This is a genomic window from Halioglobus japonicus (genome assembly GCF_001983995.1).
GTDB lineage: Bacteria > Pseudomonadota > Gammaproteobacteria > Pseudomonadales > Halieaceae > Halioglobus > Halioglobus japonicus.
This window is the reverse complement of record NZ_CP019450.1, coordinates 1900277-1957947: the sequence shown is the minus strand read 5'-3', so window position 1 is coordinate 1957947 and position 57671 is coordinate 1900277. Positions and strand designations below refer to the sequence as shown.

The window sequence follows — 57671 nt, the reverse complement described above, 5'->3', positions numbered from 1 at the left end:
CGGTTTTCGTCTAGAATTCGCCCTTTAGACGAACCGGAGCTCCACCATGAAAGCGCTCGTCAAGCGAGAAGCCCGCGAAGGGATTTGGCTGGAAGACGTTCCAGAGCCTGAGCTGGGCATTAACGACGTTCTTATCAAGGTAAAACGCACCGCCATTTGCGGTACAGACATGCACATCTATAACTGGGACGCCTGGGCCCAGAAGACCATTCCTGTTCCCATGGTGGTCGGGCATGAGTTTGTCGGCGAAATAGTGGACGTGGGCAGTAACGTCAACGACTTCCGTCCGGGGCAGATTGTCTCCGGCGAGGGCCATGTTGTCTGTGGCCGCTGCCGCAACTGCATGGCCGGACGTCGCCACCTGTGCAACCAGACTTCGGGCATCGGGGTGGATCGCCCCGGATCGTTTGCAGAGTACGTCGCGCTCCCCATGTCCAATGTCTGGGAGCATACGCCCGGTGTAGACCTGGATGTGGCCGCCCTCTTCGACCCCTTCGGCAATGCAACCCACACCGCACTGCAGTTCGATCTGCTGGGCGAAGATGTTCTCATTACTGGCGCTGGCCCGATTGGGGCTATGGCAGCGGCCGTATGCCGCCACGCCGGAGCCCGCCACGTGGTTATCACCGATGTTATTGATGCCCGACTTGAACGGGCAGCTGCGCTGGGCGCCACCCGTACGGTCAATGTCTCCCGGGAAAGCATCAGCGATGTCCAGCGCGAACTGGGCATGCACGAGGGTTTTGATGTGGGTCTGGAAATGTCGGGGAATGCCCGGGCGTTTAACGACATGATCGACAGCATGTGTCACGGCGGCAAAATATCCATTCTCGGCATCCCCGGCGAAAACACCGCCATCGACTGGAACAAGGTGATTTTCAATATGCTCACCCTGAAAGGCATTTACGGCCGGGAAATGTACGAGACCTGGTACAAGATGTCGGTGATGATTGATTCGGGGCTGGATATCTCACCGGTGATTACTCACCGCCTACCCTTCACCGAGTTCCAGCAGGGCTTTGACGTCATGAACAGCGGGGAGGCCTCCAAGGTCATCCTCAATTGGGAGGCATAATCGTGTACGACCGTTTTCAGGAACACCTGGCCAGCGAACTCAAGGGGATTGAGGAGGCAGGCCTGTATAAACACGAACGTCAGATCACCACGCCCCAGGGCGCTCGGGTGGGCGTGCGCGACGGTGAAGTGCTCAATCTCTGTGCCAATAACTATCTGGGGCTGGCACAACACCCCGAGGTCAACGCAGCCGCCGCGCAAGGCCTGGAAGAATGGGGCTACGGCATGGCCTCGGTACGCTTTATCTGCGGCACCCAGACCCTGCACAAGCAACTGGAAGACAAGCTCAGTCAGTTTCTTGGCACGGAAGACACGATTATTTACCCCTCCTGTTTCGACGCCAACGGCGGCTTGTTCGAAACCCTGCTGGGCGCAGAAGACGCCGTTATTTCCGATGAGTTAAACCATGCCTCTATCATCGACGGTGTGCGTCTGAGCAAAGCCCAACGCTACCGTTACAAGAACAACGACATGGCCGATTTGGAGGCGCAGTTACAGGCAGCGGATGCTGCCGGGGCTCGCTTCAAACTCATTACCACCGACGGTGTGTTTTCCATGGACGGCTATATTGCGCGTCTGGATGAGGTGTGTGATCTGGCGGAAAAATACGACGCCCTGGTTCACTTCGATGACTGCCATGCCACCGGATTCATCGGCGGTGGCGGCCGTGGCACCCACGAGCTACGCGGCTGCATGGACCGGGTAGACATTATCACCGGAACGCTCGGTAAGGCACTCGGCGGTGCCTCGGGAGGATACACTGCCGCGCGCCAGGAGATTGTCGACCTTCTGCGTCAGCGCTCGCGACCATACCTGTTTTCAAATACGGTGGCGCCGCCGGTGGTTGCCGGCGCGCTCAAGGCCATCGACCTCGTCACCGAGTCACCGCAGCTGCGTGAGCGCTTGCAACACAATACCGCGGTCTTCCGCGAGGGATTACAACAGCATGGCTTCGAACTCCTGCCCGGTGAACACCCCATTGTGCCGGTTATGCTACACGACGCAGCGCTGGCAGCCCGCTTTGCCGAAGCGGTACTCGCCCAGGGTGTATATGTGATCGCCTTTTCGTTTCCCGTGGTCCCCCGGGGCAAGGCGCGCATCCGCACCCAGATGTCGGCGGCCCTGTCCGACGACGATTTGGCGTTTGCCATCGAGGCCTTCGGCCGCGCCAAGGCCACACTGGCATAAACGCCACTTGTGAGTGCGTTTAACCCACCGCCGATACTGCGTAATTGCCACGTTCAGACGCTGATTTCCAGCACACCTCTACGCGCCTGGCCACTGGCACGGCGCACCCGGCAACTGCAGGCCGACGCAGAAGATGTCATTCTTGAGTGTTCCGATGGTATTCGCCTGCACGGGCTTTACAACGCCAATCCTGAACCCTCGCGCGGACTCGCTATTCTCCTCCATGGCTGGGAGGGAGACGCCCAGTCGAGCTACCAGTTGTCCAATGCCCACACGCTGTATCAGGCAGGGTTCAGTGTGTTCCGACTACACCTGCGCGATCACGGCCCCAGCCATGCCCTCAACCCAGAACTTTACAACTCCACCCGATTGCGGGAAGTCATTGATGCCGTGGGTGAAATCCTGCATCGCTACCCCCACCACCGGCACTATATGGCCGGGCACTCACTGGGCGGTAATTTCACCCTGCGCGTTGCCGCCCGGGCACCGGAGTTTGGTATTCACCTCGACAAAGTCGTCGGCGTCTGTCCGGTGCTCGACCCCTGGCGCACCATGCAGGCCATTGAGGCGGGCAGCCCCATCTACCACCGCTACTTCGTGCACCGCTGGAAGCGCTCCCTGAAAATCAAACTCGAGCATTATCCGGAACTCGGCTATGGCGATACCTTGCTGGAACTTCAGACGCTGGGAGACATGAACGACTACTTTGTCCCCCACTATACCGACTATGCAGACTCGCGCAGCTACTACCACGCCTATGCACTCACCGGCGATACCCTGCGCAACCTGCAAATACCCGCGCATATCATCCTCAGCCAGGATGACCCGATGATTCCCTGTGATGATCTGGAAGACCTGGCTCGCAGCGATAACCTGAGCATCGAAACACCGCGCTATGGTGGCCACTGTGGCTTTCTGATGAACTGGCAACTGGATGGCTGGATCGACCAGCGACTGTTACACCTGTTCCAATAGGCACAGGCATGTCATACGTGTCGAGCGTGGAGGGACTACACCCGATTACCGGAGTGGGGCAAGCGTAGGGCAACTTACTTGTTGCTTCCCTGATCAACGTCACGACACCATTGGGCCAGCAGCGACGCCAGGGCAGCGCGCTGCTGGTCGGCTTTGCGCTCATTGCGAATGTCGTCGAATATTTTGGCCAGTTGGCGACGCTGCTTGTCATCCAACCACTCCAGGGCAGGCTCCTCAAGTTTCAGGGTATCCCGCACAGCATGGGTTCGCAGGCTGATGCCTCGATGGTGCTGGAGTGCCCTGCCCATGACCACAAACGGGAAATTGGCGTTACGCGAGGGCCCATACGCCAGTTCGGTGCCGCCGCTGGGCACACCGCTGACCTTCCATTGAGCAATCTCATCCGCATGTTTACGCACCTGACGGCGCGCAGTGAAGGCACCGCCGATGCCCGTGATCAGGGTGCCCAGACCGCCTGTCAGGCCGCCCGTGGCTCCGTCAATCACCAGGCCCGCGCCGCCGCCAACCAGGCCACCGGCCGAGGTAGCCGCAAGCAGTAACTGCTTTTCGCTTAACCCCCACAGATACCAGTTTTGCTGATTGAAGAGGTCATCGTCCTCAAGGGCGAGACGGTTCTCAGAGGTTTGCAAATCGGTGTAGTAGAACAACTCTTCCACCTGACGGCGACAGCGTTTCTCGGCGCTATCCAGGTGGTGCTTGTACTGACGTGCCAGGACTGCCTTGACCGGGGCTTCCGGCGCTCCCTCGGGAATCTTCTGGCTGGCGCTGTAAGTGAGCGCTTCACAGACCAGGTCACCGATTAAATAGGCGGAGTTTTCATGCTGGCTGGCACGATCGGCTTCCAGCACCTCCACGGCGCGCTTAAGAGGTTGCTGCCACTCCGGGTCGAGATGACCAAACAGTGCCAGCAGGTCCAGTTGCTTGCGGTGCTCTGCTCGGTGCGCATCGAACGTGCGCACAGTCTGGAAATACTGGCCCAGTCCCGCGGTCCATTCATCCACGAAGTCTGTGCTGTCAATCGGGTTGATCAATGCGAGGCTGGGCCGTCCGGTCCAGCGCAAAATTTCCATTTCCGCCTCATAGTCGGCACCAAAGGGATGCGAACCATCCACCACGTAAATAATCCCCGCACCATCCATGATCGGCGCCAGTGCCTCACACTCATAACGATACTGTGGGTCCTGGGCATGCGCTGCCAGAAACTCGCGCACGGTGTCAGCCCGTGAGGCAGCGTTATCGTTGTGATCCTGCAGCCACGCCAGCACTGAGCGAGCGCGCTGTAAACCGGGCGTATCGATCAGTTCATACAGTGTTTCACCGTCAATCTGCATGGGAAAACGACGCATGGCCTGGGTCGAGCCTGCTTTGGCAGCAATATGTACAGAGTCGTCCCTGGCCAGCGTAGCCACAATCGACGACTTACCTTTATTTGGCCGGCCCACAACCGCGAATGCAGGAATGCTATCAGTGTGCATCGTCATCTCATGGCCACCGCAGTGGTTCGCACTGCACGCCCGGTAATGCCACGTCGTGCGCAAAGGCCTGCCATTCTTCGAGGTCGTGCTCGGCTACAGCTTTCCCAGCCAATGGCACCAGGCACAGGATACATTGGGGGATCCCCTCCAACCTGGCCAGTGTATCGCCCAGGTCTGCCAGGGGAGGCTCCCAGGCCTTGACCAGCACCAACAGTTGCTCAGGGCCATAGGCATTGACCCGGGCAATAGTCGCCAGGTCTTCGTCCACCGTTCCCAGGCCCAGAGACAACCGGTTGGCAACAGGTACCCGCGCGAGCAGGGGTTGCAGTTCAAGTTCCGCCTCTCCCAGCGCCTGTACCCAGTTGAGCAGCATCGCTCCCTCGTCGATGTCCACCGGTGCGATGTCCTGCGTCGGAGCCACGACCACATCCTGGGATTGCGCCTGGGTGCTGACATCCGGCGCGCGCATTCTGGAGAGGATGGCCGCGGCGCCTGGCAGTGCCACAAAGGCCTTGTTCAGTGCGCGACGATAGGCCACCCGCGAACCCACCAGCAACAGCAGCCGCGGCAGTAGTGCATAGCACGCCATACTCATGAACAGAAGCCACCACCAGGCGGAGCGCCCGTCGGCGGTGAGCTCGGACAGTTCGGGTGAGGCCGCGTAGTAGCGAGTGCCCGCCACTATTTCTGGGGTGAGCGCCGTCACAGGCAACCAGCCCTGCCAGGGTGCCGCCAGCCAATGACATAGCGTCATCATAATCTCATTGCTGATACTGAAGGTTGATCCCCAGACAAAGCCGAAGCCGGTTACCAACGCCAGTCCCAGGAACGCCACCATGGTGCCGGCACAAAATAGTAGACCAAACTCCTGCCCGTAGCGCAGCAGCAGAAGCCGCAGCGTGCCACTGTTTTTACTCAGCAGACGGGCATCGGGAATCTGTCTGCGGGTAATCAGCCGCGCCGGGTTCAGCGGCGAAACCGAGGGTGGTCTGCCGCCGACGGAACGCAGCAGCACCGCCAGGCCAAGCGCCGATCCCAGCAGCTGCAACACAACGAATAGCGCCAGAAACAACAACACGTTGACCAGGGCATTGGGACTGGCGAGCAGAAATCCGCCCATCATCAGTATGCCCAGTACCACCGCCGCGAGGCGCAATGCCAGTGCTACTACCGCGCTGTGATTGTCGACCTCCTCCGAGATCAGCGCCTGCTGTTCCCGCGCCGCCACCCAGAACAGCAATCTGCCCATATCGTCTGTGGCATGGCAATCCTGGCCAATGACGTGGTCGCGCTGGCGCAGTGTCGACAAGCTGGCATCGCGATCTGCTGCTACCAGCCTGGCCAGCGCATAGAGATCCTGTAATTGGGGCGAGGTGCCCTCTGCTGCCATTCGCAGTACTCGTTTTCCTGACTTGGGCCACATGATAGATTAATCTGTCCTGCTTTTGGACGACGAATATTGCGATGAAGCAATGTATCTACTGCCTGATGATTTTTGTGACCCTACTGACGGGCTGTTCTGAGCCAGTCGGGCCGGAGTCACAGATCAGAGCCAATATTATTGCCATGGAGGACGCATTGTCCGAGCGCAGTCCGGGCGATTTCCTGGAACACCTCTCTGCATCCTTTATCGGTGGCAAACAGAATCGAGGGGATTTGACCCGCGAAGACGCCAAACGGCTGCTCGGTGTGTATTTCCTTCGCTATCGCAATGTCGACGTACTGGTGTCACAGGTGAACGTCGAACTCGACCCCTACGAGGAGGCATTGGCTACTTCTTCAGCAACGGTTGCACTCGCCGGGGGCGCGGACTGATTCCGGACTCGGCCCGTCTGTATCAGGTCAGTGGCCAATGGCAGAACTTCGACGGCACCTGGAAGCTCACTCGGCTGAACTGGGAGTAGGCATTAATGCCGGCCGGCCTGAATCGGCCCGCCACGGGTAAAACCTGGAACCTCACAGAGGCGGAGCACTGATCGAATCCGCCAGGCTAAACGTACACGTCCAAAAGGAGATACGTATGCCCCGCTTTATCACACTCGTCATCCTGGTCTTGTCACTGGGCGCATGTAGCTCGGTCAGTGTCTCTGACTACCGCACATTTGAGCCGACCTTTGAGGTAGAAGAGTTCTTCCAGGGTACCTTGACCGCCCATGGCGTGGTGAAAAACCGCAGTGGCAAGGTCATCCGCACGTTCAGCGCCGACATCGACGCCCAATGGCGGGATGGCATCGGCACCCTGGACGAAGACTTTGTCTTCAACGACGGCGAGCAACAGAAGCGGATCTGGACACTGACACCCCGGGGTGATGGCAGCTATACCGGCACTGCGGGCGACGTCACTGGCGAGGGCCTGCTCACCCAGGCCGGTAACAGTGTCTTTCTGGACTACACGCTACAGGTGCCCTATCGCGGCGACACCATTGATGTGAGAGTGGACGACCGCATGTACCTGCTCACCCCGGATCTCCTCATCAATGAATCGAAAATGCGCAAATTTGGGGTGCGTGTGGGTGAGATTCTACTGGTAATACAACGGGTGCCCGGCGGCGCTTAGCCGACGTTGTGGTACACCTTCTGCACGTCTTCTACATCGTTGAGCATATCGAGAAATTTCTCAAACATCGGTTCATCGTCAGCGGGAATCGATGCGGTTTCTTTGGGCACGAACTGAATCTCTTCCACTTCAAATTCTATGCCCTCAAACGCCTCGGTGAGCGCCTGGCGCACCTTGGCAAACTCGGTGTGAGGCGCAAAGACAGTGATCTTGCCGTCTTCACACTCAATATCTTCTACCTCGACATCGGCCATCATCAACGCCTCTAACGCTGCTTCCTCGTCGTCGCCGGGGAACACAAAGATAGCGCTGTGATCAAAGGAATGGCTGACACTGCCGGGGGTGCCCAGTTTGGCCTTGGTCTTGGTGAAGCACACCCGGACATCGCCAATAGTGCGATTAGGGTTGTCGGTTAGACAGTCGACAATCACCATACAACCGCCGGGGCCAAAACCCTCGTAACGGGCGGGTGCAAAGTCTTCGCCCGAGCCACCTTTGGCTTTGTCGATCGCTTTGTCGATGACGTGTGCGGGCACCTGGTCACGTTTGGCGCGATCGATGGCGCTGCGCAGTGCCAGGTTACCATCGGGATCAATACCGCCCTGTTTCGCGGTGACATAGATCACGCGCGCATGCTTACTGTAGACACGGGCCTTCTGGTCCGACGTCTTGGCCATGGATTCCTTGCGGTTCTGGTAGGCTCTGCCCATGGGTTTGGCTCCTGAAAAAGGGCAGATTATACAAGGAGAGCCCGGCGATAAAAACAAACACAGGGGCTGGCGCTACAGACCGCCCCGGGTGGCGCCCGGTACCTAGCGGGGCTCCAGCACCAGGGGAAGGTTGTCCATCGGCTTGGCAAAGGGGAAGTGCTGAATTTTTCCCTGGTACTGGTCAGTTTTGGCAAAACGGATACGGTATCGCATCACCAATTGGGCCAGCGTGCATTTGAAGAGCATGTCCGCAAAATGCAGGCCAATGCACTTGTGCGCACCGCCGCCGAAGGGCGCCCACAGAAAGGAGTGCTGCTTGTGCTCTTCGCGGGCGAATCGATCGGGATCAAAGCGGTGAGGGTCGCGCCACCATGCCTCCATGCGCTGCACATACAGTGGCGACACCTGCACCATGGTATCCGGCGCCAGCGTATGGCCGCCCACTTCCACTTCTTTCACGGTGCGACGCATAAACATGGGTACGGGCGGATTCAGTCGCAACGTTTCCTTGAAGCAATGATCGAGGTCAGGCACCGCTGTACCGAGATCATCATACTCCAAGGCTGGCTTATCCAAGCACTTTAGCTCCTCATACAAACGATCCTGCCAGGCGATATCGTTGGCCAGGTAATAACTCGCCATGCTCAGGGCACTGGTAGTTGTGTCATGTGCGGCCAGCAGCAGGAAAATAAGGTGTTCACCGACAACCTGTTCCGAGTAGTACTCGCCCTGCTCTGATCGCTCGTTGGCAAAATACGTGGCCATGTCGCTACCACTGACACCACGCCGCTGCGGCACCAGGTCAACGAAAAAACGCTCCAGGGCGCGTCGACCGTTCATCCCCTTGCGATACTTGAGACCCGGCCAATCCTTGCGGATCAACGCCATGGGGCCCTCGTTCATATCAAGAAAAGACTGATTCAGGGCCCGCGTCTCAGCCCCCTCCATATCCAGACCCAGAAACACCTTGGCGCCCACATCCAGCAGCAATGTCTTTACATTGGGATAGAACTGAAAATCGTCGCACTTGCCCCACTGGCTGATCTGCGCCTCAATAATCGGTTGCATCAGGTCCACATAAGATCGCATGGCGTCGATCTTGAACGCGGTCTGCATAATGCGTCGATGAAACTTGTGCTCGTCGAAATCCTTCATCAGCAAGCCGCCGGCGAAGAAATCACCCATAGGGCCGTCGTAACCCATGCGCGTCGAAAAGCTGCGACTGCTGTCCAGGGTCATCTGCTGGACATACTCCGGGCCCAGCGCCACCACCATTTTCTGGAACGTCAGGCTGGCCTTGAACACGTCACCGTACTGCTGATAATGCTTGTGCAGTACCTTGTAGGGATCCATGACGAAGGCGAACGTATCCCCCAGCAAGGGCGTGCCAAAACTTCCGGGAATGTGACTTAGGCGCTTATTGTCCGGACGTTGCGCATAATCCGGCACTGAGAATTCCATTATGTTTATCTTCCAGCGGCAATCGAATTGTTGCTAGTCTATTGCTATACGCGTGCCCCAGCAACGGTAGATCAATCATCTAAATGCGCTTGGGGACCTTTTGTCAACCTGTAGCCAAACCATTACGCGAGTAACCATCATGGCCTACTGGCTGTTTAAAACAGAGCCGGATGAATTCAGTATCGACGATTTACAGGCCCTGGGTGAAACCCCCGAGCCCTGGGATGGCATCCGCAATTATCAGGCGCGCAACCTGCTGCGCGACGCTGTCGCCGAGGGGGATGAAGTTTTTATCTATCACTCGAGTTGCAAGCATATTGGTGTGGCAGGAACCGCCACCGTCGTGCGTGCCGCCTATCCGGACCCCGACCAGTTCAACCCGGATCACAAGTACTTCGATGCCAAGGCAGCACCCGATAACGTACGCTGGTATCGGGTCGACGTGGTGTTCCAACGCAAGTTTCAACGCCTTGTTACCCTGGCAGACATCAAAGTCATGCCGGGGCTGGAGAATATGATGCTGTTAAAGCAGGGGCGCCTGTCCATTCAACCAGTAACGCCCCCGGAGTGGGCCACCATTATCACCACCAGTGAGACCGATGTATGAGCAATACCCAACGCCCGGGCGATGGCACCCTGGAACCTCTCGAGGAACTGAACGCGCAATTGGCCTTCACCGAAGACGCTAATCGGCCGGACGCCGTCGCCGGCCGACACGCCAAAGGCTATCGCACTGCCAGAGAGAACCTGCACGATCTGGTGGACGAAGGGTCCTTTGTTGAATATGGACAGTTGGCAGTGGCTGCCCAACGTGGCCGCCGCGATCTGGGCGACCTGCGCACCAATACACCGGCCGATGGCGTCATCACCGGCCTCGCCACGATCAACGCACAAGGCGTGGGAGAAGCATCGGCACGAGCGGCAGTCATCATCAATGACTACACCGTACTGGCGGGCACCCAGGGCTACTACCACCACATGAAGCTCGACCGCATTATCGGACTTGCCAGGGAGCGTAGCTTGCCGACTGTCATGTATACCGAAGGTGGCGGCGGACGCCCCGGCGATACCGACATCACCACCACCAGCGGTGGCCTCAACGTGAGTTCGTTTGTCGAGTGGGCGCGGCTGTGTGACGAGGTACCTACCATTGCAGTGAATAACGGCTACTGTTTTGCCGGTAACGCGGCCCTGTTCGGTTGCGCCGACGTGCGCATCGCCACACGCAACTCCTGGATAGGCATGGCCGGCCCAGCCATGATTGAAGGTGGCGGCCTGGGGAGCTATGCCCCAAAAGAAATTGGCCCCAGCGAAGTTCACGAGGATAATGGCGTTGTCGATGTTGTCGTTGATGACGAAGCGCAGGCCACGGCACTCGCCCAGCGCATTCTCAGCTACGCCCAGGGTATGAGCCAGTCGTGGCAATGCGCTGACCAGACGCGGCTGCGCACGGCCATGCCGGCGGATCGGCGCTTTGCCTACGATGTTCGCAACATTATCGAGACGGTTGCGGACACCGATAGTTTCACCGAACTGACTCGAGGTTTCGGCGGTGCCATCATCACCGGTTTTATGCGCATAGAAGGCCGCCCGCTTGGCCTTCTGGCCAACGATTGCAAAGTGCTCGGCGGTGCCATTGACAGCGAGGCCGCCGACAAGGCCACGCGTTTTCTGGCGCTGTGTAATAAGTGGCAGCTCCCTATGGTCTCGCTGTGTGACACTCCCGGATTTATGGTGGGCCCCGCCAGTGAAGTTGCCGGTGCCCCCATACGTATGGGCGCCATGTTCGGTGCCGGAGCGCGCCTACAGGTACCCCTCGTGTGCCTGGTATTGCGCAAAGCGTATGGGCTCGGCGCTATGGCTATGGCCGGTGGCGGATTTCACATCCCCACCTACACCGGCGCCTGGCCTACCGGCGAGACCGGACCGATGGGACTTGAGGGTGCGGTCAAACTCGGATTTCGCAGGGAACTGGAGGCCCAGGAAACACTCCAGCAACGCGAGGCGATGTTCAATGAACTGGTCGAGGCTCTCTACCAGAAAGGGAAAGCGACCGAATCGGCTGCTACAATTGAGATAGATGGCGTATTCGATCCGGCTGACAGCCGCCGAACGATTATGCGCGCACTGGCCTAGACCCGGCCACAGAGAAGGTCCTGAGCTTCGACATAACGCAACAACTTGAGGGAGAAAAATATGCTGTTTTTAACGATTTTATCCTTTATTGCGCTGCTAGCTGTAGGTTGCGCCAATGACACAACACCACCAGGCCCACACAAAGTGATAGGGCCACTATCGGTGATGTTGCACGACACTAAACGCAACAGACATCTCGAAGTCGTGTTCTGGCACCCCGAGGCCCTGGCCGACGAGTCTCCCCTGGTGGTCTACGCACATGGCTTTAACGGCGACCCCGAGGATTCCACCTGGCTCACCAATCACCTCGCGAGCCAGGGCTATGTTGTCGCGGCACCGCGCTTCCCAGGCACCAATACCGACCTGAGCAGCGATCATCTACAATTGAACGATGTTATTAACCAACCCGCCGACGTCAGTCGCGCCATTGATTTAGCCCTGGGTGATGTACCAGGCGCTCCCGCCGACCTGGCAGGTAAAATAGATGCACAGCGTATTGCCCTAATCGGACGGTCACTGGGCGGGCTAACCACCTACCTCGCCGGCTACGATCCTGAACTAATGGAGCCGCGCCTCACCGCAGCCGTCGGCCTCGCCCCCGGTGCAGGCGATATTTTTTATCCCCCTTTTTACGAGCACCGCGATCTGCCGCTACTCATCATTCACGGTGACAAGGACATGCTGGTTGACTATCCCGCCACCAGTGCGCGCAGCCACGCGCGGTCCTCAGCGCCTAGGGTGCTGGCAAAACTGGTCGGGGGCACACACATGGGCTTTGCTGATTTCCCGTGGCTGGGGTTCAACCCGGACGCAATGGTCTGCACCTTTTTTGGCAGCACTTTCGACCAGGATCCGGCGGATATTACTTTTCACAGCGAGCTGGCCAGACGGCAACCCGATAGCGGCGTCGGTGACTATACCGACTCTCCACCCTGCACCTTCGACGTGCCCGAGGTTGCCACCATGAGCATTCCCCGTCAGCACGCGCTCAGTAAGGCGTTGATCAACAGTTTTCTGGCGACCCAATTGCGGGACGCGCCATTGGATCAATATCAGGCAGGTACCCGGCAATTGGCAGCCGACAACGCAGACCTCGAAATAGCGGTGGCGCTCTAGCGCCAATCGGTTCGGCCTCTACCGGAACAAGCGACGCAACTGCGATACCAGGAAAGCGCTGGCGGCATGAACAACATGGCGTTCCGGCGAGCTTGTATATTGGCGCTCCAAAACCTGCTCTGTACGACTAACAACCGTGACCGCATACTGAGCCAGGATGTGAGACTCAATATTGGATGGTGTGCATAACACGCCGTGGAGGGCCTGGCCGATTACGAGATTACCGGCGCCACCAGCCTAGAGGAACGGGCACTGAGAACCCATCTCGGCAAATCGCCTGCTCACCTGCTGCGGGCCACGTCTCTGGCACAATCTCAGGAACGTTGCACCGAAGTCAAGGATTCCCGACAGCTGCTGGCAGATGTGGACGAATACCTGAGCGCCAAGCCCGAGGGGGCGGAGATCAGCAATGAGTACCTGATGGAGCAGATTCGCCAGCGACTGGAGTGTTGATTGGGCAACTGGAAACCCACGGCACAATCCTTCATTATGCGCTGTCACAGCATCATCCCCGATGCACCACTTTCATTCTGAGGTGACCGTGACTCTACTCCGCAACCTGGTTCTCATGTCGCTGGCAGCCCTTACTGCCTGCAGCGAGAACAGCAATACACCGGCGCCCGGCGCCCCACACCACCGCCCCAGGCTGTAGCCGAAGCTGCGCTTCCGGATGCCAGTACGCGCTTTGAGCAACTGCTGGAATACAGCTACGCCCAGGATCTGGTCCGAGCCCCCTATACGGCCAGTTATCGTGGCCAACCCACCGACAATGGCAAGTGGAACTCCGTTTCGGAGGCACACCAGTCTGAGAGTCAGGCGCTGCGTGAAGAGCGCCTCGCTGCACTCGATGACATTGATACCGCGGCGCTGTCTGAAAATCTCAGATTGTCCAAGCAGTTATTCCGCAGCGATCTGGAACGTCGCAGCGCATCAGATGAATTTCGCCATCACAAGTACGTGATTCATCAGTATCGCGGGCCACATACTCAGGTAGCCAGTAGCCTGATCAATGTGCATACCGTGGCCAATGCCGAGGACGCCCACGACTATATCAGCAGAATCGAGGACACCGGTCGCTGGTTCGATGAGGTCATCGAGCAATTCCGCATCCGCGAAAAGAAAGACATGTTCCTGGCAGATTGGGCCTACCCGCAGATGATTGAAGCTGCCGGCAACGTGATCAGCGGCGCGCCCTTTGACGATGGTGAGGACTCAACCATCTGGGCCGACTTCCAGGCCAAGTTGACTGCCATCGATCTACCCGCGGAAGAACGGGCCGAATTGCTCGAACTCGGTAGAGCCGCGCTGCTAAGTTCACTGGCACCGGCCTATCAACGCCTGATCGCTGAACTTGAACACCAGGCCCCGTTGGCGCCCGCCAAAGACGGCGTCTGGAAGTTTCCCGATGGCGACGCCTTCTACGCCGAACGCCTGCGCTGGTTCACCACCACTGAACTCAGTGCCGACGAGGTACATAACATTGGTTTGAACGAGGTGGATCGAATCCACGGTGAAATGCGCGCCATCATGCAGACAGTTGAATTCGATGGCGACCTGGCCGCCTTCTTCGAGTTCATGCGCAGTGACGCCCAGTTCTACTACCCCAACACCGACGAGGGCAGAGAAGACTACATGGCCGAGGCTACCCGTATGATCGATGTCATGCGTACACGCCTGCCGGAACAGTTTGGACTCTTCCCCCAGGCACCGCTTAAGGTTAAACGGGTTGAAGCGTTCCGTGAACGCTCTGCCGGCAAAGCGTTTTACCAACGGCCACCGGCCGACGGAAGCCGCCCGGGAATTTACTACGCCAACCTGTATGACATGAGCCAGATGCCCAAGTATCAAATGGAGGCCCTGGCCTACCACGAGGGCATCCCCGGTCACCACATGCAGCTGGCCATCTCCGTGGAACTGGAGGGCGTCCCTGAATTCCAGAAGCACACCACCTTTACAGCATTCACCGAAGGCTGGGGCCTTTACAGCGAGCTGCTGCCAAAGGAGATGGGATTTTATGAAGACCCCTACTCAGACTTCGGCCGCCTGGCCATGGAACTCTGGCGCGCCGCGCGGCTGGTGGTGGATACTGGCATTCATAGCAAACAGTGGACACGCCAACAGGCTATTGACTACCTGATCGAAAACACTCCCAACCCCGCCGGTGATGCCCGAAAAGCCATTGAACGCTATATAGCTATGCCCGGGCAGGCCACGGCCTATATGATCGGCAAACTCAAGATTGTCGAACTGCGCGAGAAGGCGCGCACTGCCCTGGGTGAGGATTTCGACATCCGCGCATTCCACGATGAAGTGCTTAAAGACGGCCCAGTACCACTGTCTATTCTAGAGCAGAAGATCGACGCCTTGATAACGGCAAGTCAAGGAGACTAGTTGCGCATCACGTAAAAATTCGGTCTCAGCCGCCAGTGGAACTCGCAGCCATTGACCATACCAGGAAGGGGGACAAATAGGCTCGCCCCCGACTTACAATCAGGGTCGCGCAGACCTTCTGCCATCACAGCCAACAAACCACCTCTCACCCGCTTTTGCCGGTCAAAGCGCGCCCAAAGTGATACCGAATTCTTATCAATGCTGGCGAATACCACTTCAAGGACGATGCTGTTATTCAGATCCATAGTGATAGGCATACTGGCTTGACCGTCATGCTTGCTACCGGGCCACTGATGCGTTACGAAACGCCACCCATCACGCTGCTGCAACCAGTAGCCGCTACGTGCACCATCGCCTGACACCGAAATATCCAGTCAACCGTTAGGGTCAGCTGCGCCGAGAAACCGAGCGCAGCATCCGCGCCCAGCGCCGCCCGAAGCATCTCCCAGATAATCAGCAGGGAAAAGGCGTAGAGGACCCGCTCCAGCCAGCGCAGGCCCTCGGGCTCTACAACAGAATGCGTGCGGTCAATAATGCGTTTGACTTGCGCCATCTGACTAAAGCTGGCGAACACATCGGCAATCATCAGCACGCCAAGCAATGGCGGCAATATGCCGGGGCCAGCCACACTGAGCAACAGCGCTACTGCAAGCGGAGAGATACCAAAAATGCACGCGCCGAAAGCAGAAATCGTCGCAGAGTAACTCTGCATGTCGCTAGGTATACCAACGGTGCATAGAAAAACGCAAGCTATTGCTCACTGCCTTCCAGTACGGACTGCCTAGCAAATCCGCGACGGGTCGGAGCATGTTGTAGGCGGCGAGTGCAAACAAGAACCAGCTCATGGCGCGGCTGCGCCCGGTACTCGCTAAGTATCAACAAAGCAGGCCAATCAGCACCGCGAGCAGGATCTGTAAAACCATAGTTCAGGATATCAACATGACAGCATTCAACAGCACATCGAAGGATGTATACGGGATTATCGCGGTTTACGCACCATCTCACAGAGTTGGGACACGCCGGCCTGCAGTTCGCGCTCCGTCACCGTCAGGTCGACCAGATCGACCAGACTACCACCCGCCCTTGCGTGGCTTTCAACGTCGCGAAGCCGCGCAGCCACCGTGGGCAGACCAAAACTTCCGCAGTTGCTCGCTAGCGTGTGTGCCTCGCGCTCCAGGTCTTCGCTGCAACCAGCCGCCTGCAGCGCAGGCCAGCGCCGTTCTACTTCAGCGCGAAATTTTTCGATAACACTGACCAGATTGTCGTCGCCAATCTGCTGCCGCAGTGCCTCGACTGTATGCACATCTGCCAGCGATGGCGACGCCTCTGCATCTGGCGTATTATCCGACTCCGCTTGATCGGCCGCTTCCGAGCCCTCCTGCCGTATATACTGGGCTAGGACCTTTACCAGCGCATGCTCTTCCAACGGTTTAACCAGATAGCCGTTCATACCGCTATCTTTACTCGCCTTGCGCTCCTTGTCGCCTGTATAGGCAGACAGCGCTATGACGGGCAATGCATCCGCATCCCGTATGGCGCGAATACGGCGCGTGGCCTCATATCCATCCATCCCGGGCATGCTGATGTCCATGAATACGAGATCAAATGGCTCGCTTTCAACCAGCGCGACTGCATCCTCACCAGATACTGCCGTGGTGATCGTCAGCCCTTGATCCTGGAGAATCATACTCATGAGCATCAGGTTGGTTTCATTGTCGTCAACCAGCAACAGACGGCCCGTGAATTGGGTATCGACAATGAAAACTTCATCCTCTTTCTCTACAGGCGCCTCGACAGCTTCCAACGGTAGTTCTATCCAGAAGCGTGACCCCGTCCCTTCGCTAGAGATCAGTCCAATATCTCCACCCATCGCCGATACACTGCGTCGGGCAATATCCAGACCCAAACCACTGCCAACCTCCATTGCCGAAGAATTGGCGTCCTTACCGGTGTCAAATGGTTCGAATATTGTCGGTTGTGCTTCCAGCGGGATACCAATACCAGTGTCAGCAACCTCCAGACGCAGTGTCATTCCCTCAGATCGCCCTCGGTCAACATCAATACGAATCTCACCCGTCTCGGTAAACTTGATCGCATTAATCAGGAAGTTGAGTATGACCTGGCGTAGCGATTCCACATCGCCCCAGAAAAAGAGGGGGATGGTGTCGTTAAAATCTAGGCGAAGATCCAGCTTTTTCTCCAGTGCACGCGGTCGGACGATGTCAATGACAGACTCCAGCGCCTCTGAGAGATTAAACGCTACAGGGCCCGAGCCCGCCTCTGCGGCTTCAAGCTTGGCGATATCCAGGACGTAGTTAATGGTTTCCAGCATATGATCGGAGGATTTATTAGCCAGTTCCAATAAATCTGCTGCACGGGGTGGAAGCACTTCTTTCTGCATAAGTGACATCGCGCTGATAATACCGTTTAGCGGTGTGCGCATTTCGTGACTCATTTGCGAAAAAAACGCATTGCGCGCCGCTTGGGCGGATTCAAGTTTTTCCTTGGCCTGGCTCAGCTCTCCATTCAAGCGCTCCAAATCCGCCACCATACTCGCATCCGAAGCCATGTAGAGCAGCTGATCGAGCTGTACGTCCTGGTGTGAAAAGTCACTCAAGCCCAACTTCTTGTCTTCACAATTCGCGTTCATCCAGTACAACCAGGGCGCGCCGCAGAATACCAGGCACTCTTGAAAAGGGTCTGGCTCGTGAATTAATTGCCCCCTGATAGCGAACTTCTGATCACGGGACGTCAGCAAATATAATGTATCGAGCCTCCGTAGAAATTCGTCGAAATGCCGTAAATCTCTAGGACGCACAAGTTGAAAAACGTCTTCCAGGCGTGGCTGCGAAGTCAGGCTGGGCATATGGCGCAGGAGGGTGTCACTGGCAAAGATAATGTCCAGACGACGATCCAACACCATCACCACAGAGAACAAATCCAACAGGGATTGCAGATGATGTTCCCCCTTAATGTCGCTAAGAATAGTCAACTAACACTCACCTCATACACTGCGTGGGTACCCTGCTCAGTCGGTTGATCAGTGCGGCTGTGAATTTCGAGATCGGCATCAAAGCGTATGGCGAGGCCCTTCAGCAATCCATCAACGAAGGGGACAAGGCCTTCCCGCTTACTCATGTAGTGAATTCTGTAGCGAGGTGGTTCAAGATCTTCCACCATGAACTCAGGCGGCACGTAGTCGAGAAAAGTGCCTGTGATTCGGTCATGCAACGAATTCATGTTGGACAAAAATTCCACCATGGTATCTCCCGAGGCATCCATTAGGGTGCCGTAGGATTTGGAGGCCGTCTCCAGCACCCAGTACTCGCCAAACATCTCAAGGCATTTCGCTATCGGCGCTCCCAGTACCTCTGACGCCGCACCCACGAGCTTATAGGTGACCTCGTCGTCATAGTGGCGCATGGTCAGGAAGGAATCCTCCGGCATGCCCGAATGCTCCAAAACTTTGCTCCACTCCTGCTCACCAAACTGCTGGAGGATCATACTCTGTAGCGCCTTGTTGATAAGTCCATACATAATCTTCACTCCCGTTCAAAAAAGGCCCCTCAAGCTCGCATCTTCTTCCAGCCCTGAAGTTTTCGATAAATCGTTGAAGGTGAGACTTCAAGCAGCCCTGCCGCCTGATTGATATTGCCGCTGCATACGTCAATGGCCGACTCAATCGCATTTTTTTCTGTTAACCACAGTGGCTCGATTTGTTCTCTACGTGCAACATGATCGGCCTCATGTAGATTATCTGAAGCGCTGGCATTCGCTCTTGGCTTTATCGCGACTGCGGACAATACACTGGATTCGACCTCCAGCTGACCTGAAGTTACCTCGTGGGGGAGCATTGAGTGCTCAACCCGATCGCCATTGTTAAGCACCACCAATTGATGCATGGCATTTTGTAGCTGGCGAACATTGCCTGGCCATGCATAGTGGCGAATGGCCTCTTCCGCCTTTTCACTGAAACCGCGGAAAACCTTATTCTCCCGCTCACTAAAAACCGATAGAAAACACCGGGCAATCAATAACACATCATCGTCCCGCTCGCGCAACGGGGGTAGTCTGACGGGCACCACATGCAGTCGATAGAAAAGGTCCTCTCGAAAGCGCCCTTCGCGCACTTCGAGGATGGGATCGCGGTTAGTCGCACAGACAAACCGCACATCAACTTTTTCGAGCTCATTGCTACCGACCTTGCGAAACGTACCTGTCTGAATAAAGCGCAGAAGTTTCTTTTGCAGTTCAAGGCTCATTTCGCAGATTTCGTCTAGAAACAGCGTGCCTCCGTTGGCGACGCTGGCGGCACCCTCACGGTTACTACTGGCACCCGTGAACGCCCCCTTTACATGGCCAAATAATTCACTCTCCATGAGCTCGCCGGGGATGGCGCCGCAGTTTATCGCGATAAAGGCTTTATCACGGCGTTCACTATGCTGGTGGACAGCTTCGGCAGCCAGCTCTTTTCCTGTCCCACTTTCACCCACGATGAACCCGGTCGCATCGCTAGCAGCGAGCGAGTCAATCGTCCTGTACACAGACTGCATCGCCGTCGACTTACCGATGAAATCCCCATAGCCATCGCGCTCACGTAGTGCTAAATCTCTGACTTGCTTGCCAAGGCGCAATTGAGATGCAGCATTGTCCAGAGTGACGCGTAACCGAGCAGCGTCAAACGGCTTGGTTAGGAAGTCAAACGCGCCCATCTGAATAGCTTCTACGGCCATTTCGGACGTACCGTGCGCCGTCATGACGATGATCTGCGCGGGATTCTTCATGGCCTGAATCTCGGCCAGAAAATCCATTCCATTACCGTCGGGGAGCTGAATATCAAGAAGTACAATGTCCGGTTGGAACGCACCGTATGTGGCATGAGCCCTTCCCAGCGAATCAACCGTGACCACCTGGTACTGCTCGTCAGGTAGGTAGGCTTTGTATACCTCAGCGAGGGAAGCACTGTCTTCAATCATTAATAGTCTAAGTGCCTTTGTCATGGGACGTTACTCCTTACTGGGCGCTCGTTGACAGCGCAACCAACGATTGAAGAATGCTCATCTACACTGCTGGAAAACGCAACAGCATCTTTTGTAGTTCGAGACTCATTTCGCAAATTTCGCAAATTTCGCAAATTGCTCAAATTTCGCAAAGAAAAAAATGTGCCGCCATTGGCAACACTGGCAACGCCCTCTCGGTTACTGCTGGCACCTGTAAATGCGACTTTGATACAGCCGACCAACTCACTCGTTATCAGTTCACCGGGAATCGTGCTACGGCTAATCGAAATGAAGGCATTGCCGCAGCGTTTCCTGTGCTGGTGAGCGGATTCAGCTGCGAGCTCTTTACCTGTGCCGCTCTCTCCGACAACAAACCCGATCGCATCACTGTAAGCTAGCGAGTCGATAGTCTTATCCACAGACTGCATCGCCGCCGACCGACCGACCGACCGACCGATGAAAATCACGTAACCATCCCGCTCTCCCGACGGCTACTCTATTATCGGCCTGCCCAGTCGTTTCTTTAATGCAGTATTTTCCAACGCGACGCGTAACCGCGCAGCATCAAACGGCTTGCTGAAAAACTCGAACGCCCGCTCCTGGATCGCTTCTAAGGCCATTTCTGATGTACCGTGCGCGGTCATCACGATGAGCTGGACGGGATTCTCAATGGCGCGAGTTTCGCTTACGAAATCCAAGCCGCTAACCTCGGGGAGCTGACTATCCAGGAACACTGTCTCCGGCGGAAACGCCCTGTAAGTGACTCGAGCCCTTCCCACCGAATCTACCGCGACCACCTGACACTGCTCTTCAGGTAGGTAGGTTTTGTAAACCTCAGCGAGAGGAACACTGTGTTCAATCATTAAGAACATAAGTGCCTGTGTCATGAGAGGTTACTCCCTAATGGGCGCTCATTGACAGCGCTACCAACTATCGAAGAGCGCTCGTCTAGTCCACTGGTAAGTGGGCGGTGCACCACCTCCAGACTTGCAAGTGCCAAAGCAAGCGAACCCAGGGTAATTCCCTGTGCGTATGCCAGCCCGGGATTGAGTATGAGATTGAATGTCTGGGCCGTCATGAACATAAGCATTGCCCAGATCAGTGGTTGTATCGCCCCCTCTCGCTCCCTGTGGAAGATATTGGCCCGCCATAGCGCAAGCCATATCTTGCAGTGCATAAATAGATACAGGGAGGCGCCGATCAAACCATACTTGTAGCTGGTGCCCACAAGCCCGAGGTCGGAGGGGTAAAAATAGAATGCGACGATGTCCTGATAAGAGAGACCATAGGCACTGTCTTCGCCAGCGCCCAGCAACGGATGCCTCAGAATATGCTCTAGTGCAGAGGCAAAAGCCTTGGCGCGAATCGTGCCGCCATCTGCACCTAGAAAGTAATTGAGGGCCAGGTGACCCATGACTGGCGCAGCTAGCAAGGCGAGCGGCGCTGCGACAAGAATCAATTGCACACGCGAGCGACTGGCCAGAAAAATAGGATAAAGAATTACTGACAGCGCCATGGTCGCCAGTGTGGCGCGGTACAGCACGATACTCCAAATATATCCGCCGAGGGCGATGACTAAAATTGCGCCCAGAACAGACACCTTGCTTCTGGCCTGTGCTATCAATGCCAGTCCCGCCAGCAGTGCTACCATAATGGCAAACAGCGGTGGCTTAAGACGAAAACCACGCCACTCATCGTAGGTCACCAGGTTGCTGTTGGTGTGATCGCTGGAAAAAAATACCTCACGTAAATCCATCGTGGCATAGAAAAAAAGATAGTTGAGCATGAGCGCCACCAGCGCTACCCAAACCACGCTATGAACATCCCGTGTTGCCATGCCACAACGACAAAGAAGATAAATTCCAGGGCCGAGAAAACCCAACAGGAACTCTCTGGCTGAGAAAAAGCTATAGACAGGATTGCCGGCGTAGTTAATGCTAAACACCAGTGCGCTCACTACCATAATGCCACCAATAAGAAGCGCGGGCGCCATGACCCAGCGGTACCAGTCCGCAGCCGGAAGCATGAACAGGCCACGCCAGGCACCCAGCAGATAGAGTCCTAGCGAGGCTGCTATTCCCAATTCCTGCAGGCGATTGGCAAAGTAGTAGCGACCTCCCTGAAAGCCGGCAAATATCGCGATGAACACCAGCAGCATAACGATACAGCGCAGATTCAGCGGCAGGCGTATAGGCGTGACAGAGGTTGCGTGCTTAGCCAATGTACTCATGATACGGGCGCCTCAAGCTTGGCCGCGCCCACTACCACCGCAAGCACTGTGCGGACGTTGGCATATTCACCATGGAATAGCTTGCGCACCAGTTGCAGCGCCGCCACGAGATAACAGAATGGCAGCCTCAGCGGGTAGTGCTTGCGCATGAAAATCAAACGGCTGCGATACATGTGACCATCAGCAAACGCCGATGCACTGCGCTGCCAGCCGGACGATCCAATAGAACTACCTTCGCGGTGGTAAAGTCGCGCACCCTCGGCTATTACCATCGGAAAGCGGTTGGCGTTGCGGGTGAACCAATCGATTTCCTCGTAGTAGAGAAAGTAGTATTCGCCAAGCAAACCGACCTGCTCCAGGGCAGCGCGGGGGATAAGCATCGAGCAACCACTCAGGTAGTCGAGCTTTTTCACTGTAAAATCGGTACTGGGTAGTTCCCCTTCGGGCAAAAAGCGCCCCTCTGAACAGGCAGCTACTCCTGTATAGGCATTGAAGCGATTCCCGCCCACAGCCTGAATGATGTCGGGCTGGTCAAAAAAGTGAATGACCGATCCGCAAACGGCGCGGTCTTGCACCCGCGCGAGCCGATTGCGCATCCTTAACAGACAATCTGGTTCCACCAAAGTGTCGTTGTTCAGCAACCAGACACAGTCCATATCGGGCTGCGCGAGTGCCAGCCTGAGCCCCACATTATTGCCTGCTGCGAAACCCAGGTTGGCGCCGTTATCAACTAGCACCAGATCAGTAGACGCAGAGACGCTCGTGGACAGCGATTGCTTGCGATCAATGCGTACTGTCTGCGGCCGCTTGGTCTGCTTACCAAACAAGCCCGCCAATCGAGGCTCGCTTGGTATCACACTGGCAAGCGTACCTTCTGCCCAGGCAGCGATATGGTCAAGGCTGCCGTCTCCCGATGCGTTGTCACAAACAACGGCACACATAGGAACGCCCTCACTGGCAAACATAGTTTCCAGGCAGGCAATCGTGTCCTGCCAGCCTCGCCAGTTAAGCAGCACGACATACGCCCGCTTATCCACGCTGAGGCACCTCACCGCAGAGCATGTTAAGGAGCTGCTGGTCGGTCAGCGGAGTATCCGGCATGCCCAGCCCAGCCATGACGAACATCTGCCTCACATGAGCATTAATTCCGCTAAATACAAAACCACCCTGGGACTCCGGATCGCGCTGGAAGAATGGGCTTAGGGCGACTATCGCGGAACTGTGCAGCAGCGTGACGCCGCGCAAATCGATATAACAGTCGCGATCGCGACTAGCGTGTCCGAGAGATTCAATGAATCCCGTAGCTGCAAATTCACTGGCACTGACTTCGCCGCCAATAAACGTTATCACGCCATCATGTAGTGCATAACTTCGGCAACTGAACGATTTCCCTTCATCGGTACCAATGACTTCGAGAGTACCAACGTGCTGCCCCTGAACAGCATCCATCGCACGCGTGACAGAAAGATCGCGGCGCAGACGCGGTGAAATACCTAGGCATTGCACATCAAATTGTTTGTGCTGCTGCATTTCGCCAAGGGTGAGCAGGAGCTGGTGGGCCTTGAGTTCAACCCGGCGCACGGCACTGAAATCAAGTAAATGCAGGGTGTTGACGCTTTCGTCATCTCGCAAGCTATCCACAACTGCACGTAGGTAGGCGTAGCCAACCAACGTGGGCAGTCGTAATACGGCCAGGGACTGATCACGGTTCGACCAAAGTCGGTACCAGCGCACCTGCTCTGCACTAGGCAGCGTATGCACCATAAAGTCAGCCAGTTCAGACAACCTGGCTATGGCCAGCGGCAGACTCAGTGCTGCAAGTTTTATCAAGCCGTGGGCGTAACGTCGCCACAGCCTTACTGGATCCTGAAAAATTCGATATACCCACTCAAGGTTCAGTCGTCGCACCCAGGCAGGCGCTCTACGCACCGTACCGATAATGAATTCGAAAGTGCCTCCTACCCCTATCGACACCGGCACCTGCAAACGCTGCCGATTTCGGTTGAACCACAACTCCTGCTTAGGGTTACCCAGGCCCAGTAACAAGATGTCTGCCCCTGATCGGTTGATCTGATCGACAACCGCCTCGTCGTCGGCGTAACAGTTGGCGAGCTCGGGGCCAGCTGTATAAACGTATGGCGCAGCGATGCCTGCGATTTTCAACCCAGGGTTAGTCTCTTCAAGCCGCTTTGCCGCCTTTTTCGCAACGCCCGAGCCACCTCCGAGCAGGAAAATGGAGAGCTTGTTATCGCGCGCCAGTGGCGCTAGCGCGGGCACCAGGTCCGACCCACAGACTCGCTGCTTCACCGGGCGGCCCACCAGGCGGCTGAGCCAGACCACAGGAAACCCGTCGGCCGTGACCAGATCGGAGTGGCGCAACACATCCAAAAGTTCAGGATGTCTCGCACGCGAGAACCGGGTGCCCAGCGCGTTGACCAGAAAGTCCACATTCAGCGTAGACACAAGGCGTGCGCGACCATCGCGCAGCTTGGCCAATTCAATAATGCGGCTCACGGTCTGCTCAAGACTGAGGTTATCCACGGGGATGCCAAGCGGTGTTACGCAGTCTCGCTCGAGTCTATGAATCATGTAAGTCATTCGGTTCACGCTCCCAGTGAGGTATCACTTTCCGAGGTGACATCGGGTTTATCTTTGTGGGCCGCACGGTATTCGAGCAATGTTCGCAACATCCTCCCTAGCAATACCCATGCAAGCACGCCAAATGTCGCCAGCATCGCACCCGCGATGGCTCCAATCACAACCCGTTTTTTGCGCGACATGTTGAAACTTCGAAACGGCAGCGCTGCGGGGTCGATGACCTCCAATACGTATTCTTCACGCGCGTTGGCCAACATTGCGATGGCCGTCTGCGCCTCAATCAAACGAAATAGCGACTGCTGAATTTCTACAACTTCAGAGCGACCCAACTCTCCCTCAAGAAACTCTTGTTTGCGTTGAACCTCAGCCAATGTTCGGCCACGCATATACTCGTTGAATGTGTACACATACTGATTGGCCCAATCACGCGCTACCGCCGCATCAGGCCAGACCATGCTGATCGATAGAATCTGTGTTTCCTCATCGAGAACAATCCGCCTCACCTTCTCCCCGAAGGTAGTGAGCACCTCACCCCGATCGGGAATGAAACCTTCTCGCCAATGGTCGTCTTCTTCTAACCATTGGTTGGGATAGAATTCCTTGTAAACGTTGTACTGTTCGAGAAACCGCTCCGTGAATTCGCGAGAACCCAATCTCGCTTGAATCACGTGTTCGTAATTGTCATGCTTGGTGCCCAACACGAAGCCATGCTCGACCAGAGTGAGTACCTGTGAGGCACGTCGATCATCTGGCGACACACCGCCGGGATCATCGATGTGAACCACGCTGACCCGTGCTGTGGACTCATACAGGTAGGGTTTGCCTTTCACCCACCATGCCGTTAACACGGCAAACACGAGCATTGACGCAAAAATCAGCCACCGGGCATTAAGCAATGCCATTAGGTAGGGCATCAGATCCATATCCATAGCAGCGGTCTGCTGGGTTATGTGCGATTGATTGACGTCCACGCTCCGCTCTCCCTAAAGCACCAGGCCAGCAAGGATGGCCGAGTTCACCAAAGTCTGTACCCAGGTCTGTGCCTTCTCGGTGCCATTCATGCGATCGACATTGAGCGGCACATAAATTCGCGCCCCTGGGCTGACAGTTTTACGCGCAATGCGTGAAGATGTGCGGCTGCCTTTCACATTCAGAACCTCACCGTTAGCCTGAATGACATAGGCGTGCTTGATCTGCCCGAGAATGGTGTGACCACCACTAAGTTCTATGTAATCACGGATCTTCCTATCTCCACGGTAAAGATGAGAGGTGGGAACATAGACCTGCCCCGCGACCTGGACATAATCCGGTTCAACCGGTATGTGCAGGCCATCGCCATCTTCCAGTACCAAGTCGTAACGACTCTTACAGGTCATAACGTTCTCCAGATCAATGACCATGCGGCCATTCGCCTCTGCTTTCTGCAGCTGCTGAATGGCACGCAGGTAGTCCTGCTTCCCTGCCCATTCGTGTGAGGATTTCTCGCGATTGTTGAAAGAGTGAGACAGCGATAGTTCGACCATGAGGTCATCAAGTTGAGCGTGGAGTTCGTCAATGGTCTGTTGTTGCATATCGCGAATGGAATTTCGGGTAAAGACCGCCCCAAAAATGTAAGCTTCCTCACTCACGCCACCTGCCCTGTCCAGTACCTCGCACAGCGTTTCGCCACGATCGATGGCGTATACACCGGGGCGCATGACTTCACCGCTGAGTGTCACTGTTGCCTGCTCGAACCAACCCATTTTCTCGCTGAACGACAATTGGTCCATGCGCTGCAACTGGGGGTTATGCAGATCATCAGCATAAACAGCGACATATTCAGACGGCGACCCCTCACCGAGAGCGACACGTCTAGCCAAGTCACAGATCTGCAACAAGACAACACTGTCGAGCGGAATGTGCTCTACAGAACTTTCGCCCTCCATCGTATGAGTAATCCGCGATAGCTCTGCAGTGACACCATAGGCTTTACGACTAAGACCGTCTGCAGCGCAGAGCAAATCGCTGGCGCGCATCTGCTCTACCAGGGGATAAACGCCGTCATAGCGCACCTCACCAAGCACAGTCACCAGACGCTCCTGCTCAACAAAGCTGGCCTGCTCTCTCAAACGCTGGAGCTCTTCAGTAAGAACTGTCTCTCGCGTTGCCTGCTCATCAAATACGTAAACCCGATCGCCGTGGGATAGCGTGGGATTGTCCTCGCCTTGAGGTTGCGTTCTGGCTGCGGCAATACTGAACGGGACGACTTGAATACGCCGACTGGGATACTGCGTGCGCGCAATCACCCCGTAAAATTGATCAGCACCCACAAGCTCGCCGCCGTTCATCGCCAGCACATCAAGCAAGCGGGCTGATTCCTGCAGTGGTAAAACACCGGGGAAACGGACCGCACCACGTGTTTCCACCAGCCGCGCCGGCCGGTAGTCTGTTGCTTGTAGTTTCATGTCAGCAACAACATCCGCCAGCGCCTGCTTACGAGACTGTGCTAGGCTGAATACCATCAGTTCATCGCGCGCTTGCAGTAAATGGTCAGCAGATCCACCAGGTTGCGAGAGCGCGGCCATTAAATTGCTGTAAAGAACCTCCGTGCGCAATGTTGCAGGATCTTCTCGGCGAATGAGCACGAAATCCACATCTGCCCCGGGCAACAATGCCTCGGCACTGGGAATTAGATCTGTAATGCGCATGCCGGTACGGAACTGATATCCGCCAGGGCGTTCCACCTGACCTGTAAGCAGCACCACATCGTGTAACTGATCTTCCAGAGGCAGTATTCTCAGGAAATCGCCATTACGAACCGCTGTAGCGCGAATTTCAACGTCGCCACCAATTTCAGCGAAGTCAACCAGTGTGCGGAAACCGCCTTTGCGAATCCTCTCGATATGAGAGTCAGCCAGCGAAGCGGTTGGCAACAATCCGCCCGCCATGTCAAGAATCTGCCCAAGTTGCTGTTCACCACGCAGCTCGTAGATAGCCGGCCGTTGCACTTCACCGCCCACGTACACAATAGGACCAATTGGCGGGACAAAAATAGTATCGTTATGTGCAAGGTACTGATCACCCCCGCTCTTACCGCGAAGAAGCAGGTCGTAGAGATCCAGCGTTACAATCCGTTTGCCGTTTCGCATTAGTTGAATATTGCGTAATGAACCACTGGACCGAACCCCTCCGGTCGTCAGCAATGCGTCGATGAGTGTCGAAAGGCCACCAATCGTGTAGATACCGGGCTGCATTACGTCCCCTGCCAGGCGGATTTGTATAGTCCGCAACTCGCCCATCGTGACCACGGCGCGAGTTCCTATCACTCGCCGCTCGAAACCCTCACTCAGCAATACCTCAACTTCATCAAAAGTCAGCCCCGCAACTTTGATAGGACCGTACTCTGGCACCAGAATGTCCCCCTCCCGGGTCACCGAGAGGGTGTACTCTAGGTTTCTTTTGCCATAGAGCTGTACGATCAGCGAGTCGCCAGGCCCAATACGATAGGAGGCCGGCACCGGTATCCCCGCAACCGGCTCCGACGAAGTCCGCACACTAGAGAACACGTCGTAACCAAACAGGCTTAGGTCATTATCGAGAACCTGATCGTTCTGCGTTTCTTCCAACGTCAGAGGACCCGCTTTCTCATCAGCAAGTGCCTCGTACTGCGATTCCTCCGGCTCGACCGCAAGGCTCGATGGCACCTCAGCGGATATGCCAATGACGATAGGGTCGTCCTGCCCCTTGGGTGCTGCGTCAGCCGCGGCGCGTAGTTGAGTCGTCTGCAACGATTCTACGAAGGGGACATAGTTGTCTTTCGCCTCGGAGGTGGCGACAGCAACAAGCATGAACACCGAAATGACGAAAAACGTTTCGCAGATGCATTTTGCGATTAGGGCTTGCATGAGCAACACCGATATTGCGATCAATACCTCTGTATCGGCAATTTTAGAGCCAGCCTCAAATAAAATAATTAGGCTCTATAAAACAGTCACTTACGATAGGCTCTGGCGAAAAAAGACTGATTTTGGGCGCACACGGCGTTGCAAAATGCGGGAGTGATCTACACATTGCTTTGCAATTTGCCAGACCTCATGCAGCGGAATACTCCTGCATCCAGGGTGGCGGATCGAGTTGCAGTTCGCGAAAATGTACCAGATCTCGCTGAAAATGCCGGCGCAGTGCATACTCACATTCCGGTTGCAATCTGGCCTCCTGGCCAGAGGATTTGCGGGTATTCCAGCACTCATAGAGGAATCGCAGACGGCCCTGTCGCTCCGCCGGTATACGCTGCCACAGTGAGTAGATGAGCTGGCGTTGACGCAACCATTCACGCACGCCATGGGGTATCCGGTTGCTGCCGCCACCTTTGTGCATGACCTCACCCAGCGTATCGGGGCGGAAACCCATAGGTAAACCAATAAACGTCATCAATCGGTCAAGGGTACTTTCGGGATCACGTTGCAGGTCCTCTGTGTACAGCACAAGCAACTGACTGCGATCAAAGTACTGAAGATAGGCCTGCAGCACCCTGCCGTATTCGCTCCAAGTCACATAGAAATCAGCTTCATCTTCATATCCCTGGCTATGATCAGGCACCGGCAGACAGCGGCTGCGCTGCAAGGCCTCGGGTTCCAACAGACGCGGCAGCACCTGATCAAGGGTTCGATATTCAGTGCCCCTGCGCCGCCCCATCAAATAATGCGAGCGGGTCCGCTGCACCGGATCGCGCAGAATCGCCACCAGTTTCACGTAGGGCATGAGCGCATGAATGCGCGCCGGCACATTGGGGTCACACATGTATTGCGGCGTCGCTTTGCCCCAGAAACGCCCATCATCATCGCCGAACTGCTGCTCTGCAAATGCCAGCCAGTCGCTCCAATCCCGCTCGGGTCCCGTGAAAAATGGCACCTCTTTTTCCAGTGGCATATTGATACCGGGGTGCTGACGCAAATGCTCGAACAATGTCGTTGTGGCGCATTTCTGCGCGCCAATGATGAGAAAATCCATGGGTTTCATTGTATCTCTCCCAACTGAACCAGGTGGCACCTGGCGAAATAGAGCGAAGCGAAATTTTTCAGTGCGAGCGTGGCACTCACGAGCCAGGCAATACCGACGGCTCCATAAAAGTAGCCGACTGGGCCGCCGAGCAAGGCAGCAAACGCGAGCGACATAAGCAACACTTTAAGCTCCAGCTGTGCCGCGCCGGTCATATTCATCAATAATCCGGGAAGACCCGTGGCAGCGTTAACCAACTGCCCGAACAAGAGCGCGTACAGAAAAGGTTGAAGAGCTTCGGGGGGGAAGTTAAACATCATGGTCAAGGGCCCTTGGAGCACAACCAGCATCGCAGCCAAGGGCAGGAAGATACCCATCGATAAATACTGAGTGCGACGCAGCAATTCTCGCAATGCCGAAACATTCCGTTGCTCACCCGCCCGCGCAAATGCAGGGCCAAACACTGCGGCCATCAGTACCAGCAGTAAAGTGACCAGGTTCACCAATTTGTGCGCCACCGAAAACACACCGATTTGTGCGACGTCGGCAAACCAGGGAAGAAGAATAAATGGCAGCTGTACAAACACAATGGCCAGCACACTATTGGCCCACAGGGCTCGCTGTTCGCGCTGGTCTTCGTCAACCTGCGCCTTGTGTGAAGTGCCTGCCCGGGTGATCGACAGGCGCTTACGCAGTAGTGCACCGGTCACAGCGAGCGACAATCCGAAACCGGTCGTGCCCGCTATCAGTAACAGCCACGATGACAGGGCGATACCCGCTGACCAACAGGCCAAACAGACCATCAGCACCAGAATCGGAGGCCCAAGGCTCTCAATGCTAACGGCCGCCAATGGCGCATCCGTACCCTTTAGGGCTTCCACGTAGATACGCAGCAACGCAAACAGCGAAGCAGATACCACCACGGCAAAAATCAGCCAAGCCAGGGGTAACTCGCTCGTGCTCCAGTCCGTGGCCTGCAACAGCATCATCGCCAGAATAGAGATCGACAGAATCCATAGGGCCGGATAGCGAATCCGTTTCGATGCAACGCGCATCTGTTCACGGCAATAGGAATGGTCACCGCGGTCAAAACCTACCGATATCACCCGCATCATCCGCGCCGGCAAGCCCTGGGCCAACATCTCACCCAGGATACAGGTCCAGGAACTGAATAACTGAAATAGGCCCAGACCCGCAGCTCCGGCGAGGTTGGCGATGATGAGCTGACAGAGAAACTGGATAGCCACCGCCGCACACCGGCTCGAGGCCATCATTGCTGCAGGAACAAATCGCATCCACTCGCGCGGCAAACTCCGCTGCGACTCATTCACCGCCTCAGACGACATTGGCGACTTCATTCTCTAGTGACACCGCATCACGCTTCAACGACAGTGCGTGATCCATATCCCGGTGCATACTTTCGAAAAGACTTGCCCACGTGTAGCGCTCGCCAATGAGTTGGCGGGATTGCGTTCGCAGGGTGTCCCACAAAACAGCATCACTGAGCAGCTGGTCAATCTGCGACGCCATATGGTCCGGCGCTTCACTTACCATCAGATGCACACCGTTGCGGATATCAATACCTTCTGCACCCACAGGTGTGGTTACGGTCGGTATTCCGCGCGCCATGGCATCAAGCACTTTTACCTTCATACCACTGCCGAACAGCAGCGGTGCTACAGACACTCGGCTATCGCGATAGATGTCCTCCAGGTCGGCAACAAACCCAGTCAAGGTTATTCCCGCGTGCGCCGCAGCCGCATCGACCAGACGTGGATCAGGGTTCTTGCCGACAACATCGAAGACCAGGTCGGGATGACAGGGCTCCAGGCGCGGCCAGACATGCTCAATAAACCACAATAATCCCTGCACATTGGGCTCCCAGCTGAGCAGCCCAACGTACATCAGTTTCTTGCGCGTGCGTTGAAAGCAAAGTTCATTGCGCTGCAGATAGCTATCGTCGCCGAGGTGGAAAGTTGGACGGATACAATTGCCGGATACACCTGCATCGACGAGCTCGCGGGCATCACTCGGGGCGGCGAACACGAGATCGGCCTGGCGGGCCACACTGGCTTCACAGCGCCTCACCCGAATAGCTTCCAGATAGGAGGCGACCCGCATAACCGGATTGCCAGGCAAGCTGGCGTAGCGCTCCCAGATCTTAAAATAGGCGTTGTGCGCATGGTAAACAACCAGCCCGCCGTAGCCCTGCGGCAGGTAGGGATAGACTTCGTAGTGGTCGAGGAAAATCACATCAAAATCATCGGCCACATCGGCAATTCTGTTGCGCAGTACGCTGTCCATTGTGCGCCGTACATTCAGCGGTATGCCCTGTAAATAACTGATCAATAGATTGATCGCGCTGCGTGGGACATCGACAGACACATGCACGTGCTCGACACAGGGCGAGGCCGCGTGGAATTCGTCAACATGGCTCGCATCCTCGCCTTTAAGCGGTGAAGCGAAGGTGACCCGGTAGCGCTTGGACAGCGCGTGCAGTAGCTTCATCGATTTAACCTTGCCGCCACTCTGCATGGGATAGGGTAGCTCCGGAGAAACAAACAACAAGCGCTTCATGCCCATTCCTCCTGACGGCTGACACCGTACCTGAGCGCCGACGCAAAGACCGCGCGCTCATGCTCCGGCGTTAACTTAAGATTGGACTGCACGTGCAGTGCCAATGCTTCCGGGGCAACCTCAATCGTGCCATTCAGCAGCCCCTGCGCCTGGTGGTCAAACCAGCAGCAGTGGCATAGATCCGTCGCTTCAGGGAAATGACCTGCGGTCTCCAATCCCAGTACGTGCTCCGCGAAGCTGCCGTAAAGAATGTATTCAGAGATATCGAGACTTCGCGCAAACACAGTGTGCCAGGGGCGACCGGTTACCGACTCAATATGTGCGTGCAGGGCCACCAGATTGCTTCTGCGCCAGGTGATGAGCTGCCCCACATAATCGCTGCCAAAATAGTCACGTGACTCACCAAGCAGCTCAGCTGCCCGCGCGCGCCAGCGCAAGTGGCGACCTTCGTTCATTGAGCATGGGACTCTATGTAAGCGCAGCTTTCCGCCGCTGAAGATGCGCTCTTTGGCCAGCGGTCGAATAAACTGCAGGTCAGAATCCGCGAAGACGATTAGCTCGGCGCCCACCGCTTCACTGATACTGAGTTTAACCAACTGCTGCATGACCCAACCGCGCAACGGCCAACCCCAGGCGTCTATCCAAAGCTTTTCACTAAACGGCAACTGTCGATAGCGACCCGGCACAACCGCCTCTACCGCCAACACCCTACGGCGATGGTTTTCCAGGCTCGTAAATGCTTCGCGATCTCGGCGAGGCACGAGCAGCGTGTGCACGATAGTAGGATCGACGAATTCGTCGATACTGGCACACAGCCGACTGCACCGCTCGAGGTCCGGACGATATGAGCAGGTGACAATCTCCAGAATTTCATTGTGGCGTGACATGCAAGATGCTCCCGCGGATTGCTACTGTGGCGAAGTGGATGCACTTGTCGTGCCACTACCTGGCGAGTGGCGATATAATTTTTTCGGCAGTCATATCATCGACTTCAGCAATTTCAGCGGCGACCCCACAGATTTACTGCCTCAACGGCGCCGTCCTTCCCAAATCACATCGCAATCTGCAATTCAGAGCGCTAGCACCCCGCCCGCGCACCCCACCAAAATCACCCAAAAACACACTTTATATATATAAATCATAGCCTTACAGGATTGGCATAGGCCTTGCGGTTGGTGTCCCACGACGCGCGAAATGCTCAGGAGATACACCATGGCCCGGTTCACTATCATCAACACCACACTAGCCGGCACTGGCGCCATCGATTCCATCGTTACCCGACGCCCTGAGCGCAACGAGACTGGCTACCTGGTCTGCAAACGCGCGATCGATATCGTCGGCGCTGTCTGCGCCCTGCTGGTCCTCGCTCCTGTGATTGCACTGGTGGCCCTGTGGATTCGCCTCGATTCTGCCGGCCCCGCGTTCTTCTCCCAGGTACGCGTGGGTGAAGGCAAGCGCGAGTTTCGCTGCTGGAAGCTGCGCTCCATGTACATCGATGCCGAGCAGCGCAAAGCCGAACTGGAAGCACAGAACGAAATGGACGGCGGCGTACTGTTCAAGATGAAGCGTGACCCGCGTATTACCCGCGTCGGCCGTTTTATCCGCAAAGCCTCTATCGATGAGCTGCCCCAGCTGTGGAACGTACTGCGCGGTGATATGTCACTGGTAGGCCCCCGCCCAGCCATTCCCAGCGAAGTCGCCCGGTACACCCCTTACGAATGTGGCCGTCTGCAGGTTAAGCCCGGCATCACCTGCCTGTGGCAGATCTCCGGCCGCTCCGACCTGCCCTTCGATCGCCAAGTTGCCCTGGACATCGACTACGCCAAGCAGCGGTCTGTGCTGCTGGACCTGGAAATTCTGTTTCGCACCGTGCCTGCTGTCCTGACTGCACGCGGCGCTTACTAAACACGCTTTACCTGCACACCAAACTCTCTGTAACAACAAACCCGAATGGATGATGACCATGAATATCGAACGCCCGACCACCGACCTCCGCCCCCAGAATGTATTCGATCGGGCCCTGCTGATTCCGATTCCAATCTCACCGGGACACTGCTGAACCTGAATGTCTCCACCTTTAAACAGCTGCGCTACATGGGTACATCCAAACAGCGGATCTGCGATGTACTGAACATGTCGGTCGCAAAGTACGACTACGTTAACGCAATCGCCTGAGGGCAAGGAGGTGATGTGAACAAAGACACATGGCGGCCTCAACCAGCCACTCACGCAGTAAAACAACAAACGGAACCCTCTGGGTCCCGTTTTGGGTTTATGCTAAACAAAAAAGGGCACCCAACGGAGTTTGGAGAGAGCTACTGAGCGAGGGATTGATCAGAGCGCGCTTTGGCGCGCTCTGACCCCTGCGGGGCGCCTTCGGCGTCTAAACTTCTCCGTGGGAGAAGTTTTTCGAACGGAGGGGGCGAACCAAGTCCTCGCTCTCCGCCATCTAAACAAAAAGGGCACCCCGGTGGGGTGCCCTTTTTGTTTAGATGGCGGAGAGCGAGGGATTCGAACCCTCGATAGGTTGCTCACTGTCGCCGAATGTCTCTATAAATCAGACACTTAGCAATCACGATAGCGACACTCGGCGTCACTCAGCGACCAGGCACCACACAAATTACCACACGACTTTGGTAGCTGGCAGGTTATGCAACCAGCCGGGCACGGCTAATCAGCCTGCCAGAACCAATCTCTGCCAAAGCCCGAGAGGTCCTCCTCCTAAAAAAAGCCATACATGGCCGCTAGGCCGCGACTTTGATGAATATGATGAGGACAGCACTATGGATACCAGAGCACAGGAAGTACCAGATTGGTCCAGTTTCGACGATCGATGTGAGATCACGGTACAGGAACTCCCCAAGTTAAGCGGGGAAACAGTGAGAATCGCTACCGTCACATTCTACGACAAGGAAAGCGGTGCGAAGACCTGCTTTGCCGGCGAGTATTCTCACGAGCGCATGGAAGACTCAATCACCAACATTATCCGACATGGGAGGCTCTGATGGTTACAGAAGAAGTTGTATTTTGCTTTGGTGACCGAGGAATATTCGCCGTTATGTCACTTAACCCCGTGAGAACACCGTATCTCACCTTTCATGCGGGGGCTGATATAGGGCTCCAAATAAGAGTTGATTTGGACAAACTACTCATCTATCACAATGAAGGAACGCAGTACATGAGAGTCGATACAGACGTTGCGACCTTCACTCTGTTTACAGATGAGTCGAAGATTCATAGATTCAAACATTTTCTAGAATCCCACATGACCTGAAACACTGCAGACTTAGAGAAAACATGGACGTTTTCTCTTGCTGAAAAGCGATCATCCTATGGACATCAGCCCAATGACAGCGAAGCATCGGGAGTTAATATATGCGCGATCGAACCGAATATCTTGACGAGGTAGAAAGTCGCTTGAGGAAACTTTTCAAGGCGTCAAAAGATGGATACAAGGCTTCTCCTCAGCAGAGGCATCGCCTTGAGGGGTTCATCCAAGCCGGGACCTTTATTGGAATCGCAAGCGGTCAAGAAATGGAGACACTGATGGACATGGTTCACCAGGAGGTGTTTGGCATGACCATCCAGGAGCGAAATAATGTCACAAGCGAGGCATGGGCATCGGAGACAATTGACTACAGCGAATATGAGGCACCTACCTACGACAGGAAGACATAGGTTAATTGCCGGTCTTTCCCGGCCGTCAACCGCTCACCATGAATCCCGGGGCTTATAGTGCTGCACGCCGATTGGCTTTCTGACTGGAACCTACCAGCCATAATCACAGCACCCTTCACCACCTTCATCAGAAGCATCGTCACAATACTATCGCCCCTCAACACCCTAACCAGGGCCAACCAAGGGCGTGGCACGGCAGCGCAGGTTATTGGCCCCACCTACGCTGGGGTAGTTCGTTTTCTGATCAGGCCGCGGCCTGGTCAGCAACCTCTAGAAGCCTGTGGTAGAGCTCTACCATGGCGTATGTATCCATCTCACAGTACTTCAACAGTGCCTCCCTGAGCTCCTCGGTACTGCCCTCGAGATCTCCCCGCATCATTTGCTCCAACTTGAGCGCAGCCACGTCTCCTGAGGCAACCTCCAATTCTGCGTATCCAGCGCCAGGAACCAACGCAGGCAGTACAGACTTAATGCTGAAACTCCCATGAAATTGGGGGTGGTAGACGTTGTTTCTCACGATCGGGAGAAGATCAACCAACTTGCCTGCAATAGAGAGGAGTTCACTCTCCAGCTCAGGGCGAACATTAACCAGTCCCTTAATACAGGAACGCTCAAATCCTGCGTTGTAGGCAACAACTGATGCCGCGCCTTCACAGGCGTTCACAAGCGCCTCAGCCAAAGCTGACCTTGGGTCGCCTCCGGGTTCAGCAAGCCACTCGTAGTGCTCTATCGACCCGTCAGCGGCCATCACGTGGCAGCTGAACTGGACAGGGACCTGGGTATACGGGCTACACCCATCCCACTCAGGTATGGCCATGGACACGGTCTCGAAATCCAGAAACGCAGCTGGGAAGGACAAAGTGTTCAATTCACCCCTCAGGCCCTGCTCTATGACAATCTGATCCGTACGGACTGAATCGACCTGTCTCGCCGCCGTGGCGCTGAGTTTCACCTCAGCCCCAATCTGGTCAACCGTGTGAACTCCTTGAGCTACCAGGCTGCGCGCCTTTTCCTTGCCCAATCGGTAAAGGGTACTGACGTGGTGCTCAGGCAGTTCCGGGACACAACGTGCTTTGAAGGGACAGTCTCGCGGAGTATCACAGTGACCCCCGGGCTCGATTTCCGGCTTCTCCTGAATCATGACCAATTGAAGCCTCCGCTCCAGCACTGCCAAGTCAGCCAGCAATTCCTCCACCCTAGTCGTGACGTCTTCCGTGGCAAACAAATTCGACAGGTCGGGGTATTTGCAATCCCTGTTCAGGAATACCACCTCCGCGCGCCCAACCTGCAAACCTGCTGCTCTGGCAGTCATCAGCTGAACAGCAATATCCGGGATATGCTCGTCTTTGACTCCCGTCGAGGACTTCACTTCTCGAATTACCCACCCATCTGCCTCAAGCTCTAGTATGTCGATGGCAACAAAGGTGTTCTCATGCTCGAAGGCAGCCTCGTAGATCACGGTGGTGCCCGCGTCTATCGCTTCCTGAGTCAATGCACACTTCTTTTCGTACTCGTATCGCTCGCCTTCAATAAGCAGCCCGCCTGGATAGTAGTTTCTGGCGACATTACCCACCCGCGTACCACTGTCCATTCGTACCCGAGCGACTTCGTCGATCTCGAGTTCAGGCGCGTTCTTCTCGTTCACTTTGAACCACAGCTGCAGCGGACACTGGTGGCCGGCCATGAATCGGGTTTTTGAAAGTACTGGTCCGTTAGTCATTTAACTCTCCTTAGTAATCCCATTATTTGGATAAAAGCCCAGGGTTAGCTTCAATGCACAGTAGCGCCGACGGGAACATCGGCATCTTCGGCCTCGCAGCTATCCGCGGACTCCTCCATTGCGTTAGCCACGGCATGGGTGATCCCGGTCATCACCACAGGGAAAACTGATATGCTCCCCTCGGTCACCTTCAAACCCAGCTCAGTAGCGACTAAGCTGAGCGCGAACGAGATATCACTGGGTTCAGCGCCCTTCTTCACCAGCGATTTGGCAATCGCCCTGACCTTGCGACAGATCTCTTCCTGCTCTTCGTTCATATTCCCTGTGCTCGACTGTTCAGCCTATGCAACCTCAATGGGTGCAATCTCATCCAAGTGCGGCAATGACGCCGTGGAAAGCCCCTGGAGTTCGCCACATATACCAACCACATTGACGGTAATCCTTTCCAACTGGCCCTCTCGCTTCTTCCAGAGCCTCTGCATGGCAGCCTTCTCCCGCTCCAGGTCATCCCGCATGGCGGCATACGCGTCCAGCACAGCCCTCACCTTCTGGGCGAATTGTGCTGAGCACACATAGTCGTATAGCGCTTCTATCTTCTCGTTTTTACCCGATGAAGCAGTCTTCTGGCGAAACGCTTCTATGAGGATGGCGCGAAGAGCATCGGCAAGCGGTTTGGCAAACTCGGGCCTCACAAGCCATATGCCGTCGATCTGCGTGAAAGGTTCATCGACATTTGCCGGATAAGCTGTGCTGACCAGCACACCGATCTCGCCGCCGACAGACTGCTGGTCGTCCTTGAGCTTTGGAATCCATTTATTCGACCAGTTTTCGGCGCGTTTGGTCTCCCAGACGATCTTCCCGGCGCTAGCACCGCTTCTCAGATTGACCGTCTGGATTACGTCAGCACCCCGAACGCCTTTTGACACAGAATCAATCGAGTCGATCGGGAAGGATTGGCTAAGGACATCTTCGAGCTCAAGCTCCAGAACCTCTCCCTGGAGCTGCTGTGACCCCTGCTCAAGCTTACGCTTTAGGTCTTCATTCGCCTGGTGGGCATCGTCGATCTTCTTGCGAAGCTCCGCCTCACGTAGCTGAAATTCGTTCCCAAGCTCTGAACGGAGTGCTTGCTGCTGTTCCTCCAACTGCCGTTGCAGATTAAGCTCGAGATTCCGCTTGTCATCGTCGAGCGCCTGTTTTGCCTTCCTAAGGGCCAGTTCTCCCTTGCGGAACTCTTCGAGCTTTTCGTCCTTTTCGGACAGCTGGGTTTGGAGCTCATCGAGCGCGTCCTGCGCTTCCTGCTTGGCTTCCAGGACAGCCTTTTCTCTCTCCTTGATCAGCTTCCCTTTAACCTTTTCGCGATCAGCCTCCGCTTCCTCGAGCTTCTCGCTGAGCTCACCGAGCTGCTCATCAAACCGGGTAGCCAACTGGCGCTCGGCCTTCCTCAGAGCACGGGCTTCGAGTACCTCACGCTCTTCGCAGAGCTTTTGATCGTACTCCTCCTCATAGCGCTCTATCAGGTGATGAGAAATGCCCTGGACCAAGGGAAATTCGTGGGAACAGTCCGGGCAAGTCACAGGATCGTTGGGGTTAATGACTATCCGTTGGCTCATTATATTTTCTCCACTATAGATGATATTTACATCTACACTGCAGATAGCGTGCCAACTTTATATCTGTATGTTTTTATTAGTTATTTTTGGATCCGACAACAGAAACTAGCTCATAGGTGATAATATTTCATATGCCAATACAATTTTTATTATGCGAATAGATACATACCTACGTTCGCCTCCTTGCCGTACCGTGTAACCCAATGGTGAGCCGGCATATTGGCCTGCTCCAATACACCTTGCACGCCAAAAGTCATTGCGGCGCTTCAGATTCTTACTATTGCCCGCGCAATATATGGAGAGCACTTTTGGGTCTGGTCACGGCTACGTAAGCAGCATGCGCCTCCAGATCAACATCAAGGTCATAATGGTCAAAGCAAGGAGCAATCACCACATCAAACTCTAATCCCTTTGTTGGCTTCGGCACCGTAAAGTGCACGTACAGTGGCTTGTTTAGATCTCGATTATCTTCAGAATACTGACTCTCTCGGAAATTGGCCTGAATATCATCTCGAAGCCCGCTTTCAAGCTCCTTGGCAAGCTCGTTTGTCGGACATATCACTGCAATAGACTGACCCACTGGCGTACTGACTATTCGCTCTAGGATCTGGGTGCGCAACTCGCCTTCCGAAATAGTTTCATCTGTGAGCTCATCACCATAAATAGGCTCGGGGGTATCGCTTGGCGCCTCCAACCGAGAAATCGTCGCCCTAAAGTACGCCGAGTGATTCGCCAGGTTCTCGCACTGCCTCTTGTTGTCCAAGAGCTCCTGAACCTCCAACTCGTTCTCTGCCGCGGAAGGGAAACAGTCACTGAGGTCACTAACCTTCCCTTCGTAAAGCTGCTGCTTGAAGTCACCTACCACAGTCACTGCTTTGCGATCAGGATGGGATGCTTCACCCATTAGATATACTTCGATCTCAGAGAAGTCCTGGACTTCATCGATGAATACTGTCGAGTAGTAATGCGGACTAGATAAGTAGGCGGCAATACGCTTTTGATCCTGCTCTGAGTACTCATAGCCAGAGGACAGCATGTTGGTGATCGCGAGCAATATGTTCAGATCGGCATCGGACAATTTCGAGCCATTTACCCTTTCGACAATGCCATTGAGTTCAAAGTTCTCCGGCAAATCTGAAGCAAGCAGGTTTCCTATCGCCTCTCCATACCAATCAGAAAGCCTGGGCATGTGCTCGACTGTACTGTCCATGTAGAGGCACTGCCTGAACTGAGTCCGAACTCGATCACGGAACGTCTTCAACCAATCGGAGCCCCTCTTTGGGAACTGGCGGCCATTAAATGGCTGGAACGGAATCTCTATCTCGTCATCGCGTTTAGATCTCAGATGCCAACCTGAATCGTAGTAGTACCAACGAGCATCTTCACTGACCAGATCATAAAATCGCTCATATACCGTTTTTATGCGCCTGACAAAACCCTCTGCATAGAATGTCCTAGTGCCTCTTGTCAGGAGTTGCCTTTTCCAGACCAAGAAGGACTCTGTCGCGATTTCCCACGCCTTTTCTAGCAACTCTCGGTGATTGATCTTCAGCCGATCAATACGTAGATCTGTAATCCCGAGCCCGCGAATCCATTCCGTCTGCCCTGTGAGCTTGGTCTCAATCCTCTCCATGAAAATATTGACCACTTCCTTCTCAACGAGCCTGAGCCAGGCCATACTCTGTTCGAAGGGAAGCTCTTCAGCCTTGATCCGACTATAGCGACCATCCGCATTACCAGGCATCTTGAGGCTGAGAACCCCTCCTCGCTTGCGTAATAGCTCATTCTGCAACTCCTTAAACTCACGAACTTTCATTTGAGAGAGATTAAGATCAACCAGGGTCTGCTCAAGGTAATTTATCAGCTGCTTGTGGAGGACAAAGCCAACCATCTGCGACTTATCGTTGAAAAAGGCATCGTACTCATCTTCAGTTTCAGAGAACTCCGAAGCCTGATAAAGAGCCTTTACCCGCCCGAGAGCTACCGATGTCTTACCAGAACCCGCGATACCCTCGACGATGAGCAAGCCTCGGCGAGGCCGCCTGATTAACTCTTCTTGTTTGGTCGTTGTACGGGTATAGAAGCTCGAGCCCAGTGAAGCCCTGCTATCGCCGGTGAAAACTTCCTCGCCATCTGTACCGGTAGATTCGTCCAATACAGCATCGTCCAAGAGGCGGCTGTTCCATTTATCCACAGAGGCACGTACATGCTTCAGGATGAAGGCGGTGTCTGGATCACTTTCAGTTGAGTATATGAGGGAAATAAAATCGTCTAAGTGCCCTCTATCGTACCGCTCCAAAAGGTCAGTCGCGGTAACATGACAGGTACCAACGACAGGAAGCTCTACCTCGTCACCAATCTCCGCAGGAGCCAATATCCCAGCAACAGGTGCCAGGCGGTTCACTACCATCAACTCGCGACCATCCTTGTTCTTGATTACTGAACCATTGGCCTGGGCGATACGATAGACTCGACTCTTCCCGTCCTCGTCCTCAACATGAACAACCTTTCCGTATGCACTTGTACGCAGCTCATCAAGCACATTCAGCTTGGCCTGAGGGTTGACCTTCAGATCCATGTTTTCAGTAAGATTGAAGACGGCATCTCTTACATCAACAGATCTAACAAGTTGCCGCTGATTCTCAATCTCCTTTAGCAGGCGCTCTAGAACCTCAAGCTCCCGCTCACCTTCGTCGATCAATAATTGTTGATCAACCCCCAGTGACGTTAGTTCGTTCATGCTTCCTTTCCTCCGACTTTATGCTTCCGTGCCTTTAAGGAGCAGCCGCCCCTTAACATCTAACCGACTGGACTCCTTCACATACTGCTCCCAGGTCTCGTCCAGTGAGGGTTTGCGCATCATATCGATGTCCATTTTGCCCTCGCGGTCATCGTGATCGCTGGGTTCTTCAAATCCCCAGTCATACTTGATGCCAGCCCGCTCTGTAATCAGGTATCGTGGATGGATTTCTTTGGCGTTGCCGTTGCCCCACCACAGCACTTCGATCTGCTTTCCGGGTGGGATTAGCTCGCGAAACTTCTTCTTAAACTCCTTTTTCTCACTTTCGATACACACTTCTCTCCCACCTCTGATGGAGGAGGTATTAATTGTCCATTCGACTATATCGTCCCTGTCGGCGAAGCCGGACACTTCAATCATCTTTGATAGGGTCTTCTTGTAGCTGTCTCTGGGAGAGAAAAAGGGATCTACAATTTTTATGTGCCGGCTACCCCTTAACACTAACTCTGCTTTCTTAGCGAGGATTTCTGCCTTTCGCTTACATTTTTCGCCACCCAACTTGTCGAGGACATTCTCGTCAAGCTGGCTGATCACTATCGCATCTGTATTATCCGGATGATTCTCTGCATCAACTACCTTATAGAAGGCACCTTCCTGATGATCCTTAATGGCATGTTGGTACCACTCGTCTGGCACACAGCTCCGTTTTGTCGAAATCAACGCGTTATTCTCGAGATATATCAGCTTCTCAACAAGAATATTGAATTCCAACGATTCCTTCAGCTCCTCTGGAATAGAGCGCTTTACGAAACTTAACCAACCTGTTGGAAACTCCGAAAGAACCGCGCCCTTATTAAAGCCAAAGCTTCTGCTAAGATCGGAAATCCCCTCTACACTCGCTGCGACCACAGGATTCACCGCAAATTCACCGAGCAGCATCAGAAAAGCTCCTCGGCACGCTCAGCGAAGAACCCCTTAGGCCACCTATCCAGGAACTTGCCGTCCTGGGCAATCCGGATAGGTATCAGCCTAGTCTCACCTTCAATACAATCTACGTAGACGACTCCAATGTCATCTGGCATCAGCACCGGGTTGTTGTATTCAGCACTTTCACGAATTCTCCTGAGAAGCCGGAGCATGAGGTGTTCGCTGTGTGTTTCAAGCAAGAATGTTTTATGGAGCTGCTTCGCAGAGTGAATCAAGAGATCACCAACTGCAGCCTGCATACGGGGATGGACATGCAGCTCTGGCTGTTCAATAGACAGCAGCTTAGCCTTGTCCGATAGGGCAGCAACGACTACAGGCAGTATCTGAGATATTCCAATGCCTACATCTTCTGGATGAACGGCAATCTGCCGTTTCTCATCCCACAGAGTAATTCGGCTATCGGAATCCAGCTCTTCCAAAAGCGCCTTGATCTCCTCCTGATTCTGCTTAGAAGCGCCTGACTGAAGCAGCCCCATCAAACGGGAGCCCAGGGGTAGAATCTTCGACTCGCTCAGCTTTACTGTGTACCCAGCGAGAAGGCTAGTTTCTTGCTCATTCTCACCATGCATCCACTTGTTGACATCCGCGCGAAGCGACTCGTCTTCCATGAATAGCGCATCCCAGGCTGACAACCCATCGGCCCAGTTATAGCCCGAGCCTTTTCGAGGCTTGTAATCTCGCCCCGGAACCTGCCTGATGGGTCCCAAATAACACAGTTGCTGAAGCGAGGCAGAAGCTACCTCGAGAGGCCCGATTATCAAGGCAGCAAGCAGACCGCGGAACTCTGCTTTGACCTCATATCCCTCCCAATCCTCTACAGTCCAGATATTCGAAAGCTGAAGTGGCTTACCGACTTCAGGCAACGCGTCTTGCATTTCCATCAGGCCGATCATGGCTTGGCCATCATCGTCTAGATAACGCGTGTCGACTATGCGACTAAAATGCTCTGAATAAGAGCTCGATTCTTCTGACTCCTCCGACTCATCGCCCTCAGAAAGATAATGGTCCAAATAGAGCTCAGATAACTCTATACGGCGACAATCACTACTCGAGGAAATGGTCGCGAAATGCGCCCCATTGAAACCAATCATCAATTTCTTTACGTACGGGCGAGACAGCGTATCGCTCCAGGCAACAGTAAGATCAAGCGACGCATTCTGTATACGGCTTGTTGCCTCAGATATATCCATCAGCCGCTCATTTACATAATCTACCTGACGGCTTGCAAATAGATCGATATATGAAGCGGCCGCTTCTGACTCTGACAGATCGAGATGCCATAAATCGAGATCAATCCCAAGTTTCACTTCACGTTTCAAATCATGTTGATGCACGAACTGAGAGAAGCCGCCAAGGTCAATTGACCCTTCACCAAGGGACGTACCGTCAGCGTTTACAGCATGATGATTCAGAAGGTCATTGAGATAGTTCAAGGAGTGCAGGACAGTGCTCTTTCCCGAGCTGTTCTGACCATAGAAAAGGGTAATCGGGCGAAGTTTAAACTCAACTTCACGACCAATTCCTTTGAAATTCTCTATACGCAATAACTTTATGTTACTCAAACTCTTGTACCTATATATTCTCTGCCGTGCCGTCAGCTAAGGAAATTTTTCCAAGAAGCTCCAACCAGTTGCTAACTACGCCAATATCGATAGAACCGAAATCTCTCGCGCCACTAACAACCCTTTGGAGTAAACGAAACACTTCTGCCCTTTCGGCCCTTTCTGGATCATCTTCTGGTATATCGCTGTATGGCGCGAGCAGCCGATCCACCACCAATTGGTCATCACGATAATCGTCAACATTTGGCGCTATCAGGTAGCCTTTCATAACAACCACCCGACGTTCGAACCTTTGTGTAGGCTTCAAAATACCATCCAGATAGCTGATAACCTCGTCAGCGCAGCCGGTATCGCTTACATAGCGTTGGTATAGCTGCGGATTCTTATCTCTTACAAACAGGAGAGGTATAAGCAACGGTAAATCATTGTGATGATTGGAAGGTATCTGGGCGAATACGAGCCGCAGGCGTGCCAGATAAAGATTGATTTCACGCCAGTTGAGTTCGAAGGCTTCAGCTAGAAAGATGAAAGACTTCGCTGTTGTATCTAGATCCTGTCGCGCATTGCGGCGACCATCAACCGCGTTTTGTAAGCCCATATTAATGAGCATCGCGTTAACGTAGGCCGGCATCTCAGGTCGGGACAGGGAATAGTCGAGGTTGATAAAGCGCTTGAGATACTGCCTGGCATCAAAGTCGGCACCATATACGGCTTTGATACTGTGGCAGAGTTGTTCGGCATCCACTGAAAGTACAAAGACAATACCTTCGAGGTCAAAGATATGCTTGATACGCTCCAGGGTTTCAATGGCGTAGGTCGGACGGCAACGATCCAGTTCATCGATAAAGATAACCAGATTCTTTTGGTTATCTGTAAGCGTCGCCAGTATTTTCGAAATGGATTCCTTAAAGGCATCAATGGCTGATTGTTGGACCGAGAACTGGTCTACCAAGTCTGAAATACTGCCTTGGGCTAATTCCGCCAGGACAGCCTCATACTCTTCCTCGACATCGAGCGCACCGAAGGTAGCAGCCTTCACCCCTGCCTTAAGTACAGATTTTCCCAGCACTGGCAGGTATTTCTTTGCTTTGCACCAGGACTCCGTGACCACTGTATCTGATACAGACGCTTCCACGTAATCATCCAGCGTTGCTGCAAGAGCTACCAGCGGATCATCCGCATAATCAGTTTCCCACGCATTGAAATACAGCGATTGCTTACCCTGCTCTTCCAGATAAGCCCGGAGTAAACGCACAAACGTGGTTTTACCTGTCCCCCAAGGAGAATCCAGCGCCATCACCAGTGGCGCATCGACGTTAAGCAACAAGGGAGCTAGGCTCTGAATCTCCAGCTGCCTGCCTAGAAGGTCATTGGCAAAGACCTCACCCTGCTCTATTTCTATATCTGGCGTAGCGAGTTGCATATTCAGAGTTCACCAGCGAAGAGTGTCTGGCTTAGTGAAAAAAACAATGCATCGTAATCCTTCTCGTCTGCATAGCTTACAAACTTATCCATAACGAATGCTTCAATTCTTTCATACCTCTTAATCATATTCTCTGGCGGTCTTATCAGCTCGAATTCTCTGAGATCAGCCAGATTAATCCCGCTTTGAGCAACTCCTTTCACCTGTCCAGAAATTAGCCTCTGTGCAGGCCCGGTTAAAAGTAGGCTACGGATAAATGCTCTACTCTCCCCTTCAAGCAGAGGTATAATTGCGACTTCTCGCGTGACATTCCAACCGACTGCATAGTCTGGTACAACGGCTATTCTTCCAACAGTACCCCGGATACTGATTAAGAGCTCCCCTCCCTTCAAAACCGTGCGCTTGTATTGATCAGATATTTCTTGCGAGCACTTAATGACACCCTTTGGATTGAACAGATTTTCGGTGAAATCTGAAATGCGAACTAATCGAACCCCGTCATTATCCTGATCACCACGCTGCACCACGCCATAAGAGATTCCCCTCTCACTCTCAATGACTTTAGACAATCCTAGGGTATCCCATCCCTTCGAATTCGTTACTGGGTCACCGAACATATCCAAGAAAACGGCGCGGAGGAATTCTTCGGCGAGCTGGATGACTTGCCGCCGTTTGCGGCGGATGGCATCGGTCTTGTCGAGTATGGCGGCGATGCGTTTTTGTTCTTTCAGGGGTGGGAGGGGGATTTCTACACCCTTTACCAAATCAATATTTAAGTTCTTTACAACTGCCCCTCCGGCAAGTGCTGAGAACTTCCTATACATCGTTTCGCTGCCTAGTAAGTAGTAGAAATAGTCTGGAAAGACTTTTTCTGGGTCACTAGACAAAACTAACCAACCATCATGAATACAACCTGTCGTATTCATGATGTATGGTCTACCGAAGCTCATAGAGTTGGTAAGTAGAAAATCACCTGGCTTTACTAGCCTAGATTTCGACAGGCCTTCTTTACGTATTTTTTGTTTTGTTTCCGATATGTATTTTCCACCGTTACTGGCATCTTTAATTGATATCCAATTTAAACCGGCAGGATCTTCTGTAATATAATCCTTAATTGGCCGCGGCGACCCTCCTCGCGCGATTTCAAAAACTTCCCCTAAGGTCGTTACTGGGTAAGGGTTACTCACAGCATTCCCTCCAGCTCTTTCAGTTCCTGCTGTATCTCCTCCTCCAGCGCCATCAGGCGCCCGAGAATTTCCTTCGGCGGATCGTAGTGCTCCTCTTCATACACGACTTCCTTGTAGCGGTTGATGGACAGGTCATATTTATTGCCGCGAATATCCTCAGCTGGTACCAGGAAGGCTTTGGCGGTTTTATCACCCAGCCCCTCGGCCTTACCCGCTCGGTAGGCCTGCCACTTTTCCAGGCAGTCGGGCAGATCGTCCTTATCGATCCTGGTGCGCTTGTCATCCAGCGAGTAGCCATCATTCTCAACATCGTAGAACCAGACATTGTCGGTCTGGCCACCTTTAGTGAATACAATAATGGCCGTAGACACACCGGCATAGGGTTTGAAAACACCGGAGGGCAGACTGATCACTGCCTCCAGCTGGTTTTCCTCTATCAATAATCTGCGTAGCTGCTGATGAGCCTTGCTGGAACCGAACAACACGCCATCGGGCACAATGGTGGCCGAGCGTCCGCCCAGTTTAAGCATGCGCAGGATATGGGCGACAAACAGCAGCTCGGTCTTCTTGGTCTTGACCATGGCCAGAATGTCTTTATTGATCGAGGTGTCATCAATCGATCCCTTGAAAGGCGGATTGGCCAGTACCACATCAAAACAGTTTTCTGCCTGACGGGGCCAGTGGTCGTTGATCGACTTATTCAGGCTGTCCTGGTAGTGAATATTGGCGTGATTCACGCCGTGCAGCAGCATATTCATGCTGGAGATACGCAGCATGGTGGTATCGAAATCGAAGCCCCAGAACATATCCCTGGTGATATGGTCGCGGAAAGGTTCGAGTTGGTCGCCGACATAGATCGGATTACCGTCCTCATCCTGGCTGATCATGTCAGGGCTGGTGTGGGTTTTATTCAGGTACTCCATCACCCGGGCCAGAAAACCCGCGGTCCCACAGGCCGGGTCGCACACGGTCTCGTCAGGTTTAACGTCGAGCATGGCTACCATGAGGTCGATTACGTGGCGCGGGGTGCGGAACTGGCCGTTGATCCCTGCGGTGGTGAGTTTGCTGAGCAGGTACTCATACAAGTCACCCTTGGTATCGCCCGAGGTCAGGGGCAGCTTGTCAATCATCTCGACCGCGGCCTGCAACACCTGTGCGCTCTTGATTTCGAGATCGGCATCGGCCATGTATTCACCGAAGTCAGTTTCGGCCACCGTGACGCTGGCGAAATGAGGGAAGACGCTCTGTTTCACATGCGTGAGCATTTCACTGCCGGGCATGTTCTTGAAATTCTGCCAGCGTAACAGCTGACCTTCCTTGTCCTGCGGAAACACGCGGTCAAACGGTTGCTTGGTTCGGGCCGCCCGCCTTTCAGCTGTAGTCTCCTGGATGTCCAGCAGCCGAGCAAACATCAGGAAAGATATCTGCTCAATTACCGTCAACGGATTGGTAATGCCGCCCGTCCAGAACTTTTCCCAGAGCTGATCGATTTCGTTTTTCAATTCACCAGTTATCATTTAGCGCATAATTCCTGTAGCGTTACTTTTTCAGGTCAACCAATTCTCTGATGGCCCGTTGATCAGGCCTGTAGAGTGATGCGCGCGCACCACTCTTTCGCGTGGCGGCGCGCACAGCGTACCTCTGGTTAATCACATAATCTCTCAGCACTTCCTCGTCCGTCACTTCAATAGCTGCGGCCTTGGTGTTGCCATTATCAGACACCCGCCAACTACTTCGGCGGGTTTGCTGATCTTCCATTTGTACCGGCCACAACCGATCACCGTTCTCATGCAACAAATAGAAGGTCTTCGCAAAACGGTCGCTCATACAATCAACTTCTCCAAAACCTGGCACATTGCCATAACTAGTGCACCTCAGCTGAACCATCCGATTCAGGCCGCACATAGGGTGTCATTACCTTGACCAGATCCTCAGCAACGGTGTCGACAGGGAATATCCCATCCAAGCCCATTGCATGAAGGTGGGTAAAAGGTGCCTCGTATAATTTGCCCAGGGTGATATAACCATTGGTCGCGATATGCGTTTTCATCAGGTTAAGGAACTTCACCTGCAGGGGTGTCAGCTGCGGGTGCTCGTGCATAAACTCAGTAAAGTGGCCATCCACCTTCTCCGGATCAAGGCCAATGAGCTGACTGACGGCCTGATGCAAATCCTGCGCCTCAGGAAAAAAGTCAACGAGCAATGAGATATCCACACCCGGGTTCTGGGTGAGCACAAGCGATGTTAGGGATTCCAGCTCTGCATCAGTTACCGGCTCTTGGTTGTATATCTTCTGGAGAGTCGGATTCACATCAAACATATCCTCCAGGATAGTCTTGATACGAAACCGATAAGCCAGCGACTCGGTGCGAGTTAGATCGACAGTACGATCGTGCTCGCGGATTTCACCAACATCCTCTGTGACATCAATGCGGTGGATACCACCGCCGGGCTGCACAAGCGCCTGCTGATAGCGCATTATGCCCCTCAGCTCAGTACGAACCTGTTCCAGAGCTGCGAAATCCGCGGCATCCCACCACTCGCTGGTGCGCAACGCCTTAATAAGCGCATCCTTGTCGCGAACAGCCTTGATGGTAATCGCAAGCCGGTCTACCCGGGCAAGCAGTTCCAATCGCTTCTCTTCAAGGCAGGCAGCCCCCTTCACAAAGCAGAGCTGCAATTCAGCCATCAGACGATCAAAGCGGATGGCATCCTTATCGCTCAGCGTTCGCTGCCCCATGAGTGGCGCGATAGTCTCGCGTAGAGTAGAGACGGTTGCAGCCTCAAAGACCTCTACGATGTCGGGTTGTTGCAGAATATGGACGTCGCGCAGATTATCGCGTACTTGCACGCTGTTCTGCGGCAGATCATTAATGTCAGAGCGCATTAACTTGCAAGAAGTATCAAATGCGTCACGATTTCCCGCTTCAACGGCACCCTCTGCCAATTCCAGTCTGGCTTCAAAGGTCCATTGCAATAGCGACTTACGGGTGCCTGTATCAGCCTCCTGATAAGACTCGTTGAAATACTCAAAGTTGCCGTAGTGATCGAAGATCAGAAACTCGCGTTTATCCTTGCCAGGGCCAAACAAGTCGGGACACAAACGAGTACCGCGACCGATCATCTGCCAGAATTTAACCCAGGATTTGACCGGCTTTGCGAACACCAGATTTACCAGTGCGGGAACATCCACGCCCGTATCGAGCATATCTACCGATATTGCAATTCGGAAGTTATTGCCAGGCTGCTTGAACTCATCAATAAGCGCCTCGGCACGAGGCACTTTGTTGTGAATGACTTTACACACGGCGTCCCCGTACTGGGGGTACAGCTCTACAAATGTCTTCTGTAGTGCCTCAGCGTGATTCTGGTTCACGGCGAACACAACTGTCTTCCCAACCAGCGAACCGGTGTCATCCCTGAGACCATTGTTAATCAGGTTTTGCAGGATGATACGGTCTGTATCTTTATTGAATACACGCTTTCCGATGTCCTTACCCTGATAGTTGAAATCCTCAGCATCGCTGGTCTGCTCGTCAAGCTGCTCACGCTGCTCCTCACTCAGCGCTTCATACTTGATACCTTCGCGCAAGAAACCGGTGGTTAGGTCCTTGACCCGAAACGGTACCAAATGAGGCGGCACATTATTGATGGCTTGCTCAAGGGTGTACTCGAAAGTCGGGTCCTGATTCTCGCAACCGAACAGATCAAATGTGTTACGGGCAATAAACTTGACCGGAGTAGCGGTAAGCCCCAGTTGAAGAGCATCAAAATAGGTGAACAGGTCCCGGTATTTGTTGTAGATACTGCGGTGGGACTCATCCGCGATAATCAGGTCGAAGAAACCCACATTGAACTGCTCAAAACGGTTCATCATGCCCGGGTAGGTGGCGACATAGATACGGGCATTGGGATCGACCTCGCCGCCAGCGCCAATGATGCAGCGGGTTTCACTCGGCAGGTGGGTTTTGAATGCATCCCCAGCCTGCTTTCGCAGTTCATTACGGTCGCAAAGAAAGAGAACCCGCTTCAACCAACGTTTGCGCAGCAACAGCTCAACAATTGCGATAGCAACCCGGGTTTTTCCGGTGCCCGTGGCCTGTACCAGCAGAGCTTTGCGACGCTGCTGCTGAAAGTGACCGGCAACCGTCTTTATTGCCTCGATCTGGTAGGCACGGTCTGCAATGCTGAGATCGGGGTTGTCCTGTTCCGGAGCTGGATCCCTATGACTACGCTGGAAGATCAGGTATTCGAGTGATTCCTTGTCATAGAAACCGTAGACCTTACGTGCGCTGTTGTACTGAACATCATCCCAAAGATGTGTTTCGTAGCCATTGCTATAGAAAATGATGGGGCGCTGACCGGTCATTTTCTCGAGGCCATCGGCGTACATACGCGCCTGCTCACGGCCCAGACTGAGATCAGCGCCTGATTTTTTGGCTTCAATGACTGCCAGTGGTAAACCGTTATCGCCCCACAACACGTAATCGGCGTAACCAATACCCGATGCTGTGGGCTGATGCTGGACCTCAAATTCGATACCAACCTCGTCGGTATTGCCAATATCCCAGCGAGCTTTACCCAGCAGGGCATCGATCATCAGAGTCCGGGTTTTAGCTTCATCCCAGGTCAGCGCTGCTGACGCACTTTGACTCGCACGCAGGCTCTGCTCACGCTCTGCACTTGACGCGGGCTCCGCATCGAGCTTCGCGCGCAATGCATCTAGCTCCGCAAGTAAACGTTCAACCTCATCAGCCTGCTTCTCTGCCAACTTCTTGTAGCTGGTTTTTTCCCTTTGAAGGGACTCGGTATCAGCAATATTTTCCGGTGTTTGGAACTCTGGAATCGAATCCAGGCTAACGCCGTAATAGCGGATAGCCAGATAGCTGGCCACCTGATGCGCAATTCCCAGAGCGATTTTCGCAGTCGAAGTCTCGGCAGGCTCCCCGTGCGCCGGTCCATTACCCTGGATGCGCAAATAGTGCAGGTGGTTGAGCAGGCTCCTATCAACCACCTCCATAAAGGCGTCGTTTTTCATCAAGTCGATAAGCTGTGGCCTGTGCAACTTGGGGAGCCGTTCCTGGACATAAATATCCTTCACTACGTACTCAGCAAAACTACGCAGCTTTACCAGGGCGCTTCCCGGATCCACGTACAGATGAAACTCAGCCAGCCCTCCAAGGTCGGCAAGTTCTTCTCGGTAGGGGCGAATCAGCTCGAAGTTAATTGATTTCATAGTTTTAATATCGTCCATGCTGCCCCTAGAGCAAGGGGCGTGCCAACTATTCCTTTAGTCCTACATCTTCCATCCACTTGTTAAGAGTCTGGTAGTTATTCAGCCCCAATTTTTCAGCGGATTTGGTTTTGTTGTTGCCCGTCTCCGTTAGGGCCTTTTTGATGTAGTGCCGTTTTAGATCTTTTATAAGCCCTTGAATATCAAAGGTATTATCTAAGCTTCTGCCCAATAAGTCACCCGCTTTGGCAGGACGCTCCAGTAGAGCCTCCCGCATCTCCCTCTCAGTAATGGTTTCTCCGCCAGACCATACACTGGCGCGGGTAAGACTGGCCTGTAGCTCTCGAACATTACCCGGCCAGCTATGAGATTTGATAACATTCATAGCCTTTGCAGATAATTTTTTATGTTTGTAGCTGGCATCTAAGTCCAGCTCTGCTTCATTAATAGCCCGAAGGAAGATGTCCGTTAGCATCATCAAATCCCCCTCGCGCTCTCGCAATGGAGGCAGATTGATCACCCCTACCGCCACGCGGTAGAAGAGATCGTCGCGAAAATTCCCCTCCACGACCTCAGCCATGAGATCGCGATTGGTCGCCGCTATCACACGGACATCTACCTGGGATTTGCCGGTATCACCTACTCGATTGAAAGTACCGTCATTTAGCACACGCAGCAGGCGTACCTGGGTATCCAGGGGCAGCTCCCCGAACTCATCCAGAAATATCGTGCCCCGTCCGCCTCCTTAAATCGCCCATCCCTATCCGCAATGGCGCCCGTGAACGCACCCTTCTTATGGCCAAACAACTCACTGTCCACGAGTTCAGGCGGTATGGCGCCGCAATTCACGTCTACAAATGCGGAGCCCGCTCTGGGGCTGGCCTCATGGATTGCTCGAGCAAATAGCTCTTTACCCGTACCGGATTCCCCGAGGATCAACACCGGTATATCGCGCTCAGCAGCTCGCTGCGCTTTAACGACCTGGGCCTTCACCACAGGGCTTTTTGTCTTAATCTCATCGAATGCAGGAGGGGCATCTGTCTCCCCCGCAGCCAACCGCCGGAGTGTGGCGTCTGATTCAGCCAGGAGGCTTGGAATGAAGTCAGCTGCTATATCGAAGGGCACCTCCACATCACCTACCCCCGCCTCCGGAGAAGACTGAAGCATCGACAACTTGTATGTCGTTTTACAAAGCAACAGCCACACGGCGTGCATCTGAGGCGTGCCTGGGCTTACCAGCACTGAAATCTGATCCCTGTCGAACTCCTCCACCACTTTAGCCAGCAGGCCATTAGCCGCCTGGTAGATCTCTCCATAGTGAACGGGGCTTTCGAGTTTGGCATGATGCAGATCTATAAGAATATCGAGGCCTAGCTTCTCTGCGACTTGCTCCAGGAGCCAGTCGGCATAGCGCTCCACATCTTCCGTGGGATAGTTGTAAACAAGCTCTACCTTACGGTGAGGCCTGTCCAACAGAGTACTCAGAATAGGCCCAAGGCTTTCACCCCCAGTCTTAGGCGCATCCAAGTCATTGCCACCCACCCAGGTGACAAGCACTTCTTTTGTCATTTACCCAGCTCCTCTTACCGGCAACGGGACTCGCCAAACCGCCGCTCGCCTCTCTGCATATAAATTTAGCAAATATTTTTCTTATTGAGAATTTATTTTATGCACTTGGTGCCGAGGCAGACTTTCGGCAAACACGGAAATCACCCCGAAAAATTTTTATATCTATATATTTCAACAACTTAAAAATTATTCGCCACCCCCAATCAAAACTTGGCACGCCAACTGCAATAGGTGATACGACGACAATACTTTCGCTCTGGAGGCAAAATGACAGCACCACTTCCCAAGCATCTCATGTTCGGACGGCCGAAGGAATTCCGGGGACTGGCGATCGCGCCAATCTTTGATTCTGCGCAGGAATCTGACCTCAGCTACCTGACTCTCGACCAGGCATTTGACGCATCCGGTATCGAAATCACTGAGACCAGTGACTCCGGTAGCGTTCCCGAGCTCAAGCTCGAGAACAAACTGGATAGCCCCGTACTCCTGCTCGACGGCGAGGAGTTGGTAGGCGCGAAGCAGAACCGGGTGGTGAATCTCACGCTGCTCGTGCCCGCCATGACCACAACGGTCATACCCGTCTCATGTGTAGAGTCGGGCCGCTGGTCCTACCGCTCTGACAACTTTGAGCGCACAGACCGGACCCACTTCGCTCGCGGTCGGGCCAAAAAAATGGCCTCTGTGAGCCGCTCAATGCGGCAGTCAGGCTCTCGGCGCAGCGACCAGGGTGAAGTTTGGTCAGAAATCGACCGCAAATTCTCGGTAATGGATTCCGAGTCGAATACCTCTGCTATGGCAGACATGTATCAGGATGCTGCCCCTACGCTTGAGGAGTATGTGGGTGAGTTAGAGCCCGAGACTCGCCAAGTAGGCGCCTTCTATTTCCTGCACGGCAGGCTTGTCGGAATGGACCTGTTCGACAAGGCCACTACCTACGCCAACTTGAACGGCAAGCTCATCAAGAGTTACGCCATAGACGCACTTGAGTCTGCCCCAGTCGATCGCCAGAGGGCCTCGCTCTCGGAGGCGCTGCGCTTCCTGGAAGTCATCGAAGGCGGGCAATGGGAGCGGTACGACTCCATCGGCATGGGCCAGGATCATCGCCTTCTCTCAGGCCATCTGGCCTCGGCAGCGCTGGCCGTGGAGGGCCGGCTCGTCCACTTGTCGGGGTTTGTGACTGAACAAGCACCCTCGGGCTATCGCCCGGGCCGCAAGCGCAGGCGGAGCCTCTAACGAGGCTCTGAAGGGGAACACCCGATAGGGCCGCGGCAAGGACGCCGCACTACTGAATTTCAACGACACCGATGCAGGGGAGAACGAGCATGAACAAGCCTAAGAAAGTTCGCCAGATCTACGCGGAACTCCAGCGTGTATACGGTGGCGAAATTCCCACTCACGAGCTGCTTGAGTGCGCATCACTGATTGCAGATGCAGCGGATGACTCCATCAGCCCGTCGCCCAAAACGGTATTTCATGGGCGCACGCCATTTTCCGAACTCCCAGTGGATGAGGTGATGGAGCGCTGGAGCTGGCGGATCGTGAGCCAGGAGTACGCGTCCGAGGATGACTTCGGACCCCACATATCCCAGGAGACGCTCCTGGAACACACGCTTTCTATGGCGGCATAAGGAGGAGCTATGTCAAACAGCAGAACTCAACTGGTGCTGGGGGTGAAAGAACACCTCCTGGCGGGCCACCCCATCACGCAACTCGAATGCATCGTTCTCTTCGGGGTACCCAGCCTGACCAAGGTGATTTCGGATATGCGTCGAGACGGCTACGTCATCAAGTCGAAACGCGTGCCGTTCGTGGCCGCACTGAGAAGGATCAACGAGTCCGCGACGCTGGAGCCTCCGCGGAATCTTCCGGTTAAGGAAGTGACCTTGACCGAATACTGGCTGAGCCGATGAACAGGCGATTCAGCAAGCGTCAGAGGCAGATTCTGGCGTGGATTGCCGGGGGTAAGTGCAGCAGCTGCGAGAAACCCCTGGATCAACAATTTCATGCGGATCACGTGGTGGCCTACTCGAAGGGCGGCACCACAACAACAGACAACGGGCAGGCGCTGTGTGCGACCTGCAATCTACGGAAGGGTGCGAAATGAAGATTAAACTGCGTAATTGGCAACGAGAGGCCCACAACAAGGCCATCGATTGGTTGGTTGCTCGTGGCGAGGATCGTCACTTCCTCATCAATGCAGCACCGGGTGCAGGTAAGACCCTTGCGTCCTGCGCTATCGCTGAGACGCTCATGCAGATGGGCGAGATCGAACGGGTAATCGTGATCGCGCCAAGATCAGAGGTCGTCAATCAGTGGGCCGATGACTTCCGATTCGTCACCGGTCGCCATATGGCCAAGGTCACTGCAGCAGATGGCGATATTGAAGGCCTCTCCGTAGATGTCTGTGCCACCTGGGCGGCCATTCAGGATCTACTTCCAGAGCTGCAGGCGGTGTGCCGCGCCAACAAAACCCTGGTGATCTGTGATGAGCACCACCACGCTGCGGTAGAGGCCGCATGGGGCCGCGGTGCGGATGGCGCATTCGCAGACGGTCGCTATGTTCTGGTGCTCACTGGCACCCCCATTCGATCAGACGGAGCAGAGTCTGTATGGCTCGCTTATGACGATGCAGGTGCCATTGACCACCCAGAGGACGGCACCTATACCCTCACCTACGGCGAAGCCGTGGATCTGGGGTACTGTCGCCCCGTTACTTTTCACCGCCATGAGGGCAAATTCACAGTCGACCTCGACGGGCAGGAGGTGAAAGTCTCAGGGCACGAGAAGGCAGAGCTGCCGCCCGAGCTGAAGCGCGTTCACGGGCTGCAGAAGGCCCTGGACTTCTACAGGCTGGCCAAAACACCGCAGTACGAAAAGGACCAGGTAACGCCCCTACAGGACGGCTACCAGGCGACCATGATCGACTGGGGCAGCAACAAGCTCTCTGAGCTTCGTCATCGCATGCCCGAGGCTGGAGGCCTGATAATCGCCCCCAATATCCAGATGGCCGAGTATATGGTCGAGCTGCTCGAGCGCATTGAGGGCGAGAGGCCCATTCTGGTGCACAGCCAGATGCCGAACCCCAACGCCAAGATCCGTGCCTTCCGAAATACGGATAAGCGCTGGCTTGTGTCAGTAGCCATGGTGTCAGAGGGCGTGGACATCAAGCGTTTGCGAGTGCTGCTCTACTTGCCTAACGCACTGACTGAGCTGGCATTCCGCCAGGCAGTGGGTCGAGTGGTCAGGACAATGGGTATTGACGATGACACCCGGGCTTACGTTGTGATGCCCTCCTTCCAACTCTTCGAGGACTTCGCAAGACGGGTTGAAGAGGAGATGTCACCGGCAGCCCGCAAGGGTGGAGACACCCCCAAGCACAAGGTTTGCAAGGAATGTGGGCATGAGTGCGAGCTAGGGGCAGCAGCCTGCCCGGTCTGCGGACACGAGTTTCCAAAGGCTCCAGAACGCCTGAAGCC

At 54.5% G+C, this 57671-nt stretch carries 51 protein-coding genes and 1 pseudogene (1 of these 52 cut by a window edge); 19 read left to right on the top strand and 33 right to left on the bottom strand.

The annotated features are described in order from the left end of the window. Positions 1–46: 46 nt before the first annotated feature. From tdh to BST95_RS09170, 3 genes are read left to right on the top strand one after another with little or no spacing between them, the layout of a single operon-like run. Positions 47–1075 carry an L-threonine 3-dehydrogenase gene (gene tdh / locus BST95_RS09180; protein WP_084199012.1) on the top strand — a complete coding sequence of 343 codons (1029 nt, stop codon included), beginning with the start codon at positions 47–49 and terminating at the stop codon, positions 1073–1075. A gap of 2 nt (positions 1076–1077) precedes the next feature. Further along, the gene (locus tag BST95_RS09175) at positions 1078–2262 is read left to right on the top strand and encodes a glycine C-acetyltransferase (RefSeq protein WP_084199011.1); all 1185 of its coding nucleotides are present in this window, start codon (positions 1078–1080) and stop codon (positions 2260–2262) included. A 9-nt stretch (positions 2263–2271) separates the two neighbouring features. Continuing rightward, positions 2272–3237: a YheT family hydrolase gene (locus BST95_RS09170; RefSeq protein WP_084199010.1), complete on the top strand. Its 966-nt coding sequence runs from the start codon at positions 2272–2274 to the stop codon at positions 3235–3237. Between the two features lie 74 nt (positions 3238–3311). Here the strand turns inward: BST95_RS09170 and BST95_RS09165 are convergent, their stop codons facing one another. Continuing rightward, positions 3312–4733 carry a DUF3482 domain-containing protein gene (locus BST95_RS09165; protein ID WP_169843897.1) on the bottom strand — a complete coding sequence of 474 codons (1422 nt, stop codon included), beginning with the start codon at positions 4731–4733 and terminating at the stop codon, positions 3312–3314. Between the two features lie 7 nt (positions 4734–4740). Further along, positions 4741–6123: a DUF2868 domain-containing protein gene (locus BST95_RS09160; RefSeq protein WP_169843896.1), complete on the bottom strand. Its 1383-nt coding sequence runs from the start codon at positions 6121–6123 to the stop codon at positions 4741–4743. Between the two features lie 74 nt (positions 6124–6197). On the opposite strand from BST95_RS09160, the gene BST95_RS09155 reads away from it, so the two are divergent. Continuing rightward, a complete protein-coding gene (locus BST95_RS09155; protein ID WP_084199007.1) occupies positions 6198–6548 on the top strand; it encodes a hypothetical protein in 351 nt (116 codons plus the stop codon). A gap of 205 nt (positions 6549–6753) precedes the next feature. Next, positions 6754–7290, top strand: coding sequence for a DUF3833 domain-containing protein (locus BST95_RS09150; protein WP_084199006.1), 537 nt, complete (start codon positions 6754–6756; stop codon positions 7288–7290). Here BST95_RS09150 and BST95_RS09145 read toward each other — a convergent pair. Then, positions 7287–8000: a YebC/PmpR family DNA-binding transcriptional regulator gene (locus tag BST95_RS09145; protein WP_084199005.1), complete on the bottom strand. Its 714-nt coding sequence runs from the start codon at positions 7998–8000 to the stop codon at positions 7287–7289. The two genes, BST95_RS09150 and BST95_RS09145, sit on opposite strands and share 4 nt — an antisense overlap. Positions 8001–8102: 102 nt before the next feature. Then, positions 8103–9461 carry a cytochrome P450 gene (locus BST95_RS09140; protein WP_084199004.1) on the bottom strand — a complete coding sequence of 453 codons (1359 nt, stop codon included), beginning with the start codon at positions 9459–9461 and terminating at the stop codon, positions 8103–8105. Positions 9462–9600: 139 nt separating this feature from the next. Here BST95_RS09140 and BST95_RS09135 point away from each other — a divergent pair, with 139 nt between their 5' ends. The 5 genes from BST95_RS09135 to BST95_RS09115 all read left to right on the top strand — a co-directional run bounded on the left by BST95_RS09135 (position 9601) and on the right by BST95_RS09115 (position 15104). Further along, entirely contained in the window at positions 9601–10068 is a 468-nt protein-coding gene (locus tag BST95_RS09135; RefSeq protein WP_084199003.1) for an EVE domain-containing protein, read from the top strand. After that, entirely contained in the window at positions 10065–11597 is a 1533-nt protein-coding gene (locus tag BST95_RS09130; protein WP_084199002.1) for an acyl-CoA carboxylase subunit beta, read from the top strand. The genes BST95_RS09135 and BST95_RS09130 overlap by 4 nt, the downstream gene beginning before the upstream one ends. Positions 11598–11657: 60 nt before the next feature. Continuing rightward, positions 11658–12713 carry an alpha/beta hydrolase family protein gene (locus BST95_RS09125; protein WP_084199001.1) on the top strand — a complete coding sequence of 352 codons (1056 nt, stop codon included), beginning with the start codon at positions 11658–11660 and terminating at the stop codon, positions 12711–12713. Between the two features lie 195 nt (positions 12714–12908). Continuing rightward, positions 12909–13166, top strand: coding sequence for a hypothetical protein (locus BST95_RS09120; RefSeq protein WP_084199000.1), 258 nt, complete (start codon positions 12909–12911; stop codon positions 13164–13166). 138 nt (positions 13167–13304) lie between these two features. Beyond that, the gene (locus tag BST95_RS09115; RefSeq protein WP_205737383.1) at positions 13305–15104 is read left to right on the top strand and encodes a DUF885 family protein; all 1800 of its coding nucleotides are present in this window, start codon (positions 13305–13307) and stop codon (positions 15102–15104) included. Here BST95_RS09115 and BST95_RS09110 read toward each other — a convergent pair. The 16 genes from BST95_RS09110 to BST95_RS09035 all read right to left on the bottom strand — a co-directional run bounded on the left by BST95_RS09110 (position 15101) and on the right by BST95_RS09035 (position 33373). Further along, positions 15101–15349, bottom strand: a complete 249-nt coding sequence (locus tag BST95_RS09110) for a hypothetical protein (protein WP_102106234.1) — start codon at positions 15347–15349, stop codon at positions 15101–15103. The genes BST95_RS09115 and BST95_RS09110 overlap by 4 nt on opposite strands. A gap of 53 nt (positions 15350–15402) precedes the next feature. Then, complete coding sequence (locus tag BST95_RS09105; protein ID WP_084198998.1) at positions 15403–15816, bottom strand: hypothetical protein; 414 nt, start codon at positions 15814–15816, stop codon at positions 15403–15405. 267 nt (positions 15817–16083) lie between these two features. Continuing rightward, the gene (locus BST95_RS09100; protein WP_084198997.1) at positions 16084–18096 is read right to left on the bottom strand and encodes an ATP-binding protein; all 2013 of its coding nucleotides are present in this window, start codon (positions 18094–18096) and stop codon (positions 16084–16086) included. After that, positions 18093–18641 carry a heme NO-binding domain-containing protein gene (locus tag BST95_RS09095; RefSeq protein WP_066058415.1) on the bottom strand — a complete coding sequence of 183 codons (549 nt, stop codon included), beginning with the start codon at positions 18639–18641 and terminating at the stop codon, positions 18093–18095. Before BST95_RS09095 ends, BST95_RS09100 begins: the two co-directional genes overlap by 4 nt. A gap of 29 nt (positions 18642–18670) precedes the next feature. Further along, positions 18671–20104 carry a sigma-54-dependent transcriptional regulator gene (locus BST95_RS09090; RefSeq protein ID WP_084198996.1) on the bottom strand — a complete coding sequence of 478 codons (1434 nt, stop codon included), beginning with the start codon at positions 20102–20104 and terminating at the stop codon, positions 18671–18673. Next, positions 20101–20532 carry a sigma 54-interacting transcriptional regulator gene (locus tag BST95_RS21345; protein ID WP_373295089.1) on the bottom strand — a complete coding sequence of 144 codons (432 nt, stop codon included), beginning with the start codon at positions 20530–20532 and terminating at the stop codon, positions 20101–20103. The genes BST95_RS09090 and BST95_RS21345 overlap by 4 nt, the downstream gene beginning before the upstream one ends. Positions 20533–20595: 63 nt before the next feature. Further along, a complete protein-coding gene (locus BST95_RS09080) occupies positions 20596–20991 on the bottom strand; it encodes a response regulator (protein WP_084198994.1) in 396 nt (131 codons plus the stop codon). Further along, a complete protein-coding gene (locus BST95_RS09075) occupies positions 20988–22334 on the bottom strand; it encodes a hypothetical protein (protein WP_084198993.1) in 1347 nt (448 codons plus the stop codon). The genes BST95_RS09080 and BST95_RS09075 overlap by 4 nt, the downstream gene beginning before the upstream one ends. Next, complete coding sequence (locus tag BST95_RS09070) at positions 22331–23371, bottom strand: glycosyltransferase family 2 protein (protein WP_229801661.1); 1041 nt, start codon at positions 23369–23371, stop codon at positions 22331–22333. Before BST95_RS09070 ends, BST95_RS09075 begins: the two co-directional genes overlap by 4 nt. Further along, positions 23364–24932, bottom strand: a complete 1569-nt coding sequence (locus BST95_RS09065) for a WecB/TagA/CpsF family glycosyltransferase (RefSeq protein WP_084198992.1) — start codon at positions 24930–24932, stop codon at positions 23364–23366. The genes BST95_RS09070 and BST95_RS09065 overlap by 8 nt, the downstream gene beginning before the upstream one ends. A gap of 5 nt (positions 24933–24937) precedes the next feature. Then, positions 24938–25903: a GumC domain-containing protein gene (locus BST95_RS09060; RefSeq protein WP_169843894.1), complete on the bottom strand. Its 966-nt coding sequence runs from the start codon at positions 25901–25903 to the stop codon at positions 24938–24940. A gap of 12 nt (positions 25904–25915) precedes the next feature. Continuing rightward, positions 25916–28816 (bottom strand): SLBB domain-containing protein, encoded by a 2901-nt coding sequence (locus BST95_RS09055; protein WP_229801662.1) that lies wholly within the window; start codon positions 28814–28816, stop codon positions 25916–25918. Positions 28817–29003: 187 nt separating this feature from the next. Continuing rightward, a complete protein-coding gene (locus BST95_RS09050; protein WP_084198991.1) occupies positions 29004–29930 on the bottom strand; it encodes a sulfotransferase family protein in 927 nt (308 codons plus the stop codon). After that, complete coding sequence (locus BST95_RS09045) at positions 29927–31156, bottom strand: lipopolysaccharide biosynthesis protein (RefSeq protein ID WP_169843893.1); 1230 nt, start codon at positions 31154–31156, stop codon at positions 29927–29929. Before BST95_RS09045 ends, BST95_RS09050 begins: the two co-directional genes overlap by 4 nt. A gap of 88 nt (positions 31157–31244) precedes the next feature. Beyond that, on the bottom strand, positions 31245–32486 hold the full coding sequence (locus BST95_RS09040; protein ID WP_084198989.1) for a glycosyltransferase: 1242 nt from the start codon (positions 32484–32486) through the stop codon (positions 31245–31247). Beyond that, positions 32483–33373: a DUF6492 family protein gene (locus BST95_RS09035; protein WP_084198988.1), complete on the bottom strand. Its 891-nt coding sequence runs from the start codon at positions 33371–33373 to the stop codon at positions 32483–32485. Before BST95_RS09035 ends, BST95_RS09040 begins: the two co-directional genes overlap by 4 nt. 325 nt (positions 33374–33698) lie before the next feature. Between BST95_RS09035 and BST95_RS09030 the strand changes: the two genes are divergently transcribed. The 4 genes from BST95_RS09030 to BST95_RS09010 all read left to right on the top strand — a co-directional run bounded on the left by BST95_RS09030 (position 33699) and on the right by BST95_RS09010 (position 36164). Beyond that, positions 33699–34391, top strand: coding sequence for a sugar transferase (locus BST95_RS09030; protein WP_084198987.1), 693 nt, complete (start codon positions 33699–33701; stop codon positions 34389–34391). Between the two features lie 45 nt (positions 34392–34436). After that, positions 34437–34661, top strand: coding sequence for a hypothetical protein (locus tag BST95_RS09025; protein ID WP_084198986.1), 225 nt, complete (start codon positions 34437–34439; stop codon positions 34659–34661). A gap of 608 nt (positions 34662–35269) precedes the next feature. Next, positions 35270–35491: a hypothetical protein gene (locus BST95_RS09020; RefSeq protein WP_084198985.1), complete on the top strand. Its 222-nt coding sequence runs from the start codon at positions 35270–35272 to the stop codon at positions 35489–35491. Between the two features lie 370 nt (positions 35492–35861). Beyond that, positions 35862–36164, top strand: coding sequence for a hypothetical protein (locus BST95_RS09010; protein WP_084198983.1), 303 nt, complete (start codon positions 35862–35864; stop codon positions 36162–36164). A gap of 244 nt (positions 36165–36408) precedes the next feature. Here BST95_RS09010 and BST95_RS09005 read toward each other — a convergent pair whose 3' ends face one another. The 13 genes and pseudogenes from BST95_RS09005 to BST95_RS21335 form a co-directional block, all read right to left on the bottom strand. Then, on the bottom strand, positions 36409–37884 hold the full coding sequence (locus BST95_RS09005; protein WP_084198982.1) for a DUF2779 domain-containing protein: 1476 nt from the start codon (positions 37882–37884) through the stop codon (positions 36409–36411). A gap of 50 nt (positions 37885–37934) precedes the next feature. Further along, positions 37935–38201, bottom strand: a complete 267-nt coding sequence (locus BST95_RS09000; RefSeq protein WP_084198981.1) for a hypothetical protein — start codon at positions 38199–38201, stop codon at positions 37935–37937. Between the two features lie 24 nt (positions 38202–38225). Next, positions 38226–39494 carry a DUF2130 domain-containing protein gene (locus tag BST95_RS08995; RefSeq protein WP_084198980.1) on the bottom strand — a complete coding sequence of 423 codons (1269 nt, stop codon included), beginning with the start codon at positions 39492–39494 and terminating at the stop codon, positions 38226–38228. A 277-nt stretch (positions 39495–39771) separates the two neighbouring features. Further along, positions 39772–42234: a UvrD-helicase domain-containing protein gene (locus BST95_RS08990; RefSeq protein ID WP_084198979.1), complete on the bottom strand. Its 2463-nt coding sequence runs from the start codon at positions 42232–42234 to the stop codon at positions 39772–39774. Positions 42235–42252: 18 nt separating this feature from the next. Beyond that, entirely contained in the window at positions 42253–43173 is a 921-nt protein-coding gene (locus BST95_RS08985; protein WP_084198978.1) for a hypothetical protein, read from the bottom strand. After that, the gene (locus BST95_RS08980) at positions 43173–44783 is read right to left on the bottom strand and encodes an AAA family ATPase (RefSeq protein WP_084198977.1); all 1611 of its coding nucleotides are present in this window, start codon (positions 44781–44783) and stop codon (positions 43173–43175) included. The genes BST95_RS08985 and BST95_RS08980 overlap by 1 nt, the downstream gene beginning before the upstream one ends. A gap of 10 nt (positions 44784–44793) precedes the next feature. Beyond that, complete coding sequence (locus tag BST95_RS08975; protein ID WP_084198976.1) at positions 44794–46206, bottom strand: KAP family P-loop NTPase fold protein; 1413 nt, start codon at positions 46204–46206, stop codon at positions 44794–44796. Positions 46207–46208: 2 nt separating this feature from the next. Next, positions 46209–47393 (bottom strand): restriction endonuclease subunit S, encoded by a 1185-nt coding sequence (locus BST95_RS08970; protein WP_084198975.1) that lies wholly within the window; start codon positions 47391–47393, stop codon positions 46209–46211. After that, positions 47390–48910: a type I restriction-modification system subunit M gene (locus tag BST95_RS08965; protein ID WP_084198974.1), complete on the bottom strand. Its 1521-nt coding sequence runs from the start codon at positions 48908–48910 to the stop codon at positions 47390–47392. The genes BST95_RS08970 and BST95_RS08965 overlap by 4 nt, the downstream gene beginning before the upstream one ends. Positions 48911–48932: 22 nt before the next feature. Then, complete coding sequence (locus BST95_RS08960) at positions 48933–49220, bottom strand: hypothetical protein (protein ID WP_084198973.1); 288 nt, start codon at positions 49218–49220, stop codon at positions 48933–48935. 37 nt (positions 49221–49257) lie between these two features. Continuing rightward, positions 49258–52629 (bottom strand): type I restriction endonuclease subunit R, encoded by a 3372-nt coding sequence (locus BST95_RS08955; RefSeq protein ID WP_084201115.1) that lies wholly within the window; start codon positions 52627–52629, stop codon positions 49258–49260. A gap of 46 nt (positions 52630–52675) precedes the next feature. Further along, entirely contained in the window at positions 52676–52903 is a 228-nt protein-coding gene (locus tag BST95_RS21340) for a helix-turn-helix domain-containing protein (RefSeq protein ID WP_240500295.1), read from the bottom strand. A 24-nt stretch (positions 52904–52927) separates the two neighbouring features. Continuing rightward, a pseudogene (locus BST95_RS21335) lies at positions 52928–53793 on the bottom strand (sigma 54-interacting transcriptional regulator); the annotation flags it as partial. A 669-nt stretch (positions 53794–54462) separates the two neighbouring features. On the opposite strand from BST95_RS21335, the gene BST95_RS08945 reads away from it, so the two are divergent. From BST95_RS08945 to BST95_RS08925, 5 genes are all read left to right on the top strand, one after another. Then, entirely contained in the window at positions 54463–55428 is a 966-nt protein-coding gene (locus BST95_RS08945) for an ARPP-1 family domain-containing protein (protein WP_146004193.1), read from the top strand. 89 nt (positions 55429–55517) lie between these two features. Continuing rightward, a complete protein-coding gene (locus BST95_RS08940) occupies positions 55518–55823 on the top strand; it encodes a hypothetical protein (protein WP_084198971.1) in 306 nt (101 codons plus the stop codon). A 9-nt stretch (positions 55824–55832) separates the two neighbouring features. Then, positions 55833–56105, top strand: a complete 273-nt coding sequence (locus BST95_RS08935; protein WP_084198970.1) for a helix-turn-helix domain-containing protein — start codon at positions 55833–55835, stop codon at positions 56103–56105. Beyond that, entirely contained in the window at positions 56102–56299 is a 198-nt protein-coding gene (locus BST95_RS21330; protein ID WP_084198969.1) for an HNH endonuclease, read from the top strand. The genes BST95_RS08935 and BST95_RS21330 overlap by 4 nt, the downstream gene beginning before the upstream one ends. Beyond that, positions 56296–57671 carry the 5' portion of a DEAD/DEAH box helicase gene (locus BST95_RS08925; protein WP_084198968.1) on the top strand. Its footprint extends 286 nt past the window's final position, so the window shows 1376 of its 1662 coding nt (coding positions 1–1376); the start codon lies at positions 56296–56298; the stop codon falls past the right edge of the window. Before BST95_RS21330 ends, BST95_RS08925 begins: the two co-directional genes overlap by 4 nt.

Bases quoted from the DNA above. Each gene is read 5' to 3' on its own strand.
- tdh (WP_084199012.1), top strand. From the start codon at position 47: ATGAAAGCGCTCGTCAAGCGAGAAGCCCGCGAAGGGATTTGGCTGGAA.
- BST95_RS09165 (WP_169843897.1), bottom strand. From the start codon at position 4,733: ATGCACACTGATAGCATTCCTGCATTCGCGGTTGTGGGCCGGCCAAAT.
- BST95_RS09160 (WP_169843896.1), bottom strand. From the start codon at position 6,123: ATGGCAGCAGAGGGCACCTCGCCCCAATTACAGGATCTCTATGCGCTG.
- BST95_RS09155 (WP_084199007.1), top strand. From the start codon at position 6,198: ATGAAGCAATGTATCTACTGCCTGATGATTTTTGTGACCCTACTGACG.
- BST95_RS09150 (WP_084199006.1), top strand. From the start codon at position 6,754: ATGCCCCGCTTTATCACACTCGTCATCCTGGTCTTGTCACTGGGCGCA.
- BST95_RS09145 (WP_084199005.1), bottom strand. From the start codon at position 8,000: ATGGGCAGAGCCTACCAGAACCGCAAGGAATCCATGGCCAAGACGTCG.
- BST95_RS09140 (WP_084199004.1), bottom strand. From the start codon at position 9,461: ATGGAATTCTCAGTGCCGGATTATGCGCAACGTCCGGACAATAAGCGC.
- BST95_RS09135 (WP_084199003.1), top strand. From the start codon at position 9,601: ATGGCCTACTGGCTGTTTAAAACAGAGCCGGATGAATTCAGTATCGAC.
- BST95_RS09130 (WP_084199002.1), top strand. From the start codon at position 10,065: ATGAGCAATACCCAACGCCCGGGCGATGGCACCCTGGAACCTCTCGAG.
- BST95_RS09125 (WP_084199001.1), top strand. From the start codon at position 11,658: ATGCTGTTTTTAACGATTTTATCCTTTATTGCGCTGCTAGCTGTAGGT.
- BST95_RS09110 (WP_102106234.1), bottom strand. From the start codon at position 15,349: ATGGATCTGAATAACAGCATCGTCCTTGAAGTGGTATTCGCCAGCATT.
- BST95_RS09105 (WP_084198998.1), bottom strand. From the start codon at position 15,816: ATGCAGAGTTACTCTGCGACGATTTCTGCTTTCGGCGCGTGCATTTTT.
- BST95_RS09095 (WP_066058415.1), bottom strand. From the start codon at position 18,641: ATGTATGGACTTATCAACAAGGCGCTACAGAGTATGATCCTCCAGCAG.
- BST95_RS09090 (WP_084198996.1), bottom strand. From the start codon at position 20,104: ATGACAAAGGCACTTAGACTATTAATGATTGAAGACAGTGCTTCCCTC.
- BST95_RS21345 (WP_373295089.1), bottom strand. From the start codon at position 20,532: ATGCAGTCTGTGGATAAGACTATCGACTCGCTAGCTTACAGTGATGCG.
- BST95_RS09080 (WP_084198994.1), bottom strand. From the start codon at position 20,991: ATGACACAGGCACTTATGTTCTTAATGATTGAACACAGTGTTCCTCTC.
- BST95_RS09075 (WP_084198993.1), bottom strand. From the start codon at position 22,334: ATGAGTACATTGGCTAAGCACGCAACCTCTGTCACGCCTATACGCCTG.
- BST95_RS09065 (WP_084198992.1), bottom strand. From the start codon at position 24,932: ATGACTTACATGATTCATAGACTCGAGCGAGACTGCGTAACACCGCTT.
- BST95_RS09055 (WP_229801662.1), bottom strand. From the start codon at position 28,816: ATGCAAGCCCTAATCGCAAAATGCATCTGCGAAACGTTTTTCGTCATT.
- BST95_RS09050 (WP_084198991.1), bottom strand. From the start codon at position 29,930: ATGAAACCCATGGATTTTCTCATCATTGGCGCGCAGAAATGCGCCACA.
- BST95_RS09040 (WP_084198989.1), bottom strand. From the start codon at position 32,486: ATGAAGCGCTTGTTGTTTGTTTCTCCGGAGCTACCCTATCCCATGCAG.
- BST95_RS09035 (WP_084198988.1), bottom strand. From the start codon at position 33,373: ATGTCACGCCACAATGAAATTCTGGAGATTGTCACCTGCTCATATCGT.
- BST95_RS09030 (WP_084198987.1), top strand. From the start codon at position 33,699: ATGGCCCGGTTCACTATCATCAACACCACACTAGCCGGCACTGGCGCC.
- BST95_RS09025 (WP_084198986.1), top strand. From the start codon at position 34,437: ATGGATGATGACCATGAATATCGAACGCCCGACCACCGACCTCCGCCC.
- BST95_RS09020 (WP_084198985.1), top strand. From the start codon at position 35,270: ATGGATACCAGAGCACAGGAAGTACCAGATTGGTCCAGTTTCGACGAT.
- BST95_RS09010 (WP_084198983.1), top strand. From the start codon at position 35,862: ATGCGCGATCGAACCGAATATCTTGACGAGGTAGAAAGTCGCTTGAGG.
- BST95_RS09005 (WP_084198982.1), bottom strand. From the start codon at position 37,884: ATGACTAACGGACCAGTACTTTCAAAAACCCGATTCATGGCCGGCCAC.
- BST95_RS09000 (WP_084198981.1), bottom strand. From the start codon at position 38,201: ATGAACGAAGAGCAGGAAGAGATCTGTCGCAAGGTCAGGGCGATTGCC.
- BST95_RS08995 (WP_084198980.1), bottom strand. From the start codon at position 39,494: ATGAGCCAACGGATAGTCATTAACCCCAACGATCCTGTGACTTGCCCG.
- BST95_RS08990 (WP_084198979.1), bottom strand. From the start codon at position 42,234: ATGAACGAACTAACGTCACTGGGGGTTGATCAACAATTATTGATCGAC.
- BST95_RS08985 (WP_084198978.1), bottom strand. From the start codon at position 43,173: ATGCTGCTCGGTGAATTTGCGGTGAATCCTGTGGTCGCAGCGAGTGTA.
- BST95_RS08975 (WP_084198976.1), bottom strand. From the start codon at position 46,206: ATGCAACTCGCTACGCCAGATATAGAAATAGAGCAGGGTGAGGTCTTT.
- BST95_RS08965 (WP_084198974.1), bottom strand. From the start codon at position 48,910: ATGATAACTGGTGAATTGAAAAACGAAATCGATCAGCTCTGGGAAAAG.
- BST95_RS08960 (WP_084198973.1), bottom strand. From the start codon at position 49,220: ATGAGCGACCGTTTTGCGAAGACCTTCTATTTGTTGCATGAGAACGGT.
- BST95_RS08955 (WP_084201115.1), bottom strand. From the start codon at position 52,629: ATGAAATCAATTAACTTCGAGCTGATTCGCCCCTACCGAGAAGAACTT.
- BST95_RS21340 (WP_240500295.1), bottom strand. From the start codon at position 52,903: ATGCGGGAGGCTCTACTGGAGCGTCCTGCCAAAGCGGGTGACTTATTG.
- BST95_RS08945 (WP_146004193.1), top strand. From the start codon at position 54,463: ATGACAGCACCACTTCCCAAGCATCTCATGTTCGGACGGCCGAAGGAA.
- BST95_RS08940 (WP_084198971.1), top strand. From the start codon at position 55,518: ATGAACAAGCCTAAGAAAGTTCGCCAGATCTACGCGGAACTCCAGCGT.
- BST95_RS08935 (WP_084198970.1), top strand. From the start codon at position 55,833: ATGTCAAACAGCAGAACTCAACTGGTGCTGGGGGTGAAAGAACACCTC.
- BST95_RS21330 (WP_084198969.1), top strand. From the start codon at position 56,102: ATGAACAGGCGATTCAGCAAGCGTCAGAGGCAGATTCTGGCGTGGATT.